Here is a 57,671-nt window from a genome sequence, read left to right as displayed (position 1 = left end):
GCTCAGCACGGGAATCCGCGGCTGAGGCCAGGGCAGGGCGGCCGGCTCCCAGGGATCGGGCAGGAAGGCTCGGTGGGCTCCGGGCCCGTCCGCGTTGAGCTGGCGATACAGGGTCTGGAAGCCCAGACTCGACATGCCCACCCGATAGGGGCTCGGGTAGACCATGCACACCGGTGCGGCGCGCTCGAGCCCCAGCGTGCCCCGCTCGTGCGAGAGCCGGGCCTCGATGAGGGCCCGGCTCTCTGCCAGCGACGCCCGCTTGCTCATCTTGGGCGAGCCGCTCGCCGACTAGAAGCGAACGGTGGCCGACGCTCCGCCGCCGCCGCGCAGGACGGAGGGGCCGATGCCGGTCAGCTGGGGCCGCGAGTTGCTGGCGTTCTTGCCGCTCTTGAGCCCGGCCTTCTTCTTGCCGGTGATGTCGAGGACGATGAGGACCACGCCCACCGCCGTGAGCACGCCGCCGCCGACGAACAGGCCGATGCTGGCCGTGTTGGCGGCGGGCAGGCCCGAGTTGTGGAGGTTGGCGACCTCGTCGTCGCTGAAGTCGCCCGCGGGGAATCCAGTGGGGCCGGGAGAGGCGAGCTCGGCCAGCGTGTTGGCGCGCTTGTTGGCGATGCCGAGGCTCACGGCGCCACCCACGAGGCCCGCCACGCCGACGCTGGTGAGCACGGCGCCGGCGATCAACTTGCCGCTGGCCTTCTTCGCGTTGGTCTCCTCGCGCTCGATGTCCGCGGCTTCCTCTCGCTCGCTGCGGCGGCTGGTCAGCTCGGGCGCGTCCTGGTTCTCGTACTCGGCCGAGATCGGCGTGGTGGTCGTTGGCGTGGTGGTGGCGGGGTCGGGCTGAGCCACGTCGGCACAACCCGAGCGCTCGATCTCGAGGAGCTTCTCCTGCGCCTGACCGCGGGCGGGGTGGTCGGAGACCAGATCGAGGAAGCGCTGGAAGGCCTTCTTGGCCTTCACGCAGTCACCCAGATCGTAGGCCGCCAAGCCGATGTTCATGTTGAACACGTGCAAGGTCGGCGCGTAGGTGTTGTAGGCCTCCTCGAACTTGGTCAAGGCGGTGGCGGAGTCGCCGTTCTTGAACGCCGAGTCGCCCTCGCCGTAGAGCTTCTTGGCCGTCGCCATCTTCTCCTCGTCGGACATCGTCGAGGGGTCCTGCGTGGCTGCGAGCACGGGGAGGGGCGCTAGCGCGAGAGACAGCGAGAGCGCGAGGGAGAGGGGTCCGTGTTGCATCTTCATGGTAGCGATGGGCTCGTGAAAGAGGACGGGCTCGATGGCGGGGAACTCGGGTCGGCGTGAATGCTTCACGGTCGGGCTCCGTGGAGGTTCCCGACCGTGATCATCCCAAGGGTGCTCAGCCGAACGGATCGACGGTGGCCGCCTTCTTCTTGGTCGGCCTCTTCTTCTTCTTCTTGACCACCGGCTTGGGCTTGTCCTCCGTCGGCGTCGCGGCGGGGTCGCCCGGTTGACCCGGCGTGGCGGTGGGATCACCCGGCTGGCCCGGCTGGCCCGGCACGGCGCCCGGTTGACCCGGCACGGCACCCGGTTGACCCGGCACGGCACCCGGTTGACCCGGCACGGCACCCGGCTGGCCCGGCGCCGCCACTGCCCCTGGGGCGGGGGGTGGCGTCTCGGCCTTGGTGTCCGCCTTCGCTTCGTCCTTCTTGGTGTCGGCTTCGGCGGCCGGGGCCTTCTCGGCGGGTGGAGTGTCGGGCTTGCCCATGATCAGCATGGCTGCCACGACACCACCGAGCACCACGATGCCACCACCGATGCCGAGCGCGATCCCTGCGGACGAACTCTTGGGGGGTGGCTGATAGGCGGCCTGTGCTGCGGCCATGGCCGCGGGGTCGTGCGGCGCCATGGGAGCCGCAGCCATGACGGTTCCACCGGGAATCGGTGCGGGGCCGACTGGCTCCTCCGGCTCGGGAGGCATGGTCGGCGTCATCGCGAGCTCGTCGACGAGCTGCCCCAGCAAGTCGTCGAAGGCGTCGGCGTTCTGGCCCTGTCGGGAATTGCTCACGGCCTTGGGTCCTTTCCTCCGGGCGTTAGCGCGACCGGAGCATATCCTGTCGGTCTTTCATCGGACAAGGGAAGAGGCGGTCGGGCCCACTGGGCTACTGCATACTCATGCATATTCACGAGGCAGTGGCCGTGCCTCGGGGAACCCCGTGGCCAATCCCGTGACTGGCAAGGCAGCGGACCAGTGAAACGACGCGCCGGCGAAGTTCCGCCAAGCGGCGACCCCGGCGCGGGTCGGGGGGCACGAATGCCCGATGAGCCCGGTCGAAGCCGTGTCGTGAAGGGGAAGCCCCCAGGTCATCCATCGTATCACGCGAAGGGGCCCCTGCGGTTCCCGAGGGGAGCTCGGGCAGCTCGTACAGGCGATAGCGCTGCTCGTCCATGTAGAGGCCCCGGCTCACCTCGAGCTGTAACGCGTGCAAGCCTTCGGAGGGTCTGCCAAAGCGCCGTACCAGCTCACCTCCGCGATAGGGCTCGTTGACGGTCACGCGCAAGGGGCCATGGTCGGGGCCATGATCGGGGCCGGCCGCGCTCTCGTGGCCGCGCAGCGCCGCCAACGCGGCGTGCTCGAGGCCGGGATCGCAAGATCGACCCGCCAGGGTTCCCAGGACGAGATCGGGGCCCACCGAGCTCGGCATGCTGTGGGCGTCGAGCAGGATCGCATAGCCGAAGCGCTGGCGTCGGCGCTCGAGCAAGACCTGCAGCGCGCGATGGTACGGCGCATGGAATCGCTCGATGCGGTCGCGAAAGTCCGTGTAGGAGAGTGGTCCATCGAGCAGCCGAACGTTGCCGATCGCGGCCGTCCACAGCACGCCCCGGCCGGGACGACCCGCGTCGCGATCTCCCTCGGGCTCCTCGGTCGTGGGTGCCACGCCGGGGTTGCGCCGCGGTCGAGGGGCGGGATGGTCGGGCACGATCCGGCGCGACACGTCGTCCTCGGCGCGATTGAGATCGGCCACCAGACGGCTATAGACCGCGGCCACGGAGGCCGCGCCCCACTGTGGGGCGGAGTCGTAGAGCGTGTGGACGTCGTAGTCGGCGTTGCGCGGAAAGTCGACCTGGGGCTTGGGGTGGAGATCGTGCGGCCATGCCAGGCCCACATGGGGGAAGCTGATGACGAGCGGCGACCAGTGCCGTGCGGGCGTAAAGCGCACGGGCATCCGGGCGCCGGGCGGGAGCCCCAGGTCGTCCGGGGTCAAGCGCTCGTACGCGGCGTCGGACATCGACGGGTCCCTAGGATAGCAGGCAAGGCCGCAGAACCCGAAGGAAGGCCCCGATCCGGCCGTCTCGGCGTCTCCGGGGCGATGTGCGAGCTGGGCGCCAATGTCGTCCAAGGACGCAGGAAGCCGCACCAAAGTGAAGCCTCGTCGCACGAGGGCCGGAAAGCCGCTTCGGAACCGGGGTCTGACGAGGCGGACATGGCGGGACCTCGCGCTCTCCCGCGCGCCCCCGGTCGGTCGTTCCGTCCGGGTGGGGAAGCTCGAAGTCCCATCGGATCCTCCGTCGTCTCGCCCTGCGCGAGCGCATGACGCCGCAGCCCCTGGCTGCGGCGTCTTCTATCTTGGCCCGCCACCGGCTCGGGGTTGGCGAGAAAAGGAAGAAGCCCACCGCTCCGTGAGGAGGGTGGGCTTCGTTCTTCGAGAGTGACCCCACCGGGAATCGAACCCGGGTTTCTGGGATGAGAACCCAGCGTCCTGACCGCTAGACTATGGGGCCTGCTTCGTTTTGTTCGGGGACAAGGATTCGAACCTTGATATGCAGAACCAGAATCTGCTGTCCTACCATTGAACGATCCCCGACCAAGCGGTGCCGTCGTCTGGGTGCGGGAAGATGCGCAAAGGCGAAGGCGCTGTCAAGCACTCGGAGGTGTGATTTCTCCGCGGTGCACGCGGCGCTCGTCGGCATGCTCGATTCACGCCTGCTTCGGCTGGGTTCGGGCTGGGCTCGGGCTGGGTTCGTGTTTGGGGCTTGGGGGGCCGACGCAGCACGCTCGTGCTCTGCGGTAGGCTCGGCCCATGTGGCCACGCGTCGATACCGCGACCCCGTTGGAGCCCCATCGAGCACGCCGAGCCATCGAGCGCATGGGGAATCGAAGGGACGGACGGTTGCGCGCGGTTGGGATCGCCTTGGCCTTGCTGCTGAGCGCGTGTCGGAGCACGGACGTCGTCCAGGGCGATCCCGTCGATACCACCAAGCCGGCCCCGGTCGCGCCGGTCGAGCGTCGCCGACCCGAGGGCGAGGCGAGACCACCCGAGCTGGCGTTGGGCACCCAGGGAGCGGTCAGCAGCGCCGAGGCCAACGCCAGTGAGGTGGGCCTGGCCATCATGCGCAAGGGGGGCAACGCGGTCGATGCCGCGGTGGCGGTGGGTCTGGCCCTCGCGGTCACGCATCCGTCGGCCGGCAACCTCGGCGGTGGTGGCTTCATGGTCGTGCGGATGGCCGATGGCACGGTGGCGACCATCGACTATCGCGAAGAGGCTCCGAGCGCGGCGTTCCGTGACATGTACCTCGACGACGCGGGCGAGCCCACGGCGGAGCGCCTGGTGGGTCCCAAGGCGGCCGGGATCCCCGGAGCGGTGGCCGGCATGGGCCTGGCCCACGAGCGCTTCGGCGTGCTGTCGTGGAAGGACGTGGTGGCGCCCGCGGTCGCGCTGGCGCGCGAGGGGCACGGGCTCGACGCGTGGCATGCCGAGGATCTCGCCTATGGATCCGACCGCATGATGAAGGCGGGCTACGAGGGGTCGGCGGCCTTCTATCGCAAGGCCGACGGCTCCGAGTACGCGCAGGGCGACACGTGGGCGCAGCCGGTGCTCGCCAAGACGCTGCAGGCCATCGCGGACGGGGGGCCGCGGGCGTTCTACGAGGGCACGCTGGCCGCGGGCATGGTCGCCGACATCCAGGCCGCCGGCGGGATCTGGAAGGTCGAGGATCTCGCGGCCTACCACGCCAAGGAGCGCGAGCCCATCGTGTTCTCGTACCGCGGCCACGAGATCGTGACGATGCCGCCTCCCTCGGCGGGAGGCGTGGTGCTGCGGCAGTTGCTCGCGGCCTCGGAGCAGCTGCAGCTCGAGCAGTACCCGTGGCGCAGCGTGCCCGAGGTGCACCTGTTCGCCGAGGCGATGCGGCGGACCTACGCCGATCGCAACATGCTGCTGGGCGATCCCGACTTCGTGCCGCTTCCGATGGATCGTCTGCTCGATACCCAGTACGTGGCCACGCGCATGGCGGACATCGATCCGGACCATGCGACGCCGTCGGATCAGGTGGGCGCAGGCCTGCCGGTGCGGCAGGAGTCGGAGCAAACCACGCACTACTCGGTGGTCGATGGCAAGGGCAACGCGGTCTCCACCACCACGACCCTCAACCTGGGCTTTGGGGCCAAGTACGTGCTGCCGGGCTCGGGCGTGCTGCTGAACAACGAGATGGACGACTTCTCGGTCAAGCCGGGCACGGCGAACATCTTTGGCCTGGTACAGGGAGAGCCCAACAAGATCGAGCCGGGCAAGCGCATGCTCAGCTCGATGACGCCGACCATCGTGGTGCACGACGGCGAGCTGCGGGCGGTGGTGGGGACGCCGGGCGGCCCGACCATCACCACCACCGTGGCGACCGTGATCCGCGGGATGATCGACTACGGGCTGCCGATCGACGAAGCGGTGAGTGCACCGCGGGCACACCACCAGTGGAAGCCCGACGAGATCTGGACCGAGGAGCGGCTGTCGCCCGAAGTGGTCGAGGGCCTTCGGGCCAAGGGCCACGCGATCCGTCAGCGGGATGCGATGGGGCACTCCAACTGCATCGAGGTGGATCCGACCACGCGCGGGTTCCGGGCGGTGGCCGACGTGGGTCGCGACGGGGGAGCAGCGGTGGCCTATTGATGATGGGGAGCGCGGTGGAGACTCGAGCAACCATCCTGCTGTTCGACATCGATGGCACGCTGCTCGACGCCCACGGGGCGGGACGCCGGGCGATGGAGGCGGGCTTCTTGGCGGTCACGGGCCGCGCCGACGGCCTCGCCGAGGTTCGCTTCGCGGGCATGACCGATCCGTCGATCGTGCGGGCGGGGCTGCGGGCGGCGGGGCTGGTGGAGGACGACGGCGTGATCGCCAGCGTGATCTCGGCCTATCTCGAGCGGCTGCCCGCGGAGCTCGGCGCGGCCCCTCCGCGGGTGCTCGCGGGCGTCCATGCCGTGCTCGAGGCGGTGACGGGCCGGGCCGCGGTGGGGGTGGGTACGGGTAACGTGGAGGCGGGGGCCCGGGCCAAGCTGGACGCCGCAGGGCTGGGACCGTGCTTCGGGTTCGGCGGCTTCGGCTCGGATCACGAGCAGCGGGCGGAGCTGCTGCGGGTGGGGGCTCGGCGCGGGGCCGCGCGGCTCGGTCGCGCGATGGAGCACTGCCGGGTGGTGGTGATCGGCGATACGCCGCGCGACGTCGAGGCGGCGCGGGCGATCGAGGCGCAGAGCCTGGCGGTGGCCACCTCGCACTACGACGAGGCGGCCCTGCGAGAGGCGGGGGCAACGATGGTCGTGGGCGACCTGGCGGCTCCCGAAGCGCTGGCCTGGCTTCGCGCGAGGCTGGTCTGAGGCTCCCGGGGATTGCGGCCCCTGCGCAGAGCGAAAACCGCAAGGATTCCCACCGGTCATGGCGTCATCCCGTCGGTCCACGACTGCGCGATCAGCGTGGAGCACCAATCGGCGGCACGTACGTTAGGCCCCCGCGGCGATGGATCGGATCGGTGAATACCTGGTTACCCGCCTGATCGGCGAGGGCGGCATGGGCAAGGTCTACGAGGCGCAGGAGCGCCTGAGCAAGCGACGGGTGGCGCTCAAGGTGCTGCGCCCGGAGCTGGCCAAGGCCGAGGATGGCCGCCGGCTGTTCCTGAACGAGATGACGATCTTGGCGCACCTGGACCACCCCAACGTGGTGCGCTGCCTGGCCTGCCAGGAGGTCGAGGGCGAGCTGGTGATGGCGCTCGAGTTCCTCGAGGGTCCCACGCTGCGGGAGGTGTTGGTCGAGCGCGGGCGCTTGCCGTGGACGGAGGCCGCGTCGCTCGTGGTGCAGATCGCCGCGGGGCTCTCGGCCGCGCACCGCCAGTCGCCGCCGATCGTCCACCGCGATCTCAAGCCGGAGAACGTGATCGTGCTCCAGGACGGGCGCGTGAAGGTGATGGACTTCGGGATCGCCAAGGTGCTCGAGGCGATGCGCCAGGGGACCACGCACTCGGTGGGTACGCTGCAGTACATGAGCCCCGAGCAGATCGACGCGGGCGACGTGGGACCGCGCGCCGACCTCTATGCGCTGGGGCTGGTGTTCTACGAGCTGCTCGCCGGCCAGCCGCCGTTCTCCTCGGCTTCGCCCCGCGAGCTGCTCAACCTGCACTGTACGGAACCGGCACCGGCGCTGCCCGACGACGTGCGCAAGGGCCTGCCCAAGGGCGTGGAGCGGCTGCTGTTCCAGATGCTGGAGAAGCGCGCCGAGGACCGGCCCGAGTCGGCACAGGCGGTGATCGAGGCGCTCGAGCCGTTCTCGGTCGCCGAGCTCGATCTGTTCGGTGCCGGCGCTCGCTCGTCCAGGACGCAGTCGGCGTCATCGCCGTCGAGCCCCTCGTCGGCCCCATCCTCGATCGGGTCGAGTCCCACGGGACGCGACACCGACGTGCCCGCGGTGGTGTCGCGTCCGTCCACGCCCCCGGTCGCGGCGGACACGATCGGGCTCATCGAGCGCGCCAGCGGGCCGCGCCAGATCCCGGCGGTCGTGGCCCTGGTGATCATCGTGTTGCTCTCGGTGGCGGCTGGGGTGGTGACCTACTTGGTCCGCACCGGAAGCGCTTCGGGGGCGCAGCTCGATTCCTCCGCGGTCTCGGCCGCGGCGCGACCCGATCCGGCCGGACGACGGTGAGCGACGCACTGCCCCACCGCGCGCCTCCGGGCTCGGATCGCGATCGCAGCGCGGGGCCTTCCGAGCCGCTGGGTCGTGCTCGCCGCACCGTGCTCGACGACGGGGCCGAGCTATGGAGGTTCGACCGCGAGGACGACCCGGCCCTGGCACGGCTGCGCGCGTGGGGGCCGATGGGCCTTGGAGGGTTCGGCGAGGCGGGACGCGACGAGCACGGGGCCTGGCTGTGGCGCCCGGCCGCTGCGGCCGGTCTGGATGGGTGGCTCCGGCAGGGGCCCCATCCGTGGGCACGCGTGCGGCCCGTCGTGGGGGCGTTGGTCGAGCGGCTCGCGTGGTGCGAGGCGCAGAGCCTGTTTCCGGGGCCGCTCGAGCCGGCCGAGGTCGCGCTCGACGAGGACTCGGGCACGGTGGTGCTACGCGCCGAGTCGCTGGTGCGCGGGCTCGTGGGCGCGGGCGAGTCCACGGTCACGGGGAGTCCTGGCCTGTCGAGGTGGACCCCACCCGAGGTGGCGCGCGGCGAGCCGTGGGGCGCGGGGGCCAATCGCTACGTGGTGGGGCTGGTGCTCTATCGTGCGCTGGCGGGGCACCACCCGTTCTCGGGCAAGGGGCTGCGGCGCGGGCTGGAGGAGCAAGCGAGCACGGGCGCCCCTCCGTTGCCCGACGAGATCGCGGGGCAGCTCCCGCCGGGGCTGCAGTCGCTGTGCCTGCAGCTGCTCGAGCCCGAGCCCAGCCTGCGCCCGGCCTCGGCCGCGCAATTGAGGACGCGGCTGCTCGCGTTCGAGGCCGGAGCCGAGAAGACCGACGCGCGTACGGGGGGGCTCGGCCCCGCGCCGAGTCGCCAGCGGATCGAGCGGCTGGCGGCAGCGGCCGAGCGTGCATCGCCGGCGGCGGCGAGGGGCGTGAACCGGTCGGCGTTGGCCGTGAAGGCTTCGCCGCGAGCGAGCCGCTCGCGCTGGCTCGGTCGGATCGCGCTCATGCTGCCGTGGGCGCTGGGCCTGTTGCTGGCCGTCGCGCTGGGGCCGGTGGTCGAGCCGCCATCGGCTGCGGTCGCTCCTCGGGTGGGCACCGCCGCATCCCTCGATCTCGATCACGCCCGGGCGGAGGATTGTGCCAGCTGCCACCCGCGGCAGGTGGCCCAGTGGACGCAGTCGGTCATGGCCCACTCGGCTCGCAGCCCGCTGTTCCAGGGGCTCGAGATGCTCATCGAGGAGCAGGTGGGCAAGGACTTCTCGTGCCCGCAAGGCGCCGGCGTGCTGCGCAAGGCCGATCCGAGCACGGCGTGTCGGGACCGGGACAGCGGGCTGCCGATCACCGGCTCGGGGGGCGAGCACTGGTGCGTCAACTGCCACACGGCCGGCGAGAACCTGCGGGCGGGCATGCCCGCGTGGGATGGTCGAGCCGGGCGCTCGGGCAGCCGCCAGCCGCTGCGCGATCTGATGCCCGCGGCGACGATGGAGGGGATCGGCTGTGCGGTGTGCCATACCGCGCAGGGTCCGGCGCGCCCGGGCAACGCCGCGGTGGGTCGCTACGAGGGCAACGCCGACTGGGTCTCGTTCATCTCCGGGCTGCGCTTCTCGTCGCGCCCCGAGGACCGCCAGGGCCAGCCGGGCATCGCCAACAGCGGCTACGAGCTCGATCCGGGCGTGCTGCTGACGGGCCATGGTCGGTCGGGGGCGCGTGCGGGGACCGAGGTGCCGGGGGGAACCCACCTGCGGCCGGAGGCATCGACCAAGGACTACCTGCGCAGCAGCGAGTTCTGCGGAGCCTGCCACGACGTGCGGCTGTTCGGGACCGACGTGCTGGGCGTGCGCGATCGCGGGGAGCACTTCAAGCGACTGCGCAATGCCTACTCGGAGTGGGCGGCGTGGGCCGACGACGAGCGGCGCGCCGGGCGGAGCCCCGCGAGCTGCCAGGACTGCCACATGAGCGCGTATCCGGGGGTCTGCGTGCCGGACCAGGAGGGAGAGTCGTTCGCGGCATTCGTGCCGGGATCGGCCACCGCGCTGCGGCGCGCGTGCCCGCCGGGCTCGCACTTCGAGCCGCGGGCCCCCGGGGCCTATCCGGTCGAGCGCACGGCGATCGGCTCGGGTGCTCCCCACGAGGTGACCACGCACTACTTCTCGGGCGTCGACGTGCCGCTGTCACCCGAGCTCGGCGACGTGTTGCTCGACGATCCCACCCTCGACGAGGCCGGTCTGCCACGGGGGCTGCGACCGCGTCGAGACCTGCTGCTCGGCCGCACGTTTCGCTTCGAGGTGGTGGGCGCGACCCGACGGGGGGGCGGGCTGGAGATTCCGATCGAGCTCGAGAACGTGGGCGCGGGGCACCGGGTGCCGGCCGGGTTCTCGCAGGAGCGCGAGTTCTGGGTGCACCTGCGGGTGACCGACGCGGACGGGCGGCTGGTGTACGAGGTCGGCCGGGTCGATCGCGGCGACGAGGATCTCCACGACAAGGAATTCGTGCGCATCAACGTGGACGATCGCTTCGCCGACGAGGAGGGCCGGCCGCTCGGCGTGTTCGGGGCCGACGTGATCGACGGCCGCGATCTGCCGCAGTGGAGCCCCAATCCGCTGCTCGGCGGCACGCGGTTTCGCGGGCGCGGCCTGGTCAACCTGCAAAACGGCTTCTTGCGCTGCGTCAAGTGCATCGGGTTCGTGGATGCCTTCGGCCGCTGCCAGCCCGGGCCGGGGCAGGGGCGCACTCGGGCCGATCGCTTCGACGATGGGGCGTACGATCTCGACACGGGCGAGTGCATCTCCAACCTCGCGGGCGAGGAGGCGCTGTTCGAGACCTACTTCCCGGTGGGGGGGCTCGATGCATCGCGTGGGGTGACCAAGGGTCCCGATGCGATCATCGACTCGCGCTCGGCTCCGCCGGGAGTGACGCTGCGCTACACCTACGAGCTGCCCGCGGCGGGTCGCGGGCCGTTCTCGGTGGATGCGCGGCTGATGTTCCGGGCGTTTCCTCCGTTCCTCGTGCGGGCCTTCGCCGACTACGAGGTGCAGCAGGCCTCGCGGGGGCTGCGGCCGAGCGGGCCGCTGGTCACCCACGACATGCTCGAGCGACTCGAGGTGATCGAGCTGCATCGCGTCGAGGTCGAGATCCCATGAGCCGGCCGGCGGAGCCGTCACGGGGGGCCGCCCATGAGTGATCCGTGGGCGCGGCTGTGGAGCGCCCCGGTGCTGCGGGGCCTGGACGAGGCGGCCCGTCGAGCCCTGGCGGCCGCGGGCCGCGTGCGGAGCCTGGGTGCGGGACAGCAGGTGTTCGGCGAGCACGATCCGGCCGATGCGTTCTACGTGGTGCTCGAGGGGGCGGTCGAGCTGTGGGCGCAGCGACGCGGCGACGAGGTGCACTCGGTGCTCCGCACGGCCGGGCCGGGCGACACGCTCGGCGAGGAGGCGCTGTCGGAGGGCCTGTCCGGAGAGAGGGGGCGCTCGGGCCGGGCGGTGGCCAGGGAGGCGTCGCGGGTGGTCGAGCTGCCCGCGGCGTTGTTCCTGCGCGGGGCGGGGCGCAGCGGGGGCGCGCCGCTGGCCGATCGCGAGCTGCGGAGGCTGCAGCGGCTGTCGACTCGCGATCTGCTGCGCACGATGGCGGCCACCCGTGCGCTCCCGGAGCCCGAGCTCGACCTCGTGCTCGATGCCGTGCGCCCGACCAAGGTCGCACGCGGCACGCCGATCTACGCGGCTGGCGATCCGCCCGATGGGCTGTGGCTGGTGGTGGATGGCCTGGTGCAGCTGCAGACCGAGGACGACGATCGGATCCACGTGCGCGCCTACCTGACCCGGGGCGATGGCTTCGGCGACGAGGAGGCACGCACCGGCGAGGCCCGGCGCTGCTCGGCGGTGGCGATGGGAGAGACGCGCCTGCTGCTGCTGCCGGCGGCGGCGCTGCGCTCGCTGCTCGATCGCAATCCGGGGCTGCTCGACCGCTTCGCACGGATTGCGGCCGATCGGCACGAGGCCCAGGCGCAGGCGGTGGGAGCCGCCGCCGCTCGCTCGACGCAGCACGTGTTCAAGGACCTCTACCGCATGCAGATGGCGCGCTCGCTGCTGGTGATCGACCAGGAGACCTGCGTGCGCTGCGGTCACTGTGCGTGGGCCTGCCAGGCGATCCACGGGACCTCGCGGCTGGTCCGACGCGGCGACAAGATCCTCACCACGGTGGGCCCCACGGCAGCGCCCGTCGCAGCCCCCGTCACAACGGGTAGCGCGAGGGCCAACGCGGCGCTTCGCAGCCTGATGCTCCCCAACTCGTGTCAGCACTGCAAGAATCCGGTGTGCATGATCGATTGCCCCACGGGCGCCATCGGTCGCGATCCCGAGGGCGAGGTGTTCATTCGCGACCACCTGTGCACGGGCTGTGGAAACTGTGCGAAGGCCTGCCCCTGGGAGAACATCCGCATGGCCCCTCGACCCGGTGCGCTCTCCGTGGCGCGTGCACGGGGTGGGGGAGGAGACTCGGCGGGCACGACGACGGCGACGCTGTCGGCCGAGCTCGCGACCAAGTGCGATCTGTGTCGGGCCTACGAGGCGCCCGGGTGCGTGCAAGCATGCCCGACCGGCTCGATCCTTCGGCTCGATCCCTCGCGCGACGTGGCCGAGGTGGCGGCGGTGCTCGGCGCCGGCGAGCCGGCCACCGCCGCGGCCGGCGGCCGTGGCCAGGCGGCGACCCAGTGGCTGCATGGCCTCGTGCGTGGCCTGGGCATCGCGGCGGGTCTCGGGCTCGGGATCACGGCCTGGCGGCTCCAGCACGTCGGGGTGTGGACCCCCGGCGCGGGCCCGGGGCTGACCGCGGGCGTCGTGGCGGCGGTGGGCATGGTGGGGTTGGTCGCATACGCGGTGCCCAAGCGGATCGTGAGCCTGTGGATGCGTCGTCGACGACGCAGCAGCGCGGCGCGACGCCTGGCCGAGACGGTCGAGGGCGTCCGGTCTCGGTCCGACGTGGCGCCGCGCTCGAAGATCCGCCCGTGGCTCACCGTGCACCTCGTGCTCGGCGTGCTCACCATGGCGGCCGCGCTCGGGCACGCCGGACTGCGCCTGCCCCCCAACCCGGCGGGAAGCCTGTGGCTCGCATTCTGGCTGGTCTCGCTGCTCGGGGTGCTGGGCGCGGTGGCCTACCGGGTGATCCCACGGCGACTGGCCGCACTCGAGCGCCGCGGAGACCTGCCCGAGGATCTGGCGACCCAGCGGCGGGCCCTGCTCGATCGTCTGTTCGTGCAGGCCAGCGGGCGCGACGAGCTGGTCAAGACCATCGCGGCGAGGGTGCTGGTTCCCTATGCGCGTGCGCTCCACGGGCCGCTGGTGCTGTGCCTGCGCGGTCGAACGCTGGCCCAGGAGGAGGCGCGCCTGCAGGCCCAGATCGACGCGATGCGGCAGGGCCGGGGCGAGGATCGACTCGGGGGGCTGCCGGAGCTGCTGCGCACGGCGGTGGAGCTGCGGGCGCTGCCGGCCCGGCGGGTGCTCACCGCGATGCTGCGTGGATGGCTGCCGCTGCACATCGTGGTGTCGGCCACCGCGTTGGCCTTGCTCGGCCTGCACGTGGCGGTGATGCTCGGGGGACCCTGAGCCATCGAGTCCGACGGCGCTCGAGCCGGGGGGAGTTTCGAGGACGACCACATGAGCGAGCACCAACGGCAGCGCGAGGGGATGTTCTCGGCGCGCGCCGGTGCGCTCGGGGGGCGCCGGCGCACGGCGCCGCGCGCCGAGGAGACCAGCGACGTTCGGCGCTTTCGCGGGGTGCTGGGCGCTTCGGTGGCCGCAGCCCTGGCGGTGGTGGGCGCGATGGTGCTGACCATCGATCCCACCACCGAGCGTGCGCCGGGTCCGGTGTCGGTGGCCCACCAGGCCGCGACGACCTGCGCGAGCTGCCATGCGGACGACGGGCAGCCGGTGGCTTCGCGCTGCGTGAGCTGTCATGGGCCGCATCCGTCGACCCGCCCCGGGCATCGGCGCCTCGCCGGGACCGGAGCGCTGCCCTGCACCAGCTGCCACGCGGCGCACGGCGACTACGGCGGGGTGGCGTTCTTGCCGGAGGGAGCGGTGCTGCGCTTTGGCGCGGGGGCCAAGCAAGAGGTGCCCGAGCTGCACGGGCCAGCCCTGGCCGAGCTCGAGCGGGTGCCGGTGATCCCGGCCGGTCGCTGTGCCCGGTGTCATGATCCCGACGCGAGCGAGGATCCGATCGTGCGCTGCCTCTTTGCGGAGCAGCGGTCGCTCGGCGATGCACGACCCACCGTGTGCTTCGACGAGCACCAGGAGTTTCGCTGGGACAGCTTCTCGAGGGGCGAGGGGGTGTACGCGCGCTCGCAGCTATGGACCGCCGCGCGTCGGGCCGTGACGGCGATCCCCGTGGCTCCGCAGGCGCCACCCAGGGAGGGCTCGGCGTGGTGGTGGATCGGGGTGGCGGCGCTGGCCGGGACGAGCGCGTGGGGCCTGGCGCGCCTGCTCGGATGGGTGCTCGCCCGGCGTCGTCGCGGGCCGGTGGTGGCCGCGGCCGTCGAGCCCCCCAAGGTCAAGCGACTGCCCCAGATCAACACCGCGACCTGCATCGGCTGTCATGCGTGCGTGGACGCGTGCCCCTACGACGTGCTCGAGGTGCGCAGCTTCGTGGCGGTGGTGGTGCGGCCCGACGACTGCTGCGGCCTGACCCTGTGCGAGCAACGCTGCCCCAACGGCTCGCTCGTGGTCACCGACGGCGAGCCGATCGAGGATCGCCCGCGCGTGGACGGGAGCCTGCAGTCGCTCGATACCCCTGGCCTCTACGTGGCGGGTGATCTGACCGGACTGCCGCTCATTCGCAACGCGATCAACCAAGGGGCTCGCGCCGCGAGGGCGGCGATCGAGAGCCTCCGCGCCGAGCCCGGGCGCGCGGGGGCGGGCTCGACGGGCGAGGACCCCTCGGTCGAGCTGCTCGATCTCGTGGTCGTGGGCTCCGGTCCCGCCGGGCTGTCGGCCTCGCTCGCCGCGGCCGAGGCGGGGCTGCGCACGGTCACGCTCGAGCAGGGCAGCGTGGCGGAGAGCATTCGCTCGTTCCCGCGGGGCAAGCTGGTGTTCGATCAGCCGCTGGGGCTGCCGCTCGAGGGCGACCTGTGGCTCGCCGAGTCGACCAAGGAGGAGCTGCTGGGTCAGTGGCGAAGGATCATTCGCTCGCGTCGATTGCCGATCGAGGAGGGCGTGCGCGTGACCGCCGTGCGCTCGGTCCCCGGCGGATCGGGGCCGCGGTTCGAGGTGGAGGGGCAGGGCGAGGCGGGCCCCCGGCGCTGGCGGGCGCGGCGGGTCATCCTCGCGCTCGGGCGCCGCGGGACCCCGCGCAAGCTCGACGTGCCGATTCCCGAGGCGCTCGCCGCCCGCGTGCACTACAGCATGGCCGATGCGCGGAGCTTCGCCGGCCAGCGGGTGCTCGTGGTCGGCCTGGGGGACGTCGCGATGGAGGCCGCGATCGCGCTGTCGCGGCAGCCGAGCACCACGGTGACCGTGTCGTACCGCGGACGCGAGTTTCGCCGCGGCAAGGGCCGCAACATCGAGCAGGTCGAGCGCTTGGCCGCGGCGGGGCGGATCGATCTGAGGCTCGGCACCGAGGTGGTGCGGGTCGACGAGGGCGCGATCGTGCTGCGTGGACGCGACGGCGAGTCCTCCGTGCCGTGGGACGTCATGATGGTGATGATCGGCTCGCTGGCCCCCTGGGGCTTCCTCGAGACCGCGGGGGTCCGGCGGGCCCGGGTACGAGCCCCCGTGGCCCCGGACGATCGGCCGCCCGCGGCCCCGGACGATCGCCCGCCCGCGGCCCCGTAGCGTCGAGGGCGATCACGGGCGAGGCCGCCGGTGATCGTGCGCGTGAGCGGGGCCCGCTCGCTCACTGCGGCGCGGCTTCGGCGAGCAGCGCTTCGATCCGACGCTCGAGCGCCGTCCGCAGCTCGGTGTGGTGCGAGCCCGTGGCGGGCCCCGCAAACCCGCTGTGGGTGTGGCGGACCTTGCCGTGACGATCGATGAGGATCGTGGTGGGGTAGGCCTCCACCTTCGTGATCGCAGGGATGTTCAGGGCCGCCTTGGCCTTGTCGCTCTCACCCGCGAGCAGCAGCGGAAACGCGATCCCGTGGCGCTCGGCGAACCGCTGCACGAACGTCCGGTCGCGCTGCGGATCCCCGGTCATCTCGAACGCCAGCCCCACGATCTCCAGCCCGCGCGGGCCGTAGCGCTCGTGCCAGCTCTCCAACAGCGGCGCGTAGTCGTTGCAGTTGGGACACCATGTCCCGAACAGCTCGACCAACACCACCTTGCCGTCGAAGCGAGGATCGTCGTGTCGAACCATCGTCCCCGTCAGATCGGGGAACGCGAACTGCATGCGCCCGTCGGCCTCGGGCGTCAGGCCCACGATCGTCGAGGGATCGGCCAGCGGGCTCGGATCGCCGTCGGCCATCGGGGTCGCGCGCCAGGTGAAGTGGATCCGGCTCATGGCCCACAGGTCCCCGGCGAGTGCTCCGTCGGTCCCCACGTCGGCACGCAGCAGGAACGCATGCGCGCCGTCGAAGCACGAAAGCTCCAGCCGCCCCTGCACGTAGCGTCCGTCGAGGTAGCGAAAGTCGCCCGTGTCGGTCAGGAACGTGGCCTCGAGCCGATCGCCGCGGCTCGTGATCACGGCTTGTGCGGCGAAGGTCGAGCCGTCGGGCTCGGTGAACGTGGCGGCCCAGTTGCCGTCGATCGATGCGGGGACCTCGTGGGCGGGGGGCTCGACGTCTCCCACGAAGCGAGGCCCGGCATCGCGAATGGCCGAGAACCGCATCGACTCCTGCCCGAAGGGCATGGTGTGGACCCATGTTCCCGAGAGCGCATCGGCATCGCCCCGCGCCCGGATCTCGGAGTCGTACACGTCGAACGCGATCACCAGCTCGTCACCGTCCCAGGCCACGCGAGAGGGCTCGAGCCGCTCGGGGCCGTTGACGATGGTGGCCCCGAGGGTGCCATCGGCCGACGAGCGAAGCTCGAGGCGGAACGGCAGCTCACCGCCCGTACTCGCCAACGTGGCCCGCCACGTACCGTTGAGATTGGGATGGGCCCTGACCGAGGCCTCCGAGGGGAGGGGCACCGAGGACTTGGCTGCGTCGAGATCGGTGGCGACGGGCTGTGGAGGTGGAGGCTCGGTTCCACACGCGATCGGGCCCACGAAGCAGCATGCAAGGGCGAGCAGGACGCGACGCATGCCCCGTAGCATACCCGAGCCTCCGCGGCTTCACCGCACTACCACCGAGTCCCGAGGAACTGCACTTGCGTGAAACACGCGTGCACTTGTGGTCGTCCCTCGGGCGCCCAACCAGGATATTCAGATCCACCCATACCCCCGTGCGTACTGCCCCCGGCACGCGCCCCTGGCGGAGGAATCCGAATGAAGCTCGCCACCGTTGCCCTGCTCTCCACCCTCGGCATGGCCCTGACCAGCGCCGGCGTCTGGGCCCTGACTCCCCCGGCCAGCGCCAAGTCCCCGACTCCCGCGCTCGCGGTCACGGCACCCCGGCCCACCCTCACCGATTCCCCCCGTACGAGCCTGCTGGGCGACCTCCTCGCGACCAACGCGGGCTCCGGAGCGGCCTTCACCTCGGGCTCCACGCTGATGCTCGAGGGGCGCCTGGGCCATCCCACCCTCGACGCCACCCGCGACAACGAGACCTTCTTGATGCTCAACGTGCGTGCGGCGGCCGAGGAACTCGCCAGCACGCCGGCGCCGGTCAACCTCTCCATCGTCATCGATCGCTCGCGCTCGATGGAGGGCCGCCGCCTCGACAATGCGCTGGCGGCCGCGCGCGGCATGGTCCGTCGTCTGCGCGACGGGGACACGGTCAGCGTGGTCACCTACAACACCGAGACCACCGTCGTGGTGCCGGCCACCGTGCTCGATGCTCGCTCGCGCGACGACGTGCTGTTCGCCCTGCGCAGCGTCGAGGCCCAGGGCCACACCTGCATCTCCTGCGGCATCGAGACCGGTCTGTCCGTGATGGGCCGTCGCCCGGGCGTGTCCCGCATGCTGCTGCTGTCGGACGGCGAGGCCAACGCGGGCATCCGCGACGTGCCGGGATTCGAGCGCCTGGCCGAGGACGCTCGCTCGCGCGACGTGGCGATCAGCTCCATCGGCGTCGACGTCGACTACAACGAGCGGGTGATGTTCGCGGTGGCCCAGAGCTCCAACGGCCGCCACTACTTCGTGGAGAACGAGGCCGGCTTGCCCCGCATCTTCGACGAGGAGCTCGACAGCCTCGTGCGCACCGTGGCCAGCCGCGCCGAGGTGGAGCTCGACCTCGCCCCCGGCGTGCAGCTGCTCGAGGTCATGGATCGCAGCTTCTCCCGCGACGGCAACCGCATCTTCGTGCCGTTCGGCGCGTTCGCCCAGGGCGACACCAAGACCCTGCTGGTGCGTCTGCGGGTGCCTCGTGGACAGGCCGGCGATCGTGCGGTGGCCGAGGTGCGCATGCGCTACGAGGACCTCACCCGCCAGAGCCCCGGCGACTGTCAGGGCTCGCTCGTCGCCCAGCTCACCGCTGACTCGCGCGCCGTGTCGCCGCTCGATCCGCTGGTCGAGTCACGGGTGGCTCGCTCGGAGACCTCGGCCGCGCTCGTTCGCGCCAACGAGCTGTTCGCCGAGGGCGACGTGGTGGCGGCCCAGCGCACCCTCGACAGCAGCCGAGGGCGGATCCGCGAGCGCAAGGACGCAGCCCGCACCAAGGCCGACGTCTCGCAGCAGCCGCTGCTCGACGAGGACTTCGAGCGGCAGCTCGACGCGCTCGAGCAAGCGGAGCAGGGGTTCTCGGCCGCGGCGGCCGAGCCCGCTCCGGCGGCCAGCCGCAAGGGCAAGGCCCAGATCCGCAGCAACGCGGGGGCCCTCGACGAGTTCGGCCTGTAGGCGCGAGGTCGAGGTCCCGGGGCGCAATCCAAGGCACCCCACCGGCCCGACGCGCGCATGCCCCTGGCCCCCGAAGGCGGTGCGGTGCGCTGCGAGCCCTCGTGGCGCATTTGCGGGCCGAACGCTGATCCGCGCGGCCAGGGTGGGTATCATCCGAGCCCCAACGATGCAGGTCGCGGTCGGAAAGGATGTCGAGGCGGTCTGCCGCAAGTGCGGCGAGGTGTGGCACGTGATCGTGGCCGTGGAGGGCGGCAAGATCACCCGGGTGCAATGCAAGGAGTGCATGGCCTACCACCGCTACCGTCCTCCCGAGGGCGAGGAGCGCGTGGACGCCGAGCCCAAGTCGCGCAAGAAGGTCGCCCCCGCGCGCAAGGCCCCGACGCGATCGTCGAGCGTGAGCAAGTCGGCCAGGAAGGCCCCCAAGAAGGGCAAGACGGCGTTGGACGAGCCCAAGGTCGATCCCGACCTCTCGCGGCCGATCCGGCTGTACAAGATGACCGAGGCCTACGAGCCCGGGGAGCGGGTCGAGCACGCGAAGTTCGGGCAGGGCGTGGTCGAGGATCTACCCGGCCCCGGCAAGATGACGGTGTTCTTCGAGGACGGCCGTCGCGTGCTGGCGCACGGCCGCTGACGCCGCGCGTGGGTCCTGCTCCGCTCGGCGGTGCCGAGGGCGTTCATGGATACGACGCGCGCAGATCGAGCTCGTCGTAGTACGCGTCGCAGTAGTCGCCGTTGGTCTTCCGGCACAGCAGATCCACGCGGACGGAGCGGGTCCCGGAGGGCGCCGTGCGATCGTCGTCATACACCTGCCACGAGCCCGCTCCCTGCCAGCCGGTGTCCCAGGTGTCGAGGTCGGTTCCACCTGCGTCGCGGTAGCGAATGCGGATCCGATGGCTGTCGTTGTTGAACAGATAGCTGCGGCCGCGACCCTGGAACGAGAAGCGAAGCACGCCTTGATCGAGGGCCTGGGCCCAGGCGCTCACGTCGATGTCCTGACGCAGCACGTAGTCCTCGTTGCTGGGGCCGTCATAGGCGGCCAGGTGCCCCATGCCCAGGAACGGGTTGGGCTGGCCCGGCCATGGGTTGCCCGCGGTCCAGTTGCCGGCCCCCACGTCGGACCAGCTCGGCGGAGGGGTCCCCGTGTTCTCGCCCGCGGGGTTCGAAATGAGGTTGTCGCTCTGCCCGCTGGCCCCGCCCGCAAGATCGCAGGAGGCCTCGCCGTCGTCGTGTGCGACCGACAGCGTGGCGGCGTAGGGGCCCCAGTCGGACGGGGCGAACTGAACCTCCACCGTGCAGCTGGTGCTCGGCGTCAGGCTCGCGCCGCAGGTGCCCCCGACCATCGAGAACGGAGCCATCGTGGTCATGCTCGCGATCCCGGTGGCCTCGGCGTCCCCCTCGTTGGACACCGTGAACACGTGCGTGGTCTGGGTGCCCGCGACCACGTTGCCGTAGTCGAAGCTCGGGCCCTCGGCGATCACCAGGAGCGGGCCGCCATCATGGGTGGTGGTGGCAGGCTGGCCGCTGGTGGGGCTGGAATCGGCTCCCGTGACGCCGTCGTCGACTTCCGTCGCGTGGCTGGTGGCGCCCCCCTCACCGTTGCCGGTGTCGTGCGGTCCGTCTTGCGCGTCGGAGGTCGAGGGCCCATCGGTGCCCTCGTCCCCGTCTCCAATGGACGCCGCCGTCGACGTGCCCACGCCGCCCGTATTGGGTGAGCACCCCACGAGCGGAATCAGCAGCCCCAGTCCCCAGGCCCACGTCCCTCGACCCCACATTGGCCTGCTACGGTAACACGACCCCGCGGTCGCTCATCGGCCAATTTCAACCTCCGCTCGCGCGACCGGACCCTCGTGCTGGGGCCGAAGGCCCTCAGGAAGCCTTGCTGCCGCCCCGGCAGGGGGGAGAGCGCGGAATCTCGCCGCCGCGGTCCTGCCACTGCGTGGGGGTGTAGGCGTGGATCGACAGCGCGTGTACCCCGCCTCCGAGCTCGGCCGCCAGGGTGTCGTTGACGAGCCGATGGCGACGCAAGAGCGGCATCCCGTCGAAGCGAGCCGTCACGACCACCACCTTGAAGTGGCTCTCGGTGGCCGGCCCGCTGTGCATGTGGCTCTCGTTGATCACCTCGAGCACCGCGGGCGCGAGCGCGTCGACGAGCTTGTCGTGGATGGTCTGCTGGACCGACATGGCAGGCTTCCTGGGCGGATGCGACGGGGCGGATGCAAATGGCCGGCCGCTACTGGGCGGCCGCATCATCGGCGGCCCCGTCCGAGGGCGCGGCCGCCGGGGCGGGCAGGGTGGCGGCCACCACCTCGGCGATGTCGAGGACCTCGATGTCCTCGTCCTTGTCGAAGTGCTTGACGCCGTCGCTGAGCATGGTCTTGCAGAACGGGCAGGCCACCGCCACCGCGTCGACCCCAGCGTCGATCACCTCCTTGGCGCGGTTGACGTTGACGCGCTTGTCGGGCTCCTCCTCCATCCACATGCGCGCGCCTCCGGCTCCGCAGCAGAACCCGTGCTGTTGGTTGCGCGGGAGCTCGACGAGGCCTCCGTCGGCCCCCCCCCGGTTGGCGGTCCGCAGCGCACGGCGGGGCTCGTCGTAGATCCCGTTCCAGCGCCCGATGTAGCAGCTGTCGTGGTAGGTCAGCTTCTTCTGCAGCGGGGCCTCCACCTTGAGCTTGCCGCTGTCGATGAGGTGCGCGATGAGCTTGGCGTGGTGGATGACCTCGTACTTGCCACCGAACTGCGGGTACTCGTTGGCCAGGGTGTGGAAGCAGTGCGGGCAGCTGGCGATGATCTTCTTGACGCCGGCCTCGTTGAGCATGTCGACGTTGGTCTGGGCCAGGATCTGGAAGGCCAGCTCGTTGCCGCCGCGGCGTAGGGTGTCGCCGGTGCAGGGCTCGCTCTCGCCGAGCACCGCGTAGCTGACCCCGGCCGCGTCGAGGCAGCGAACCAGCGCGCGGGTGGCCTTCTTGCTGATGTCGCTGTAGCTGCCCGCGCAGCCCACGAACAGCAGGTACTCGGCGTCGGGCCGCTCCTCGATGGTCGGCACCGAGAGGTCGCTGGCCCATCGCATGCGCTCGTCCTGGGGCAGGCCCCACGGGTTGCCCGAGCCCTCGATGTTGCCGAACGTGGTCACCAGCTCGCCGGGGACCCGTCCGCTCTCGTCGTTGAGCACGATGTGCGTGCGCATCTGAACGATCTTGAGCGGGTGGTCGATGAACACCGGGCACACCTCCTGGCACGCGCCGCAGGTGGTGCAGGCCCACAGGGTCTCGTCCTTGATCCGTCCGCCGACCAGGGGCTCCATCGCGGCGAGCTCCTGCTTGATCGCGTCCACGCGGTCCACCAGCGGCTTGCGGGCGGGATCCTTGCTGGCGGCTTCCCAGGCCTCTTGCCGCTTTTGGGCCACCTCGGCCTCGGGGGTGCCATCCTCGAGGGGCAGGGGCTCGATGCCCGGCGCGGGGACTTCGGTGGACACGCCGATCTTCTTGGTGAGCGACTTGATGTCGATGATCCCGAAGCCGCGCTGCTTCATCTCGTCCTTGAGGTCGTGGATGAGGTGCATGGGCGACAGCGGCTTTTGGGTCGCGAAGGCCGGGCAGTAGGTCGTACAGCGGGCACACTCGGTGCAGGCGTAGTTGTCCAGGAGGCTCTTCCACGAGAAGTCCTCGATCTTGCCCGCACCCCAGTTCTCCATCAGCGGCTGCGCATCGGGATCGTCGGCGGCCCCGTCGAACAGCTGGAGCTTGGGCATGATCATGCGCTGGCCCTGATCCCGCAGCAGGATGTTGGGCCCCGAGCCCAGCACGTGGATGTGCTTGGACCACGGCAGATAGTTCAGGAAGCCCAGCAGCACCGCCACGTGGCCCCACCAGTGGGCCTCGCTGGCCACGTGGGCCCAGCCCGGCGCGTACGCGGAGGTCACCGCGGCGCCGCTGACGGTGTAGAGCCCGAGCGTGCGGCCGACGGCGGTGGCCACGGGCATCATGGGATCGACGGTGCCGCGGGCGGCTGCGGCCCACGCGTGATGCCCGTAGTGGGTGAGCACCAGCGTCATGATCGCACCCAGGATGAGCAGCGCATCGACGTTGGCGGGCACGAAGTCGGGCTTGATGAACAGCCGCCGCACCAGCGCGTAGCCGATGGCCACGAACACCACCGCGTTCATGACGTCGACGCCCAGCCGAATGAACCCGTGGATCGTCTCGCCGAAGATCGTGCCCAGGTCGAACCACTCGCCGAGCAGACCTCCGATGAGCATCTCGGTGCTGGCGACGGTGAGCACCAGAAAGCCCCAGTAGATCGCCAGGTGGTGGAGGCTGCGCTGCTCCTCCATCACCTTGCGCTGGCCGAAGAAGAACTTGAGCAGGCTGACCAGCCGCTGCCCCCAGGTCTCGGGCAAATTGGCCGGGCGCCCGAGCATGGCGACTCGCGCAAACCGCGACAGGACGTAGAGGAACAGCGCGTTCGCGGCGACGAAGAGGATGGAGAAGACGATCTGCTTTCCCATGAGGCGCGGTCCTGGGGGCTAGTCCGGGGAGGAGGGGGATCCTGACCGACCGGTAGGCATGCCCACGACCGCGCTATAGCACAAGGTATCCCCAGGCAGGCGAAGCCCGTCGACAAGGCCCCGCGGCGGCGCCAGGCGATGCTCTTGCCGGGCCGCCCAAGGAGCGCCCAGCGCCCCGACGCCCGTGCTGGGCCGCCCAAGGAGCGCGCAGATGCCAGCGCATCTTGCGCAGCGTAGGATGATGGCGAGTGCCCGACCTCCTGCTCATCAGCGACCTCCACCTGGGCTCGCACCTCAAGCCGCGGATGCGAGGCGAGTTCGTGCACCTCGCCTCGCGGATCGAGCAGAGCTTCCCCCGCTTCATCGATCACTACCTGCGGGAGGGCGAGTGGCAGCTCATCGTCAACGGCGACTTCATCGACTTTTGGAACGTCGACCTGCCGGATCACGTGGGGGAGTCGGGCGAGCGCCTGGCGGTTCGGCGGCTGCACGCGGTGTTCGATGCCCACCCCCGGGTCGAGGATGCGCTGGCGCGGTTCGTCCGCGCGGGGCATGGCGTGGTGTTCGTGACCGGCAACCATGATGCCGAGCTGCTCTACGCCGGGGTGCGGCAGGCCCTGGTGGATCGCCTCGAGGGCGCCATGGCCGAGGACGATCTCGATCCGGGGACGACCCGCACGGGCTTGGTTCGCCTGGACTCGATGCCTCCGGGGAGGATCCGCTTCGTCCGCTGGTTCCTGCGCGAGGAGGGCGGGGCGTGGATCGAGCACGGGCACAAGTTCGATCCGAGCTGCGCGACCCCGGCCGCGATGTCGCCCACGCGGGGCGGCACCCTGGTGCAGACGGTGGCCGAGGTGGCCACGCGCAACTTCTCCAACTGGATGCCGGAGATGGACTACGACGCGCCCGACAAGTTCACCGCGCAGGACTACGTGCGGTGGGCCCTGGCGAGGGGCTGGCGCTTCTTGATTCGGGTGATCCTGCTGTATCTGCGCACCCTGGGGCGGGTGCTCGCGCTGTGGGCCGCCACGGGGCGGGTGGACGAGCACGGGCAGCGGGCTCACGAGGAGCGCCTGGCCCGGGTGGCCGCCAACGCGGGGCTGCAGATGAGCGCCCTGACGGCGCTCGAGCAGATGGCCCCGCCGCCCAGCGTGATGACGGTGGGCGGCATGCTGTCGGTCACTGCGCTGGACCACCTGCTGGCCGTCCTCACGCCCACCCCCATCGCGCTATGGCTGTCGGTGGTCCTTGGCGTCTCGGCGTGGTGGGGGCTGCTGGTGGGGATCGGAGCCTCGGCCCTGAGCCTTTACTGGATCCGACGGGGGCGACGGCCTCGTGACGTGGCCCGCGACATGCTGGAAGTGGCGGCTCGGGTGGGCAGCGTCACCCGTGTACCGCTGGTGTTGATGGGGCACAGCCACCATGGACAGCTCGAGCGTCAGGGCGACGTGGTCTACGCCAACAGCGGGAGCTGGCTGGATGGATCGCACCTGGTGGTGAGGCGCGATCGGACCACGGGGAGGCTCACGGAGGTCGAGCTGCGACAGTGGCGCAACGATGGGATCACCCGGGTCGACGTGATGGCGGTTCCCCACGAGTCCGCGGGCGAGGGGGCACCCACGGCCGATGCCGAAGCGGCAACGGGGTCCGCGATGGCGGCCCCCTCGGGGTGAGGGCCAACCCCAGAGGCCAACCCAGCGCCAACCCAGCGCGCCCTCGGACGACTCGAGCGATCGGGGTGACGAATGGCCCCCGGCTGTGTCAAAGTGGGAACCCGAACGTGGCAGGCGCTCCCAAGCAGATCCTGGTCATCGAAGACGACCCCTCGGTTCGAACGCTGCTCGACAAGTCGCTGCGCGCCAAGGGCTATGTGGTGGAGACCTGCGACGACGGGCTGGCCGGGCTGACCATGCTCGAGCGGACTCGGCCCGATCTCATCATCGTCGACATCATGATGCCGCGGCTCGATGGGATGACGTTCGTCGAGGCGATCAAGCGCAACGAGGCGACCAAGCCGATCCCGGTGATCTTCTTGACCTCGAACAACGATCCCAAGACGATGATCGCGGGGATCAATCTCGGGGCGAAGCACTACATGACCAAGCCGTTCCAGCTCGACGAGCTGCTGTCCAAGGTCGCCAAGGCGATCGGCTGACGTCTCGCATTCGCGCATCGGTCCGGCCGAGTCGAGGCCTTGGTCGCGCTGGGGGTCGAGGCTGGTCCTGCGCGGTTGCGTGTCCCTGCGCCGGCATGCCGGCGTAGGGGTCGACCGGATGGTCGCTCGTGACCGAGCGGCCCGCCGTGGACGTCGATCGCAGGCGTGGGGGTCCGTTCCGGTGGGGCGCGGGCAGCGGTATAGTCGCCGACGTGTCGACCGTGAATCGAATCCTGGTGGCGTGGCTGGCCGTGGCGATGCTGTTGCTCGGCGGTTGCAAGAAGACCGTCGAGGGCGAGCAGGCCGCGTGGACCTCCAACGTCGAGAAGGTCAACGCGCTGATGGCCACGTATCCCGGCTTCAAGCCGGCGCTCGAGGAGCGCATGGGCAAGGCCAAGGGGATCTACGATGCGTCGGAGGGGCTCGATGGCGAGGCCAAGGCCAACAAGCTCGGCGAGGCCAACTCGACCCTGATGGGCGGCTACGTTCGCGATCTCCAGCAGCTCGACAAGGACATGAAGGACCTGCGGACCAAGCGGGTCGAGGCCGCGGCCAAGGCGGGCGACGAGTCGAGCCGGCTGGGGGCCAAGGTGGCCGCCGAGGACGCCAACAAGGCGCTCGATCGGGCCGACAAGGCCCTGGCCGCGGGCGCCAAGGACGAGGCCAGCGCCACGGCGGTGGTCAAGAAGATCAAGGACGACATCGCGACCGCGGCCAAGGCGGTCGATGCGGTGCTCGAGGCCGACAAGGACAAGAAGGACGAGAAGAAGGCCACCGAGGATGCCAAGGAGGCCAAGGACGCGGCCGCCAAGGCCGATGCCGACGCCAAGGTGGCGCCGTGGAAGTGCGAGTACTGCGGCTCCGAGAACCCGCACGACGAGGCCAGCTGCAAGTCGTGTGGTGCGCCGCGGGCCAAGTAGCCCGAGCGTGGTGCGGCGGATCGGGGCCAGGAGGGCGAGAACGTGTCGGCCATGAAGGTACCGTCGCGGATGCTGGCGCAGGCCCAGGCGTTGGCCGGGAGTGCCTCGCGCGAGCGGGTCCTCCGACGCGAGCTGGTGACGCTGCTGCGTCGGCGCCCCAACGGCCTGTGGACGCTGCCGCGCCTGGCCGCGATCACGGAGCTGCCCATCGAGCGCATCGACGCCGAGCTGGCCTCGGTGCTGGTCGATCAGGCCGGCGGAAGGCCGGGCACGACCATGGCGCTGCTCGGGCGCAACAACGTGCTGCGTCGCCACGTGCAGGGGTGGTCGTGCGGCCCCGCGGGCGTGTACGAGCACCTGCGGGTTCCCAGCGCCTACGAGATCGAGCGCTGGGTCCACGAGCAGAACTATCCGCTGCTGGACGCGGCGCTCGCGGCCACGGGCACCCCGATGCCCCGCGGCGCGGCCGATGCCCCCCCGCTGCGCTGGGCCACGGCCGAGCCGCTGTCGGTGGGGGCGCAGGCGTGGGTGCTGGTGCAGCTGTTGTCGGGTGCCTTCGTGCTGCAGACCGGCCATGGCGATGCGGCGGGCCCCGTACGGGGAGCGGCGGGGCTCATCGAGTCCGCGATCGAGGGAGGGGCCGCGATCGATCTGGCCAAGTGGGTGATCGACACTCAGCTTCCGGCATCCATGCGGGCGCGGGTCCTGCGAGCGCCGGTGGTGATCGACTGGATCGCCGCGCAGGTCGAGGCGGGCGAGCTGTCGCGCTCGCGGGCGCTGGCGCTGATGGGCTCGGATCGGATCCAGGCCAGACGGTGGGCCTTTCGCTGGGGCGAGCTGCGGAGCCCTCGCTACCCGGACGCCATCTCCGACGAGCGCATCGAGGGGCTGTGGCCCACCCAGGACGATCCCACGGGCACCATGGCGGAGTGGTCGCAGTGGATCGGCGGGGTGCTTCGCCGGGCGATGATCGAGCAGCGGGCGTGGCCCCTCGACGTGTTCTGCGAGGCGTACGTGCGGCACCCGCTGGCGGGTCCGGTTGCGTCCGGAGTGGTGTTCACCGTGGGCGGCCTGCCGATCGTGTTCGTCGATGGGGTGGCGCACGGGATGGACGGTCCGCTCCAGCTGGCGCTCGGCGGGGAGATCCGCGTGGCTCATCCCGCGGGGGGGACCGAGGACTGGCCGCGTCCAGGGGCCATGCCGCCGTTCGAGCAGCGGCGACATCCAGCGCTGAGCGCGGCCGATCTCCCCGAGCCACCCTCGGCTCCCATCGCGCATCTGACGTGGCGCCAGCGCGTGCGATCGCTGCGGCTGGTGTCCGACGAGGAGTCGCGCGGCGGCATCACGGCGGAGCTGTGGATGCTCGACCCCTATCGGATCCGGATCGGGCACGCGGGCTATGGCGCGGGATACGGGGGGGCACGGCCGATCGAGGGCGTCTCGGTGAGCGTGAGGGTCAAGGGACAGCCGCCGCTGGCCGTGCTGGCGCCCGGTGAGCGCCGCGGGTGGGAGACCCTGCCGCCGTGGCTGGTGTCCGAGGCCGCGGTGATGCTGCGCGACTTGTTCGGAGTCGAGGGGGACTGAGCTGGGGAGCGGAGCAGGGGAGCGGAGCTGGGGACGAGCGATCGAGGTGTGTTTGGGGGCTGGTTGGCTATCTTTGGCGGCCCCGTGGGGGGCGTCGCCTGGCGGCGCCGCGGGGCCTGTAGGCAGGCTTCGCCTGCCTAAGCTTTGCTCAATAGTGGCGACCGCGAGAACGGCGACTTGGCCGGCGCCACCACCAACCCGGCGGCCATCGTACCGGCGGTGAATTCCCCCTCGAGGCCCAGCCCCGGAAGCGTGAGGCGACCGGCGAGGTGGAGGTTCTTGATCCCCGAGCCGTAGGGCATCACGCCCACGCCCAGGCTGGGCTCGCCCTGGATTGCGTAGATCGGGTCCATGGGGTGCTGCATCGCGGTGCCGGAGCCGAGATCGGCGCGCACCCGGCCACGACCGTCGGTGGCCTCGCGGCCATCGTGCGGTGAGTGGAGCAGCGAGAGGTGATCGTGGCAAAACGGCAGCACGCCGCGCAGATCGAGCTCGTCGAGGATCCGCTCGCGCAGCGTGACCATGTCCTCGCCCGGCGCGACGATGCGGGTGATCGAGAGCCGGCGCTGGCCTTCGCGCGCGCCAGGGCGCACCCGCAGGTAGGTGTGGCCGACCCCGTGCGCGGCCCAGGTGGCGCGCGACTGCAGCTCGCCCGAGTCGCCGGGGGTGATGGGATGCTTGGGCGCGGGCAGGCACACCGCGGTGCCCGCAAGGCCGGGGGAGAGGCCGCGCTCGTCGAGCTCGGCGTGCATCACGAACCGGTACGCGACGGGCACGATCGCCTGCACGGTGGTGGCCAGCGGCTTGGGCACGTGCTCGGGCGGGAGCATGCCGGAGAGCAATCGCCTCGGATCCATGGCCACGATCACGTGATCGCAGCCGTAGCGGTCGCGCTTGCCGAGCAGCGACAGGCCCACCACCCGGCCGCGGCGGATCTGCAGCTCGGCGACCCGCAGGTCGGGCTTGACCTCGCCCGAGTGCAGCTCGATGCGCTGCAGCAGGGTCTTGCGGATGTGAGGCATGCCCCGGGGGACGTCGTTGGGCCCGCGCGCCCACAGCCCCGCGAGCCGCAGGCTGGCCGCCTTGCCCAGCTGGGTGGGCGACAGGTGCTGCAGCCACGGCTCCACGGCCCGGGACACGGCGCGAAGCGGGTGCTCGGGCGGCAGGGGCTGCAGCTCGTCGACGTCGCGCGCGGGGAGCTGGCTGGCCACCCGCGAGAGGAACCGCCGGCTCCAGAAGCCATCGGCCACCAGCGCGTTGTCGCTGGTGAGCAGCTGGTCGAGCAGCTCGTCGGTGGCATGGGTCCAGCGGTCGCGCAGCGACCACGCCTCGGCCACCGGATCGTCGGGCCACTCGCGGGCCGTCTCCTCGAGCAATCGACCGTCGGGAGGCTGTACGTCCAGCCGCTGACCCGCCAGCACCCAGTGCACCATGCCCTCCACCAGGCCCTGGTCGCGACGGATCTGCTGCCACAGGCCCAGCTCCTGGAACACCCGCTGCACGGGGGCGGTGGCCATGTGAGCCACGGGCGCGGTGTCGAGGGGGAGCAGCTGGCCACCCAGGCGCACGCTGCCCTCGGCCGAGCCATGCGGCATGACGAGCACCCGCTTGTTGCGGCGAGCCACCAGCGCCGCGGCGACCAGCCCCGCCACGTCCTGACCGATCACGACGAGGTCGTAGTGGTTGGTGGTCAGCGCCATGCGGTCACCCCAAGGAACGGGACCCGGAGGGTCATGAAGCGAAGGTCACGGCCGGAGCCTCCGGGCCGCGGGACACCACGCGGCCCACGTGGAACGAGGGCTCGTCGATCGCGGCCAGGGCCTGCTCCACGCGCTCGATCGCGTCGGCCTCGACCACCAGCAGCATGCCCACCCCACAATTGAAGGTGAGCCGAAGCTCGTCCTCGCCGACGCCCTGGGCGGCGATCGCCTCCAGGACCGGGGGGCGCGGCACCCCGCCGAGGTCGAGGGCCATCCCGAGGCCCGGGGGCAGCACGCGAGGGGGGTTCTCGACCAAGCCGCCGCCCGTGATGTGGGCCGCCGCATGCAACGGCGCCCCGGCCAGCCCCCGCAGGGCCCCGAAGGCCGAGGCGTAGATCCGCGTGGGGGTGAGCAGCGCCTCGCCCACGGTGGTGTCGGGGCGGCCGGGCAGGGGGTCGCGCAGATCGAGGCCGCCGTGGGCGGGGGAGAGCAGCGCCTTGCGGGCCAGGCTGTAGCCGTTGCTGTGCAGCCCCGACGAGGGCAGGGCGAGCACCGCGTCGCCCTCGCGCACGCGCTCGGGGCCCAGCACGGCGCTGCGCTCGACCACGCCCACCGCGAACGCGGCCAGATCGTAGTGGCCGGGCGCATACATGCCGGGCAGCTCGGCCGTCTCCCCGCCGAGCAGGGCGCAGCCGGACTGCCGGCAGCCGTCCACGATCCCCCGGACGAGGGCCTCGACGACGTCGGGCTGCAGCGAGGCGCAGGCGATGTAGTCCAGCAGGAACAGGGGCTCGGCTCCGGTGACCAGCAGGTCGTTGACGTTCATCGCGACCAAGTCGATTCCGACCGTGTCGTGCCGGTCCATCGCGATCGCCACCAGGAGCTTGGTGCCCACCCCGTCGGCGCACGAGACCAGCAGGGGCTCGCGCATGCCGGCGGGCAGGCCCATCATCCCGGCAAAGCCTCCGATGTCGGAGACCTGCTCGGGGCGGCGAGTGCTGGCCACCAGCGCCTTGATCCGCCGCACGGCTTCGTTGCCGGCCTCGATGTCGACGCCCGCGCTGCGATAGGAGAGTCGTGGATCCTGGTCGTCGGCCATCGGCGGCCCTGGCCTACTAGCAGGCCAGGGGGGCCTGCGTCCACGGTGGTGCGCTCGCGACTTGCGCGACCGGTGGGACCACGCCCGCGGCGCGCAGCGGCGGCCCGGCGGGAACGGCGAGTGGACCACCGGTGCGAAACCGGGATAGAACCCGGGCCGACCATGGCGTGGTGGCGACGCAAGAAGGAAGCGCTGGAGCCCGACTCCGCGAAGTCCAAGAACTCGATCCCCAAGGGGCTGTGGTCCAAGTGCGAGTCGTGCGGTGAGATCACGTACACCGACGAGCTGGTCGCCAACCTACGGGTCTGCCCGGTGTGCCAGCACCACGCGCCCATGCCCACCGCAGAGCGGATTGCGGCGACCGTCGACGAGGGGACCTGGCAGGAGCTCGACCAGGAACTCCGCTCGGGTGACCCCCTCGAATTCCACGACCAGCAGCCCTATCCGGATCGCCTGGCCAGGGCCATGCGCTCCGCGGGTCCGGGCGATGCCTTCCTCTCGGGGCTCGGGGACGTCGATGGCGTACCGGTGAGCGTGGGCTTCTTCGCGTTCGAGTTCATGGGCGGCTCGATGGGCTCGGTGGTCGGCGAGAAGGTCACCCGGGTGTTCGAGCGGGCGCTGGAGACTCAGCGCCCCGCCCTGGTGCTGTCCGCCTCGGGGGGCGCCCGCATGCAGGAGGGCGTGCTTTCGCTGATGCAGATGGCCAAGACCTCGGCCGCGCGCGCGCGGCTGCGCGAGGCCAAGCTGCCGTACATCTCGGTGGTGCTGCACCCCACCACCGGCGGGGTGGCGGCCAGCTTCGCCATGCTGGGCGACCTGGTCCTCGCAGAGCCCAAGGCGCTGGTGGGTTTTGCCGGGCCGCGCGTGATCCAGCAGACGATCGGTCAGGACCTGCCCAAGGGGTTCCAGCGGGCGGAGTTCCTGCTCGAGCACGGCATGGTCGATCGCATCGTGCCGCGCCTGGAGATGAAGGAGCAGCTGGGCACGCTCCTTCGCCTGATGATGGGGGCGCCGCCGCGGCCGGTGCCCCCCGAGCCCGAGCCCACCGACGACGGCGAGCCCGACGGCGACGGTGAGCCCGTCGCGGCGCCCTCGTGACCCAAGCCCTGCTCGCTCGGCGGCCGCTGGGCGTTCGCCTGGATCTTTCGGTGGTCCAGCGGGCCTACGAGGCGCTGGGGCATCCCGGGGAGGGCACGCCGACCATCCACGTGGTGGGGACCAACGGCAAGGGCTCGACGGTGGCCTTGCTCGAGCGCGGCCTGTCGAGGAAGGGGCTGGTCACGGGCGCGTTGACCAGCCCCCACCTGCATCGGCTGGGCGAGCGAGTGCGTCGGGCGGGACGAGCGATCGACGACGACGTCCTGGGCCATGCGATCGACGAGGTCGCCCGGGTCGAAGCGGGGCTGTCGCTGCCGCGGCCGCTGACCTTCTTCGAATTGCTCACGCTGGCGGGTCTTTGGTGGCTCGCGACCCAGGGTATCGATGTCTCGATCGTGGAGGCCGGGCTGGGGGCTCGGCGGGATGCCACCCGCGTCGTTGCGGCGACGGTCGTGGCGCTGACGTCGATCGGGCTCGATCACGAGGCGGCGATCGGGCCCACGCTCGTCGACATTGCCAGGGAGAAGGCGGGCGCCTTGCGGCCGGGAGGGCAGGCGTTCACCGTGCCGCAGGCCCCCGAGGTGATGGCGGTGCTGCACGCCGAGGCGGAGGCCGTGGGCAGCCGGCTGGAGGTGGTCGAGCCCTGGTCGGCCAGTCCGGCGGGGCTCGTGGGCGCGCACCAGCGCCTCAACGCCGCGGTTGCCCTGGCCGCGGGCCGGGCGGTCGTGCCTGGCCTCGAGGCGGCGGACCTCGATGGGGTGTCGGTGCCGGGGCGGCTCGAGCGGCTCGACGTGGGGGCGGGGGTCTTGTGCCTCGATGTTGCCCACAACGTGGACGGGATCGCGGCGGTGGTGGCGGCCGTCGAGGAGGCGGTCGTTCCGCGGCCCGCGGTGGTGCTGTTCGGATGCAACCCCGACAAGGATCGCGCGGGGATGCTGGCACGACTGCGCGGGCTGGGGTGCCCGCGCTGGTGGGTGCCGATCGGCGAGGGGCCCGACCCCGTGGTCGAGCGGAGCTTCGACGGACCGAGTGACCCTGCCCTGGCCCTGGCCCTGCGAGATGCACTCGACCGTGGCGCGGTGGTGCTCGTGTGCGGCTCCCATGCGCTCGTGGGAGCGGTTCGAGCACGGGTGCTGGGCCGCGTGGAGCCCGACGATCCCCAGGATCCTCGACCAGAGCCCCGGCTATCATCCCGCGCGTGACGGTCACCTCCGCCTCGCCCGCGCTCGATCCTTGCTCGCAAGTGGCCATGCGGCTCGAGGCCGCCCGGCGGCTGGGCTACGAGGTCACCTGCCTCGACGAGGAGACCGGGTACCTCAACGAGATCCGCAGTGCGGGGCGTCGCGTGGTGCTGATGGGCAGCATCTCGCCGCTCAACGACGCGGGCGCCTACGTGCTGGCCACCGACAAGTTCTACGCGGCGGCCACCCTGGCCGCGGGTGGACATCGGGTGCCGCTGGGGACGCGATGCCTGCGGCCCGGGCGGTTCCTCGGCTACGACGCGCAGACCGGGCAGGGGCCGGCCCGGGCGTTCCTCGAGCGGCACGGGCTGCCCTTGGTGGTCAAGCCCAACGCGGGCAGCCGCGGGCGCGACGTGGCGCTGGTGCGGCATGAGGGCGAGCTATGGCAGGCGATCGATCGGGTGTGGCAGCACGACTACCTCGCGCTCGTGCAGCGGCCCGTGCTGGGCGTGGACCTGCGCCTGGACTTCGTCGACGACGATTGCGTGGCGGCCTACGTACGCCGCCCGGTGGTGCTGCGAGGCGACGGCGAGCGCTCGATCCAGGCCTTGTTCGAGGCCGCCGATCCACGGCTCGACGCGGCCTGGTGCGCGCAGCAGCTGCCGCTGGAGCCCGCCTGGCAGCGGCGGGTGCGAGAGCAGGGCATGAGCCCGGCCACCGTGCTGCCTCGGGGCCAGAGCTTGTGCCTCGAGGAGGTGGTGCTCAACCTCAACCGCGTGTGCACGTGCGAGCGCGTGCTCCCCGTGCCCGAGCCCTGGCAGGCGCTGGGACGGGGGATCGGCCGGTGCCTGGGCCTGCGACACTTCGGCGTGGACCTCAAGGTCGACTCGCTCGAGCAGGATCCGAGCGACGCGGTGGTGATCGAGGTCAACGCCTCGCCCCTGCTCGTCAACATGGCGCGGCTGGGGTGCTACGAGGAGGTGGTGGGGATCGAGCAGCGGATCGTGGCGGCGATCATGGAGGCGCGCGGTTAGGAATCGCACCCGCTCGGGCGGTGGGGCCTCACCGCGGCTTGGCCAGCTCCAAATTGCTGCGCATCGTCCAGCCCAGCGGCTGCTTGGTCTGCCCGTCGAGCACGTGGCCGTAGCGTCCCGACCACTTCTCGAGCAGCACCGTTCCCCCTTGGGGCAGCTGCGCGCCACGAACGGCGCGAAACCTTGGCCCGCCCTCGCGGACGAGCGCCTTGGGGTCGACCACGGTGGCGCGAAGGGGGAGCCGCGGTGGCTTGCGGCAGGTCTCCAGCGCCCCGCGCTCGGCGACGATCGCCACCAGATCGGCCGCCGCGTCGCGTGGCACATGAGAGGGTTTGGCGTCGCGCGCTCGCACGAACGAGGTCCACGGCCCACGCACGGCCACCTCGTCCTTGGCCCAGCGATCGCTGCGCAGCGAGGCGAGCAACGCCTGCTCCGCCTCCAGGTCCACGTCGCGACCGGTGGCCAGCGGCTGCACGCTCGGAGCGGGGCCGGTGGCATGCATGGCCAGCACGTCCACGTAGAGGCGCGATTGGGAGCTCGAGACGCGCTCGCCGAGCAGTTCGAAGCCCTGGGCCGAGAGCCGCTCCTTGAGCATGCCGTTGCGCTGATGGCGACCGGCCCGCGTGGCTCGGTTGGCGACCTGCCCGCTCGGAGTGGCGGTCGAGGGCGGGGTGCCGCGCCACACGATGCGGGCGAGGGGAGCCAGCCGCGTGACCACCTGCAGCAGCGCGTCGGCCGAGGCGTCGTCGCGGGTGCCCGGCTTCATGTTGCCGCCGAGCCCAATGATCACCAGCTCCGTGGTCGGCGACAGCGCATCGTGGATCGAGGGCCGGCCCGACTCCGCGTGTTCGAACATCACCCCGTGGCCGGCGTGGTACAGCGGGTGCTCGCGCGGGAGCCAGTGACGCGGCGTGGTGCCCGAGCGATACACGAGCACCACCTGGGATCGCGGCCAGCCCTTCCTCACCAGGGTGTCGACCCAGGCCGGACCGAACGCCCAGGTGTTGCTGTCGCCGAACACGACGGCGTTGGGCTCGAGGTCCACGAACATGATCTCGATGGTGCCACACGAGGGCCTCGAAGAGCGCAGGGGCGTCGCAACGATCCCGCCCGGCCGCCGCACCGTCCGCTTCCGAGGGCCCGCTCGTGGTCAGCCCCGCAGGATCATTGCCGGATCGCCACCGCCCATCGTCGCCTTGGCCTCCATGGCCAGGAACAGCCCCCCCGCCACCACGACCGGCCGCCCCTGCGTGCGTGCATGCTCGCACGCCAGCACCATCGCCTGCTCGATCGTCGGGACCACGCTCCACGGTCCCTGCGCCCACCGCTCCAGCACCGGACGCAGGCGTGACGGCTCCCCCCCGCGGTGGTGGGCTCGCGTGACGATGACCTCGCTGGCGAGCGCCAGCAGCGGCTCCACGATCGCATCGGGCTCGCGGTCCTCCGAGATCCCCACCACCAGGATCGCGGCCCGGGTCCCCACCAGGGGTTCGAGCGTCCGCGCAACCGCGGCGGTCGCGGCCGGCGTGTGCCCCACGTCGACGATCACGGTGGGCTCGTGGGCCACGACCTCCAGTCGCCCCGGCAGCTTCAGCCCCGCCAGGGCCCGTGGAATCGCAGCTCCCAGCGCCGCGCTCGCCAGCTCGGGCCGGTGTCGCGACAGCCAGTGCCGGGCCAGCGCGATGGCGAGCGCCGCGTTGTCGAGTTGGTGCTCCCCCGGCACCGGGAGCTCGAGCGCGGGCACGAGCAAGTCATCGACGGCCATCCATGCCGTCGTCCCCTCGAGCGATTGCGTGCGGACCCTCGCCTCGGTGCGCTCGTGGACCCCGCCCAGCTCCACCTCGCGCAGGCGACAGTGCGCGTGCAGGCGTCGGCGCAGCGAGACGGGGAGGGGGCCGGTCAGCAACGTCCCTCCCGGCGGACAAAGCTCGGACTTGTCGAACGCGATCGTCTCGGCCGTGCTCCCCAGGAGCGTGGTGTGCTCGAGATCCACCGACACCAGGCCGCACGTTCGGCCCGGAATCGCGCGGGTGGCGTCGTAGCGCCCCCCGATCCCCGCCTCGGCCACCACCACGTCCACGTTGGCCCGAGCGAACCGATGCAGCGCCACCGCCGTGATCGCCTCGAACGCGCCGAAGTCGTCTCCCGGATGCGCGTCCAGGTAGTCTTCGCGCAGCCGCTGGAACCAGGCATGGCTCTGGTGAAGCTCCGCCCCGTCGATCGGGCGGCCGTCCACCACGATGCGCTCGCCAAAGCGCAGCAGATGGGGAGAGGTATAGAGCCCCACCTTCAGGCCCACGGCTCCGAGGATCGCCGCCACCATGGTGCAGACCGAGCCCTTGCCGTTGGATCCGGTGATCTTGATCGCATCGAGCGCCGTCACCCATGCGGGCGCGCAGTGCTCCAGCGCATCGACGACGTGCAGCATGCGGTGCAGCGGCAGGCCGGCGCCGTGGACGGGGAGCTGCAGCAGCGCACGGATCGGATCCTCGGTGGACATGCGTGCACCGATGATGCACTCGACCGATCCCGTGCGCTGGACCGGTGCCCCGATCTTTTGTCCTCATGGGCGACCATCGGGTATCCTGGCTCGTGATGCGCTCTCGGATGCGTGCCCTCTCGTGCCTGGCGCTGGGTTTGGCCCTCCCTGGGGCCATGTCCGGCCTGGCCAGCGACGCCGCTGCGGCGCCATCGACTCCACCGCCTCCGTCGGCGCCGGGCGGCGCCAAGCGGGCGACCCCACCACCTCCCACGACGGCACCCACGACGGCCCCCACGCCGGCCCCGGCCACGAAGGCCCCCGCCTCGAGCTCGCCGCCGTCGCCGACCTCCAAGTCCGGGTCGAGCCCAACCCCGCCGCCGCCCACGGCCGCCGCGCCGGTCGACGAGCCCACGGTGCAGGAGCCCGAGCCACCGCCGCAGGATCTGTCGCGCACCTGGGGCTTCTCGAAGTCCCAGCCGCTGGTGCCTCGCTACGAGCGGACCGATGACCCCTCCGTGGCGGCGCCCAATCCCGTGGGCTTCTACTCGGGGGTCTCGGTGCAGGGCAACCACGTGCCACCGTTCCCGGTCACCCAGACTGGAACGCCGCCGGCCGTGATGACCTGGACCGGGTTCGAGCGCTCACCCGAGGGCTCGCGGGTGTTCTTCCAGCTCTCGGCCGAAGCCAGCTACGAGGTCGCAACCGATGGCCTCACCGTGCGCCTCAAGATGCGCAACACCAAGGTCAACGTCCGCAACAACCTGCGCTTCTTGGACCTGCGCTACTTCAAGACCCCGGTGCGCACCGTGAAGGTGACGCGGCGAGGACGCGATACCGTGGCCACGCTCGTGCTCAAGCGCGACGCGGTGCCGCGAGTCCAGTTCGTGGAAGGCAAGGCCGGCTACAAGCTCCTGGTCGTGCAATTCTCCGATGCCGTCGCGACGGTCTCCGACTCGATCGATCCGTCCGGCCCACCGCCTCCGCCCCAACCCTAATCCCGGCCGTAGTCCCGGCCCAGGCTCGGCCGCCGGCCCTTCGAGCACTCGAGCCGCCGCCTCCGTCGTGATGGTGACGTGAGCCGATGGCGGCGCTCGTCGACGTGCAGCGCTCAGGTCGTGGCGCCGTGCCCGGCCTCGTCGTCGCCGTTGCCGTTGCTGCGCAGAAGGCCCGCGACCACCGTGCCCACGGCGGCGGCGGCCCCCAGCAGCGGCGCTCCGAGCAGCGGACCGGCCACGGTGACGCCCAACGCGGCGAAGGCCCAGCGGTGTCGAAGAGCCTGGCCGAGCCGTGCGGCCAAGCCGAGCTCGCGCACCACCACGGCGAGCTGTGCCTCGTCCTCGGGACCCAAAGGCATCGCTTGCAATCTTGCCGGTAAGTGCTCGTGATTTTGGAACAATAGCCGCGTGGCAATGTGGTGCAGCCGGGACAGCTCGGCCTCGGGTCGCACCTCCGTGGCCATCACCAGCGGCAGCGCCAAGGTGCGGATCCGCGGGTTGTAGATCCGTGCGCGGCTGAGCGAGATGACCGCATCGGCCAGCAGCCCCCGCGCTTGCTCGGCCCGCCACCGCCGGTCACCGTGGGCGTCGCCGTCCTCGAGGCACAAGAGTGCCATCGCGAGGGCGTCGGCGGCTGCCTCCAGATGCGGCCTCGCGGCCGCCTTGGTGCCCGCGCCATCGTCGCGGTACACGTGGCGCAGCGCCAACGTCTGAGAGAAGGCCGTCATCGAGGGGCCGGACGCACCTCTCAATCTAGGTGACGAATCCAGGGCCGGCCAGTGGTGCCGAGCATGCGCATCGCCCTCGCGGGGCCTTCGAAGGAGCCCTTCAAGCCTCGTGGGGATCGTCCGCGGTGGGGATCGTGGCGCGCTCGCGGGCCTTGGCCTGGTCCCAGAACGCGTCGAGCACCGCCAGGCCGGCCTGCTGGGGCGCGATCCCCTCGGCATGACAGCGCTCCATCACGTAGCCAAAGCGCCGCTCGAACTTGGCGTTGGCCCGGCGCAGCGCGTCCTCGGGCTCGACGCCCAGCTTGCTCGCCACGCGCACCAGCACGAACAGCAGATCGCCCAGCTCCTCGCGGACCTCCTCCACGTCGCCCCGGTGGCGGGCTTGCTCGAGCTCCTCCCACTCCTCGCGGACCTTGCCCAGGGCCCCTTCGACGTCGGGCCAGTCGAAGCCGACCTGGGCTGCCTTGTCCTGGAGCCGCCATGCCCGTTGGAGCGCGGGCAAGCCCCGAGGGACGCCGGCCAGCGGATCGGGCGGGCCGTCGGCCCCGTCGTCGGCCATGCGGCGGCGCTCGGACGCCTTGATGGCGGCCCACTGGCGCTCGACGTCCTGGGGGGTGAGCCCCTGGGCGCGGGGGCCGGCGACGGGATCGCCAAACACGTGGGGATGGCGGCGGATCATCTTGCTGCGGATCGCCTCGACGACTCCGTCGAGATCGAACGCGCCTTCGCGCTCGCGCAGCGCCGCGTGGAACACGACCTGGAACAGCAGATCTCCGAGCTCGCCGCGATGGGCCCGGGGATCGTGCATGGCCTCGAGCACCTCGTGCGCTTCTTCGAGCAGGTAGGGCCGCAGGGTGTCGAGGGTCTGAACCTGATCCCACGGACAGCCGCGCTCGGGATCGAGCAGCCGGTCCATCAGATCGCGCAGACCCGGCAGGCCATCGCGCAGGCCCAGGGATCGGTGGTCGGGGGCGCGCTCGTCCATCGCGACCGGCGTTCTAGCAGATGGGCAGCGCGGCGTCGGAGGGGCACCGTGCATTGCGGGCTCTGCGCAGAAATGGCGTGCTACCGTGATCACTGTCCCCACGGGCACGCCGGTTTGTCCCTGCAAGAAAAGCTCACCTTCGAGGAGCGCGACCCGCTGCAGGTGATGCTGGGGGCGGTGCTCGGCGAGGGCGGAGCGGCGGCGACGCTGGAGCGAGAGACCGGCGGGACTCGCCTGCACGTGCGAGGCCACGACGTGGTGGTGGAGGGCCCCGAGGCTCCGCTGGTGGCGAGGCTGCTGCGGCAGCTCTACGGGATGGCCCGGGCCGGCAACCCGGTGGACGGAAGCGACGTGGGGCGGGCGCTCGAGGTGCTGCGCCACGACGCCGAGGTCGAGCTGCGCGACGTGTTCGAGGACGTGATCCTGGTGCGGCCTTCGGATGGCCGGGGGATCACGGCCCGCAGCCTCAACCAAAAGCGCTATGTCGGCTCGATGCGGCGCCATGCCCTGACGTTCGGGGTGGGGCCGGCCGGCACGGGCAAGACGTATCTGGCGGTGGCCATGGCGGCCCGGGCGTTGGTGGACAAGCAGGTGCGGCGCATCGTGCTGTCGCGGCCCGCGATCGAGGCGGGCGAGCGGCTGGGGTTCTTGCCCGGGACCCTCGAGGACAAGATCAGCCCCTATCTGCGGCCGCTCTACGACGCGCTCTACGAGATGTTCCCGCCCGACAAGGTGCTGCGGATGGTCGAGCAGACGGTGCTGGAGATCGCCCCCCTGGCCTACATGCGGGGGCGGACGCTCAACGATGCCTTCGTGATCCTCGACGAGGCGCAGAACACCACCCGCGAGCAGATGAAGATGTTCTTGACGCGGATCGGCGCCAACACCAAGGCGGTGGTGACCGGGGATCCCTCGCAGGTCGACCTGCCCACCGGTCAGCGCAGCGGGCTGGCCCACGCGCTCAAGGTGCTGCGCGGGGTCGACGGGATCGCGGTGTGCCGGTTCGCCAAGGGCGACGTGATGCGGCACCCGCTGGTGCAGGCGATCATCGAGGCCTACGACGACGACGATCGCAAGCGCGCGGCGCAGGTTCAGGGCCGCAACGGCAATGGCAACGGTGACGATGCGCCGCGGCGGCGCCATCGCGACGATTCCTCGCGGGGACGCAGCGGCGCCGTCGAGGGCTGATCCTGGCCTGATCCTGGCCTCCGGGCCCGGCGCCCGTTCGCGCATGGGGCGGGCGCTGGCTACGAGCACACGATCGCGTCGCCATCGATGGCACACGCGCCATGGGGCGGAGCGCAGGCGACGGCGCCCAGACAGTTGCACGTGGCGGGCCCGGGGCACTCCGGGAACGGGGGCAGGCACCGATGCTGGTCGCAGGCGGCGGTCTGCGTGATCACGCAGGTGTCCCCGGCGGCGCAGTAGGAGCAATCGGGGACCCAGTCGCAGTGCTCGATCGGCAGGCAAGCGCCCGTGTAGCAGTGGTCCGAGACCTGCGGCAGCTGGCCGTCGGGGCACGCGGGGGCGGCGGCATCGCACTGGACCGCGGTCTGATCGCAGCTCAGGCCCCGTACACGGCAGACCCCGGTGTCACAGTACGCCTCGGTCACCCCCAGCTGCTCGCACACGGTCTGGCCGCAGCCACCCCCGCAGTTGCCGGGGGCTCCCATCGAGGGGTTGTAGGCGGTGCAGCCGCAGCAGTCGCCGGCGATCTCGCAGTCGCCGTCCTCGGTGCAGGGCCAGCCGTCCTGGGGCAAGGGCTGGCAGACCTCCGGCGCGGTTCCGGCCGTGCTGGTGGCGCTGGGGTCGAGGGTGTCCTCGCTGCCCTCCGTCCCGGCGGTGGTGGTCCCCGAGACCATGCTGGTGGCGCCATCGGTGGCGGTCGCCGCGTCGGCGTCGGTGTCGCCGGGCGCGGGGTCGCAGGCCGGCAGGAGCAGCACGGCGAGGAGCCACGGCCAGAGGCGAAGCGAGTGAAGGCATTGCATGAGGCGGTAGTGTCCTCTGCGAGCCCAACGATCGACCATCGAGCCCCGAAGCGCGGGCGCGTCGATCGGTGCCACCGCCTCGGGCGAGATCGCCGCCCGGTGGGCACGAGCCCGGGAAAGCCCCGGGAGACCACGCTGCGGGCTGCTCTTGCCGCCCGCCCGCCCGCCCGCTATGTCAGGCGCCCTCATGGGTTCTCGCTCCGCCTCGCGTCGCAAGCCCGCGCTCATCCCGCCCGTTGATGCCGATCCCGTGCTCGACGTGATGATGCGGGAGCTGCGGCGCTCGATGGAGGGCTTCGACGTGCCCGGCAGCCCGCGGCCCTACTTCATGGGCTACTCGCTGCGGCGGGTGCATTCGCTGCGGCTGCGGGCGGCCTACGGCTCGCTGATCCGTGCCCGTGAGGACCACCGGGCGGGGATCTACTGCGAGGTGCGGGTGGGCGACCATCACTTCGACAACGTGATCGATGCCGGCCTCGACACGCGGGCCGACGAGCGCGAGAGCGCCGAGTGGGTCGAGGCGCCCGACGATCTCGACCCCCGTGCCCTCCACGTGGCGCTGTGGAAGCTCGGTCAGCTCAAGTTCGACGAGGCCCTCGAGGACTACTACGACCACAAGAAGGCCATGGTCAGCGAGTACCTGCGCGACGAGGTCGACGCGCTGACCCGCGAGCCTCCGCTGCAGCACCGCGAGCCGCTCTCGGACGATCCGTTTCCGCGGGCGCAGTGGGAGGCCATGCTGCGCGAGGCATCACGGGCGTTCCTTCGGCACCCCGAGGTGCACGACCCCGGGATCACCCTGACGGTGGAGCGCGTGCACCGGTGGATGGCGACCTCGGAGGGCACGCAGGTGATCACCGAGGACTTCTTCGCCTACGTGGACGTGGGCGGCTGGGTGCTGACCGAGGACGGCGTGTACACCGAGGCGGCGCAGCAGCGCTATGCCCGGGTATTGTCGAGCATGCCGGATGCCGCGGGCCTGCGGGCGCTGGTGGACGAGGTGCTGGCCGAGCTGTCGGTGATGCGCGAGGCGGACACGCCGGGGGCCTTCATCGGTCCGGCGCTCCTGGCCGGCCAGGCGGCGAGCACCCTGTTCCACGAGGCCCTCGGGCACCGGCTCGAGGGCGATCGGTTGGTGGCCCGGGGAGAGACGCGGACGTTCGCGCACAAGCTGGGGCAGCGGATCCTGCCCGCGGGGATCGACGTGTTCGACGATCCCACCGCCACCGGCCCCGACGGTCAGCCGGTGTGGGGCAGCTACCGGGTCGACGACGAGGGGGTGCCGGCGCAGCGGGCCCTGCTGGTGGAGGATGGGGTGCTGCGCGGGTTCCTGCACGGACGCACGCCCACCCGCCACAGCCGGCAGAGCAACGGCCACGGGCGCCACGACGGGCTCGCGCCGCCCATGTCTCGCATGGCGCACCTGACCGTGGTGGGGCGCCCCGACCGGGCCAAGCGCTGGGACGAGCTGGAGCACGAGCTGGTCGAGCTGGCCAAGCGGCAGGGGCGGAAGGAAGCGATGATCATCGTGCGGGTCCACGGCGGCGAGACGTCGACCCAGGCCTACGACTTCCAGGTGTTCAAGGGCGAGCCGGCCGAGGTCTGGGTGATCGACGTGGGCAGCGGCGAGCGGCGGCGCGTTCGCGACGTGGAGCTGATTGGAACGCCGTTGGCAGCGCTGCAGCGGGTGGTGGCATTCGGTGGAGAGCCCGGGTGGGAGGAGGGCTACTGCTACGCCGAGAGCGGCTCGATTCCCGTCAGCGGGATGGCCCCGGCGCTGTTGCTCTCCGAGATCGAGATGCAGCAGCGCAGCACGCACGGCTTTCACGAGCCCCTGCTGCCGCCGCCCTTTGCCGACGACGGGAGCCGGGGCAGGACGGTGGACCACCGCAAGCGGGGGCGCAGACGCAGATCCTAGGCACGCCAACGCGTGCTGGCAGGCCGCGCGGCGCCGCGAGGCGATGCTCCCGAAGCGGCCGCCAACGACGGTCGCGTTGCGCTCGGGGACGACCGTAGCGGCAGCCTCCCGCTGTGAGCGACACTATCCCGCATGCGGAGGCTGCTTCCGTCGATCCCAAGGCAACGCTCGTCCCTGGCCCTGGCGTCGCCGTTGCTGCTCCTGGGCTGCTTCGGGGACGATCTGCCGACCAACCTCGGCGGCAGCGGCTCGACCGGCGTCGGCGGCAGCAGCTCGACCGGCCTTCCGACCACCACGGGCGAGAGCACGACCACGGGCGCGCAGGACTCGACCAGCAGCGGCAGCACCGGGTCGTCGGGCTCGGACGGCGAGAGCTCGAGCAGCACGGGGATGGAGCCCGTCGATCCCAATTGCCCCGGGTGCATCACGCTGGTCGAGGGGCTCGAGGAGGGGCGCGGGCTGAGCCTGCACGGCGACTTCGTGTACTTCACCGACCAGGCCGACGGCACGGTCAACCGCGTGCCCAAGGGCGGCGGCGAGCTCGAGGAGCTGGCCAACCTGCAGATGCAGCCCTATGACGTGGTGGCCAACGACGACCAGGTGTTTTGGACCACCTTCGTCGATGGCGGAAGCGTGTGGAGGGCCAACCTGCCCAGCGGGCCTCCGATCGCGCTGTCGGCCGATGGATTCCCGCGGATGCTGCAGCTCCACGGCGACCACGTGTACTGGTGTGCCTTCGACGAGATCGAGGGACGGGTGCGACGGGTCTCCACGGCGGGGATCGGCAACCCGCCGCAGACGCTGGTGGCGGTGGGCAGCGGGGTGGCCGACCTGGTGGTCTACGGGAGCAACGTGTACTTCACCGTGCACGAGCCGCCGGACATGCCCGGGCTGGCTCCGCCGGGGGTGGTGTACCTGGCGTCGGCCGAGGTGCCCACCGATGTGGCCGACCTGGAGTGGGTGGCCCTCGATCAGAGCGAGCCGTGGGGGATTGCGGCGGCGGCCGACACGATCTTCTGGGTCAACGGCCTGGGCAACCCCGATGATCAGCCCAAGAGCGTGCTGTCGTCGACCGCTGCGGGCGGCGGGGGACCCGGGTTGCTGGCGCTGGATCAGACGGCGCCGTGGGGCATCGCCGCCGATGACTCGCTCGTGTACTGGACCGACTGGACCAACGTCAAGGCGATCCCACACGCCGGCGGCGACGAGATCATGGTGGCGCAGATGCAGTATCTGGCGCGCTCGATTGCGGTCGACGACACGGACGTCTTTTGGATCACCAAGGAGAAGGTGATGCAGCGGCCCAAGCCCGAGCGCTAGCCGACGCTCGGCCATCCCAGGATTGACCGAGTGGACACCGGTGGGCGACGATGGTGCCGTGGGTCGTCGCTGGCACCTGGTGGCGCCGTTGCTGGTGGTCGCGCTACCGGCTTGTGGTCGCACGCCCGTGGCCTGGTTCGAGGCGTTCGATGCACCACGCTGCGGCGAGCGTGCCGAGGATGGATTCGCCCAGGTCGTGGTGGGCTACGAGCCCACCGCGGGGGGCGGTGCGTGGCCGTTGCGGGACGACGTGATCGATCCCGAGGCCGCGCTCGGACCTCCCGATCACCAGCCCACGCCGCCGCTGGGCACGGTGTCGATCGGAGATGGCGGGACGCTGACGATCGGCTTCGAGCCGTGCGTGATGGCGACCAGCGGGAGCCCGGCGGCAGATCTGGTGGTGTACGAGGCGGGGTTCGACGAGCGGGTGGTGGTGGAGCTACGGCCCACCCCCGCCACGCGCGACCAGCTCGGCGATCGCGTGGGCCGCGACGGATATGTTCGGCTCTCGACCGCGCCCGATCGTGAGGGCGCGATCGACGTCGACGCCGAGCTCGGCGGCGCCGGCCTGCAATTCGACGCGGTGCGGATCCGGGACGTGGCAGGGCAGGGGCTCGAGACGGTGAACACGCCCGGGGCAGACATCGATGCGCTCGAGGCGATGGTGGTGGCGAACGAGTGACGACACGGACTGGCGAGGCGCCGGTCGGCGCGCGTCCGATCGTCAAGTCGGCGCAGGATCGGGCAGGGGCAGCCCCACCGCCCGCCGCAGGTCCGTGGCCAACAAGCGATGGAAGTGGTGCTCCCCGTGCTCCACCCGGGGCGCGTACCTCCCGGTGTCGTAGTGCCGCGAGCGCAGCCCCACCTGGACCGACTCGCAGATCGACTCGTCCTCGCGCTGGGTGATCACGGCCTGCTCGATGCTCGACTCCACGAAGCGTCGGGCGGCCTCCGAGCCCTGTCCGTCGTCGACGAAGTAGAACTCGTAGTCGACGCGGCAGCGCTCCGGACCCAGCGGGATCACATGGTTGCTGTCGAGGCACGGGCCATAGCGATTGAGCATCACGTTGGGGTAGATCCACGCGTAGATCGCCCCCGGCCCGATCCGCTCGCCGGGATCCACCTGGGTCCGCGCCGAGGGCCCCGCGGCGGCGGAGGCGACCGTCTGCACCGAGAATTCGCCGTGGAGCTCGGTGCGATACGTCGACATGTCGATCTGGGCATCGAGCGACGGGTGCATGTGCGGCACGTGGTAGCCGCCGTCGAGGTAGTTGTCGACGTAGACCTTCCAGTTGCACGCGAGCGTCCACGACGTCCGCGAGTGGAATCGCAGCCGCTCCCACTCACGGGCGGTGAGCAGGCCGTCGAGCGCGGCCACGCGGGGCCGAAGCGGCGCGGCGTCGGTGGAGGCGTTGATCCACGCCCACGGGCCCCAGGCCTCCACGGGCAGCGTCGGTAGTGACAGCGCCGTGCGATCGAAGCCCTGGATGCCGGCCATGCGGGGAGCGCTGCGCAGGCGTCCGCGCAGGTCGTAGGTCCAGGCGTGGTAGCCACAGACGAGCGCTTCGGCCGTGCCCGCGCCCTGCAGCACCTCGCGGCCCTTGTGCCGGCAGGTGTTCGAGAACGCCCGCAGCGCGTCGTCGTCTCCGCGCAGCAGGAGCCACGGCTCGCCCACGATGCAGCCGCTTTGGTAGGCGCCGGGGCCGGCCAGCTCGGCCAGCCGCGCCACCGGCTGCCACGCGCGTCCGAGCACGGCGCGGCGCTCGAGCTCGAAGACCGCGGGATCGGTGTACCAGGCCGAGGGTGGGGTGCTGGCGCGCTCGACGGGGATCGTGGGATCGAAGCGGGCGACGAGCTCGCGAAGGGCCGAGTCGGGGGTGGGGACCACGAACGAAGACTATACCGCCGTGGAAGGAGCGCCTCACCGATATCCCCGCACGAGCTGCGGCATCAGATCATCGAGATGGAACGCCGCCCAGCACGTCCTGGCCAGCTCGACGCCGGCCCCCCGCCAGGCCGCATTGATGATCTTGTAGTTGCGCTCCTGCAGGCACTCGACCGCGGGAATGAAGTCCTTGTCGGACGACAGCAGCACCGCCACCGAGTAGTCGTCCTCCCAGGCCATGGCCACCAGATCGGTGACGATCTTGACGTCGATGCCCTTCTCGCCCGCGTGCCCGAGCTCGGCGCTGCACGAGGGGCACACGTTGGTCGTGGTCCCGCACTCGCGGCAGTGGATCGAGCGCGGTCGCCAGGCTCGCTCGCTGCACACCACGCGGAAGCCCGGCTGGGGATCGAGCCACGAGTCGAGCCAGTCGCGGAGCTTGTCGTCGCGGCCCGGCTCGTACGACGCATAGACCAGCGTCTCGGCCAGCTCGAGCTCGTCGGCCGCCCTGGCGTTGCGCACGATCTCGTCGGCCTTGGCGTGGATCACCTGCGGCAGGGCTCGCCAGTCCGCATCGGCGCCTCCGCTGCGGTTCTGCCACTGCAGCGTGAAGTTCCAGAAGTCGACGAAGATCTTGGATTGCATCGATGGCACGCCCATGATCCGTCGTCCTCTGCGCGGGTCGGCTAGCTACCGAAGTAGAACGTGGTGGTGAGCGCCAGGTAGACGACGTTGGACATGGGGCGGCCGGCCGCGGCGGGGGTGAAGCCGACCCAGCCCAGCTCGGGGCCGAGGCCGAAGCCACCGCCGCGGTAGGGCCGTCGTCGGGCCGCCCAGGGGAACAGCTCGTAGCGCACCGCCCCGGAGAACTGCGCCCCGCCGAAGCCCGAGCGCTGGGCGATGCCCTCTTGCCGCACCGCTCCGCCCCCAAAGCCGAACGAGGTGCGCAGGGACAAGAGCGGCAGGCGCTTGGGGAGGGGCACGAACTTGAACTCGACCCCGAGGTGCCCCTGACCCAGGCGCTGGCGTGCTCCGTCGGCGCTTCGCACGCCTCCGCTCCCACCCCCGTGCAGGCCCAGGCCCAGCCAGGGGAACACCATCTGGCCCACGCTCGCGGTTGCACCGGCGACCGAGAACGGGCCCGGGGTATCGAAGTCGTTGACCCGCAGCAGGCCCAGCCCGCCGAACATCGTGGCCCCGAGGTAGGGACCATCGATGCGCGGAGGTCGAGGAGCCGGCGCAGCCGCATCGGACGTCGCGCTCGCGGGCTCGGACGTCGCGCTCGCGGGTTCCGGCTCGGCGCTCGCGGGCTCGGGCGTCGTGCTCGTGGGTTCCGGCTCTGCGCTCGCGGGCTCGCCCTCCGTTGCCGCGGCATCGGGAGCATCGAGGGCATCGGGCGCCGGTCCCGCCACCAGTGCGATCACCAGTGGGAAGGGCAGGGCCGTCACCGCGTGCACGCCCCGAGCATGGACCACGGGCCCCCATGGCGGCAAGCCACCGGGTCCTGCGGGTCGGTCTTGCCCTGGTGGGCCGGCTGCCCTAGTGTCCTCGGTCCCACATGGGAAAAGCCATGGAGCGTGGTCGGCTCATCGAGATGATCGGGTCCTTCCTGCTGGGTGGCGGGGTGGTGGCGATGGGCTACGAGCTCAGCCGGGGACCCGCGAGCGCCGAGGGGACGGCCGTGGCCGCCGACGACCCGGCCGTGGTCGCCGAGGCGGGTGAGGGCGACCACGCCGATCCCGAGATCCCCAGCCCCTACGCGGCGGGTGACGAGGACGGCGCGGCGCAAGACCCCGGCGAAGGCGGGACCGAGCCCTCCGAGTCCGAGGGCCCCCGTCCCCCGTTCCTCCAGCCGGACGAGCAGGGGCACTACCAGTCGTTCCCGCCGATCTACGAGGGCGAGCCGGCTGCGTTCGGCGAGGCCGGGGAGGCGCAGTACCCTCGTCACGGCCTGGTGACGAGCCTCGCCGTGGTGGTGCGCGAGCAGGCCGATCTGCAGTCGCCGATCATCGGAGTGCTGCACGCGGGCACGCGGGTGCGCACCGATGCCGAGCGCACCTTTGGCGGAGGGTGCGAGCAGGGATGGAACCGCGTGTTCCCGCGCGGGTGGATCTGTCGGCTGGCAGGGCTGCGGGTCGAGGAGACGCCTCCCCCCGCCAGTCTCGTGGTGGCCTCGGTGCGGCCCGACACCGAGGCGGCGCTGCCCTACGAGTACTGGCGCGTGAAGGACGAGATGACCCCGTTCTTCCACCGCCTGCCCACGTTCAACGAGCAGGATCAGGCCGATGCGGCCGGCTCCGCCTGGTATGCCAAGCATGCCCGCGAGCCGATGCCCACCGACACCTCCAAGCGACCGTCCGACGTGCCCGCCGTGGTCAAGGAGTACATGAACGCGGGCTACTACGTGACCAAGGGCGGCGAGGAGGTTCGCATGGAGCGGCGCTTCCTCCGGACGCTGCGCGGGGCCTATGCCCGCAAGTACCAGCTGCGGCAGAAGGAGAGCCCCGAGTTTCGCGGTCAGGTGGTCGCCAGACCCTCCGATCTGCCGATCTACTTCGTGCGTCGCGAGCTCCCCCTGATGAAGCGCGAGACCGAGGGCAGCGACGTCCTCATCGAGAGCGGGACCACGCCCGAGCGCCTCTCCACCCACCCGTTCGTGGATCAGGTGCACATCGGCAACAAGGTCTACTACGTGGACGGCGAGGGCCTGCTCATGCGCGGCTACGCCGTGGGCAAGGCCAGCCCGCTCAAGCGCCCGCCCGGGGTGAACTCCGACGAGCACTGGATCCACATCGATCTGTCCGAGCAGACGCTGGTGGCCTACGACGGCGATCGCCCCGTGTTCGCCACCCTGATCTCGACCGGCAAGGAGCCGGGCATGACCCCCGTGGGCGTGCACCGGGTGCAGACCAAGCTGGTGGCGGCGTCGATGCGGGATCAGCCCCAGGAAGACGAGGCCTACTCCATCGACGACGTGCCGTGGACGCAGTACTTCTCGGGCAGCGTGGCGCTGCATGGCGCGTTCTGGCACGCGGGCTTCGGGCAGGTGCGCAGCCACGGATGCGTCAACCTCTCGCCCAGCGACGCACGCTGGCTGTTCGGGTTCACCGATCCTCCGCTACCGTCCGAGTGGCACGCGGTCTCGCCCACCAAGGGCACCAAGCGTGGGAGCGCCGTGGTGGTGACCGAGTAGCGCGGCCTCCGAGGCGATCTCCCGGGGCCGCGTGGGGTCCAAATCGGCGCCACGCGGCCGTCCCCGGGGTTTCAAAGGGGTCGAGGCCGCTGTACGATGCCCGCACCCATGAAGGTCGAGGCTGGCTCCGTCGTCACCATCACCTACGACATCCTCGATGAGAAGGGGGAGATCATCGAGTCCTCCGATCTCAGCGGGCCGGTGTCATTCCTGGTCGGCAAGGGCGCGATCATCAAGGGACTCGATGCCAAGGTCATCGGGATGGAGAAGGACGAGGAGAAGCACTTCGACCTTCCCCCCGAGCAGGCGTTCGGCAACCCCGAGGATGGACCGACGAGCGAGCTGCCCCGCAGCAGCTTCCCGGCCGATGCCAAGTTCGACGCGGGCCAGCGCTTCGAGGCCGGGATGGGCAGCGGAGGGCAGACGATCCTACTCGAGGTCGTCGACGCCAACGACGAGAAGGTCACCGTGCGGATGATCCATCCGCTCGCGGGGCAGACGATCAGCATGACCATCAAGGTCGTCGGGATGCGGGCCGCGACGGCCGCCGAGAAGGACGCGGGCAAGGCAATGACCGCTCCGCCGCCACCTCCGCCCCCCAAGAAGAAGTAGCGCGCCATCGCCATCGGGAGGCCGGGGCCGCGCACATGCGCGCGTGGCCGTGCGATCCGACGTCGGAAAGTCCTCGTTGGCCGCGCATGAGATGTCACCATCGTAGCCAGGAGAAGCATCATGGACGGGGTTCTATCCACGGCGCTCGTACGACACTGGCTGGCGCTCACCGAGCAGGGCCACGACTGCTCGCTGGTGATCGATGGGCGGGGTCACGTGGTGGCGGTGAGCCCAGGCCTGGCCGAGACGCTCGGCCATGAGGTGGAGGAGCTGCTCGATCGACCCGCGCTGTCGCTGATCCACCCCGACGATCGCGAGCGGACGTCGGCGGACTGGGACCGGCGCCGTGCGCTCGGCACGGGTCCCGTCGGGGTCGAGACCCGCTGGCACCACGAGCAGGGCGGCGAGCGGTGGCTGTCGTGGTACGCGATGGGCGAGCCCGCGAGCGGCCACGTGTGGCTGGTGGCCACCGACGTCACCGAGCGCAAGCAGCAGGCACAGCGAGACACCGAGGACCTGCTGCGCTCGGTCTTCCACGACATGCGCGCCGGGCTGGTGGCCCAGCGAGCCGACGGCACCATCTTCCTGTCCAACCAGGCCGCGCTCGACATCCTCGGCCTCACCGAGGATCAGATCACGGGGCGGACCTCGATGGACGAGCAGTGGTATTCGATCCACGAGGATGGATCGCCGTTCCCGGGGCAGGACCACCCGGCCATGGTGTCGCTGCGCACCGGCGAGTCGATCACCGGCGTCATCATGGGGGTGCACCGCCCTCGCACCAACGATCGGGTCTGGATCCTCATCGACTCCGTGGTCCAGCGCGGCACCAACGGCGAAGTCCTGCGGGTGCTGTGCTCGTTCATCGACATCACCGAGCGCAAGCAGGCCGAGGACGCGGCCCGGGCGAGCGACGCGATGTTCCGGGCCGTGTTCCACAACGCCGGCCTGGGGGTGCTGCTGCGCGACGTGGACACCGACGCGATCGAGGGCAACCCGACGTTCGGCCGCATGATCGGGCGCTCGAGCCAGGAGCTGCGCCAGGTCACCTTCGATGATCTGGTGCATCCCGAGGATCGCGAGTCATCGGCCGCGGCCCACGCGGACCTGCTCGCGGGGAGCACCGAGTCGTACGAGCTCGAGCGTCGCTTCGTTCGCCCCGAGGGGGAGCGCGTGTGGGTCCACGAGACCGTGTCGCTCGTGCGCGGTCCCAGCGGGGCGCCGCGCTACGTGGTCGAGATGCTCAACGACATCACCGATCGCAAGCGCATGGAGGCCCAGCTGATGCTGACCGACCGAATGGCGTCGCTGGGCACGATGGCGGCCGGGGTGGGGCACGAGATCAACAACCCGCTGACCTGGGTCGCGGGCAACGTCTCGCTCGCGCTCGAGCTGCTGCAGGATCTCGAGCAGGTGCGCGAGGACGGCCCGCTCGCGGACGTGGTCGGCGCGCTCGAGGATGCTTCGCAGGGCACCACGCGGGTGGCCGCCATCGTGCGCGACCTCCAGGCGTTCTCGCGCGTGGACGACTCCCCCGGGGCGGCGGTGGACCTCGAAGAGGTCGTCCGCTCGGCCATCCGCATGCTGCACGGCGAGATCCGGCACCGCGCGAAGCTCGAGCTCGACCTCGGCGTGGTGCCCCGGGTCCTCGGTGATTCCGCGCGCATCGGACAGGTCCTGACCAACCTGCTCATCAACGCCCTGCAGGCGCTCCCCGACCGGCCCCTGCAGGACAACGTCATTCGGGTGCGAACCGAGCAGCAGGGCAACGTCGTCGTCGTCGAGGTCGGCGACAACGGGGTCGGGATCCCGCCGGCGCTGCAGTCTCGGGTCTTCGACCCCTTCTTCACGACCAAGAAGGTCGGGACGGGCACCGGGCTCGGGCTGGGGATCTGCCACGGCATCGTGTCACGGCTCGGTGGTCGCATCGACTTCCACAGCGAGCTCGAGCAGGGCACCACGTTTCGCGTGTCGTTGCCGGTGGCCTCGACCCCGGACCAGCCGCGGCCGCCGGTGGAGAAGGCGGCACCGATGGGGACCGCGAGCCGGCGGATCCTCTGCGTCGACGACGAGCCCAGCGTGGGGCGGCTGATCGAGCGCCTGCTCCGCAACCGCCACGAGGTGATCGTGGAGACCGAGGGCGAGCGTGCCATCGAGCGCGTGCGCGAGGGCGAGTGCTTCGACGCGGTGATCTGCGATCTCATGATGCCCTCGATGACCGGCATGGAGGTGTTCGATTGCATCAGGGCGATCGACCCTTCGCTCGCCGATCGCTGCGGCTTCATCACCGCGGGGGCCCTCACCGAGCGTGCGCGCTCGTTCGCCGAGACGCTCGCTCCGGCTCGTCTGGTGCGCAAGCCGTTCCTGCCCGAGACGCTCGATGCGTTGCTCGACGAGCTCGTCCGGGCCTGAACGCAGCCACGACTCGACCGCGAATCGAGCCACGCATGTGGGTCGAGGTGACGAGTCGTCGCACCGCGCGAGCGAAAATAGCCACTTACGGTCGTGCGCCGCAGCTGTCACCATGGTGTGATGAAACATCGTTGGCTCGCCTGTGGATCGCTAGGAACGTTGTTGCTGTGTGGAGGGTGCTGGGAGACCTGGGACATCGGGGTCGATGGCACGCACGGTGTGATGCTGGAGGACGTCGAGTTCCAGCCCGGTGTCACGGTCGACGTGTTCGTCAATGTCTATGGTGATCTCGACGTGATCGACGAGCGCAGCGACCTCGGGTCCTGTCAGCTCGCGGTGCACGGCGGGGTCTTTGCGGCCGCGTCGTGGCGCCCCTACGCCGAGGCGCTGGGCGATGGACACTGCGTGCTCTCGGCCGACATGCCGGTGCGTGGCAACAGCGGCGTGCCCGTGGGAGGGCAGCTCGGCGATCTCGATCTCCACGACTACGTCGAGGCCCTCGACGAGATCCTCACGCGTCTGAACGACATGGACGTGGAGCCCAAGACCATCCTCGGTCACAGCATGGGCGGCACGCTGGTGCAGATGCTCCAGCAGCGCCTGGTGAACGAGGGCTCCAGCCTCGAGAAGCGCTTCGACATCGACGAGGCCATCCTGGTCGCGTCGGATCTTCCCGCCGAGGTCCCGTGGGCGCTGGGAGACAGCGGCAACCTGACGGGGCTGATCGATGCGTACGCGGTCGACGATCCCGTGCACGGCCTGCTGTTCGAGATCCCGGTGGAGCTGTGGCCGGCGTTCTACTTCACCGATCTCGAGGGGCAGGTGGTGCCAGGAGCACTCACGCCCGAGGAGATCGAGGCCGGCGGCTTCAATGCCCTCGGGGAGCCGCTGCAGGCCATCCACCAGCTCAACGGCACCGGTGGCTTCGGCTCGCGCCCCTCGGCGGGGGCGAACCTGTTCCTCGACGACACCCGCCTGCGGGTGATCGCCTACGAGCAAGACGTCTACGTGCAGCTCGCCGAGAGCGAGACGCTCTACCAGCACCTGACGGGCGACGAGGACTCGCACTGCTACGTGCCCGTGCTGGGGGCCGACACGGTGCACACGCTGCAGTTCTCCAATCCGCAGGCGTTGGTGGATGCGATCGCGGCCTCGGAGGGGTGCGACTACCCGCACGATGATGACGACGAGGACGAGGACGAGGACGACGAGGATTGATCCGAGGCGAGGCGCGTCACCCGACCACGCCGCTCAGAACGTGGCGCCCACGTCGAACACGAACCGCCCGTCGCGATCGTCGGTGGGTCCCACGTTGCCCCCCGGCCAGATCCAATCCGGCACCAGGACCGCGTAGCCCACCGACACGGTCACGATGCGGATGTCCCACTTGACGAAGTTGATGCCCACGCTGCGTCGCAGGTCGCGACCGAGCTTCACTTGCGACCACTTCTGCGTGAGCACGCCGAGGTCGACGAACGCGGAGTGGGCCAGCTTGCCGCCCAGGAAGTTCTGGATCGACACGACCTGCAGCGCGACCGTCCCCAGCGCGCGGATGTGGCCGCCCTGGGCGGTGGGGCTGAGGCGGGCGGTGCCGAACGAGCCCGGAATGCGCTCCACGTCGACCAGCATGGTCTGGGGCTCGATGCCGCGAATGCCCAGATCGATGGTGCCACCGCCGAAGTAGCGCCAGATCTCGGGCACCGACGTGGCTCCGGTGCTCCCCGGCAGCTGGGGCAGCGGCAGCGCGTGGCCGTAGCGCAGGCTGTAGCGGAAGTTGAGGCGGCTGTCGGTCCTGGGGATCGGCACGAACTGCTGCCAGCCGACGTCGCCCCGCAGCCACCACTCACGGCCCAGTCCGGGGAAGGGGGTGGCAAACAGCCAGTCGAGGGTGAGGATGAAGCCCTTGTCGGGGTTGAAGGCGTTGTCGACCTTCTGCCACACCGCGCCGGCCTGCAGCCCCCCGGTGCGATCGGGCACGATGGCCTCGCTGCGATTGGTGAGCCGGCACAGCTTGCTGTCGCTGCCCTCGTAGGCGCAGCCGTCCTCCACGCCCAGCACGGGCTTGGACACGTCCTTGGAGATGTTGGCGATCTGCACCAGGTAGCCCGCGTACATGCGCCAGTGCTCGCCCACGGGCCAGGTGAAGCGGGCCTGCGCCAGCGCGCTGTCGATCTGGCCGCGGGCCGGGGTGAGCCGTCGCTGGATCTGACCGGTCAGCTCGAAGGTGAGCGGCTTGGCGAAGATCCGGCGCCGCAGCAGCGACGCCCGCCCGCTGCGCTCGTAGCAGTTCTCGTCGCCGCAGAACGTGCCGAGCACGTTGCCGAAGCCGTAGTGGCCGTCGAGCTGGAGATCCCACGCGCTCCCCAGCATGTTGGGCAGGGTGGGGCGCAAGAACACGTAGAGCGGGTCGAGGGTGGCGCCACCGATGCCGCCGGTCACGTCGATCGAGCGATCCTTGGACTCGGTCACCGAGACCACGTGGTGCACCACGCACTGGTCCTCGTCGTCGTCGAGGTGGCAGCCGACCTCGATCTCGCGGACCTGCACGGCCTCGGTGACGCCCAGCCCCTCGATGTTGCGACGGGTCTCGTCGACCTCGCGGCGATCGTAGGGGTCGGTCTCCTCCCAGGTCTTCTGGCGCAGCAGGACCTTGCGGCGGGTCTTGAAGTTGCCGCGCAGCAGCGTGGTGCCAAAGCGCCCCGGGCGGCCCTCGTAGACCGCCAGCTCCGTGTCCACCAGGGCCTCGGCCGCGCGGGCGTGCTCCTGGCACAGCCCGAGCTCGGGGGTGGCGAGGCGCTCGGCCTGCGCGACCCGGTGCACGTTGCCGCGCGCGTCGGTATAGCGCCAGCGCAGCTCCACGTCGGCCAGGGGGTAGCCGCTGGCACGATAGCGTCGCACGATGTCGCGCTCGACCTCGCGATCGAGGGTGAGGTCGACCGGAATGTCGCCCGCGCTCTCGTCCCGGTCGCGCCGCAGCGGGCTGCCCCGCAGCATCAGCGGCTTGCCCCAGGCGCCGTGGTCGAGCACGGGCAGGCCCTGGGTCTCGCGGCTGCCCGGGATCGGCTGCTCGAGGTAGCGAACGTCCTCTCGCGCGGACGTGATCACCCGCGGTCCCGGCACCACGTCGATGCGCACATAGACCCCGGCGCGTCGCTGCTGGCGGAGCGCCGCGAGCCCCTCGGCGTCGAGCTGGCCCTCGAGCCACTGGGGAGAGCCCTGGGTGTCGAGCTCGGTGAACGAGTCGAAGACCGCATGCTGCCCCTGGCGCTCGAGGCCCTCGGGCCAGAACGCCACCCGCATGGTGGCGCGGGCGCACAAGTAGCCCGCCTCGTTGAGGGTGGAGAGGATGAGGCCGAGGTCCTCGCGCGCATGGGCATCGGTGAAGCTGGCACGCGGCTCGAGCTTGCGGCGGCGCTCGTACGCGCGCTGGACCAGCTTCTCGATCGGATCCTCGTCCTCGACGCCCGTGGCCTGGAACACGGGGAGCACGAGCTGGGCCGAGCGCACGGTGACGCGCGGACCCTCGCGGACGGTGAAGCGCAGGGTGGGCAGGCTGCCGAAGTCGTCGAACTTGCCCTCGACGGTCGCGAGCATGAAGCCGCGGCTCTGGTAGAAGCCCCGCAGGTGCGCCGCCTCGCGCTGAGCGGCGGATGCGTTGGCCGGCTCGCGGCGCTGGAACAGCTGCAGCTGCGAGCGCAGGCGGTTGTCGGTGATGTGCTCGTTGAACAGGAACTCGGTCTTGACCCCCTGGCCGAGCTGCACGTCGATCGTCAGGGGCAGCTTGCGGCCGGGCGGGAGCGTGTCGGGATCGAGCCGGTCGAAGTCGGTGTCGATGCGGACCCCGGGGTAGGGGTACTTGAGCTGGCGGCGGGCGCCCGAGCCCGCGCCCACCCGCGGCTCGGCGTACTCCCGGGCCACCCGCTCCTTGGTCTTCTCGATGTGCTTGCGGGTGATGCGGCGGGGAATGGGGATGAACGGGCTCACCGTGGGGCGAAACACCCGTCGGATCCAGCGCTGGTCCTGGGTGGAGAGGTTGCCGGTGATCTTCATGGCCCCGACCCGGTACGACTGGCCCTTGCGCAGCGTGACGTAGAGATCGACCTCCTCGTCGCTGCGACCGCAGGCGAACCCCAGCGCGGCGCGTCCGTCGAGGTAGCCCTCGTCGAACAGGAATCGCTCGAGGCGCTGGAGCTCCGTGCGCTCCCACTCGCGGCAGGCCAGATCGTCCTCTTCGCAGATCCGCGAGTGATACGGGGCATCGACGGCAGCGGCCCGCTGCTCGCGGCCGCCGCGGCGTCCGCTGTCGCCCGGCACGACCTCCTTGGGCCGACGGCCCAGCTCGTTGGGGGGCGCGCAGCGACCCGGCGCCAGGGACCCGGGCCGCGCCTGCGGCGACAGCACGCGTCGAACCTCGCGGGTGGACAGCGGGAGGTTGCCGTACACCCGCACGCGGCGGATCGAGCGGCCCGGTGAGACCTGCACGGTGATCTCCCCGGATCCCGAGGCCTGCAGCGCGGCGCGATAGCCCACCGCCGCCAGCTGCTCGGTGATCCCCACGGGCAGCACCCCGCCCGCCGGGAGCACCAGCAGCTTGCTCAGCATCTCCGTCGACTCCCCGCTCCGCGGAGTCCCCTCGATCTCCAGCGACTCGACGCCCACCAGCAGCACGCCTCGGCCCTGGCCGGGTCGGCTGCGCAGCGCGATGAGGAGGAACGCTCGCTCGCCCACCGGCTCGAGCAGGATCTGGTAGCCGTCCTCGGCGATCCGCTCGAGCATGTACTGCAAGAGCGCTCCGTCCACGCCGTGGAGGCGCGCGGTGAGGGTCTCGCCCCGCAGGCGATCGACGGTGCGGGCGCGGTCGATCACGGTGATGCCCGGACGCGTCGAGAGATCCTCGAGCACCGCCTCGACCGGGCCGAGCGGATCGGTCAGGTCGACCTCGTCGAGCAAGAGGCCCGAGGCATCGAGCCATCGATCCTCGGCGCGGGAGGCGGGATCGTCGGGGTCTCGGGGGGCGGGGTCTCGGGGGGCGGGATCGGGATCGCCTGAGGGCGGGGGGCTCGCCTCGGGGGGGG

The 57,671-nt window shown here is 71.2% G+C and carries 43 protein-coding genes and 2 tRNA genes (1 of these 45 running past the window's edge); 24 read left to right on the top strand and 21 right to left on the bottom strand.

What is annotated here, in order from left to right:
- The 6 genes from OEB96_RS33595 to OEB96_RS33570 form a co-directional block, all read right to left on the bottom strand.
- Positions 1–267 carry the start of a B12-binding domain-containing radical SAM protein gene (locus OEB96_RS33595; RefSeq protein WP_266220929.1) on the bottom strand. It extends 1,320 nt beyond the left edge of the window, so the window shows 267 of its 1,587 coding nt (coding positions 1–267); it begins with the start codon at positions 265–267; its stop codon lies beyond the left edge, outside the window.
- A 21-nt stretch (positions 268–288) separates the two neighbouring features.
- Positions 289–1,173, bottom strand: coding sequence for a tetratricopeptide repeat protein (locus tag OEB96_RS33590; RefSeq protein ID WP_266220928.1), 885 nt, complete (start codon positions 1,171–1,173; stop codon positions 289–291).
- A 181-nt stretch (positions 1,174–1,354) separates the two neighbouring features.
- A complete protein-coding gene (locus OEB96_RS33585; protein WP_266220927.1) occupies positions 1,355–2,023 on the bottom strand; it encodes a hypothetical protein in 669 nt (222 codons plus the stop codon).
- A 115-nt stretch (positions 2,024–2,138) separates the two neighbouring features.
- Positions 2,139–3,245 (bottom strand): N-formylglutamate amidohydrolase, encoded by a 1,107-nt coding sequence (locus tag OEB96_RS33580; RefSeq protein WP_266220926.1) that lies wholly within the window; start codon positions 3,243–3,245, stop codon positions 2,139–2,141.
- Between the two features lie 421 nt (positions 3,246–3,666).
- Positions 3,667–3,738 (bottom strand) — tRNA-Glu (locus OEB96_RS33575).
- 12 nt (positions 3,739–3,750) lie between these two features.
- Positions 3,751–3,821, bottom strand: a tRNA-Gln gene (locus tag OEB96_RS33570).
- Between the two features lie 327 nt (positions 3,822–4,148).
- Between OEB96_RS33570 and ggt the strand changes: the two genes are divergently transcribed.
- The 6 genes from ggt to OEB96_RS33540 all read left to right on the top strand — a co-directional run bounded on the left by ggt (position 4,149) and on the right by OEB96_RS33540 (position 15,703).
- Positions 4,149–5,900 carry a gamma-glutamyltransferase gene (gene ggt / locus OEB96_RS33565; RefSeq protein ID WP_266220925.1) on the top strand — a complete coding sequence of 584 codons (1,752 nt, stop codon included), beginning with the start codon at positions 4,149–4,151 and terminating at the stop codon, positions 5,898–5,900.
- 14 nt (positions 5,901–5,914) lie between these two features.
- Positions 5,915–6,604 (top strand): HAD family hydrolase, encoded by a 690-nt coding sequence (locus OEB96_RS33560; protein ID WP_266220924.1) that lies wholly within the window; start codon positions 5,915–5,917, stop codon positions 6,602–6,604.
- 139 nt (positions 6,605–6,743) lie between these two features.
- Positions 6,744–7,919: a serine/threonine-protein kinase gene (locus OEB96_RS33555; RefSeq protein ID WP_266220923.1), complete on the top strand. Its 1,176-nt coding sequence runs from the start codon at positions 6,744–6,746 to the stop codon at positions 7,917–7,919.
- Complete coding sequence (locus OEB96_RS33550) at positions 7,916–11,026, top strand: serine/threonine-protein kinase (RefSeq protein ID WP_266220922.1); 3,111 nt, start codon at positions 7,916–7,918, stop codon at positions 11,024–11,026. Before OEB96_RS33555 ends, OEB96_RS33550 begins: the two co-directional genes overlap by 4 nt.
- 33 nt (positions 11,027–11,059) lie before the next feature.
- Positions 11,060–13,480, top strand: coding sequence for a cyclic nucleotide-binding domain-containing protein (locus OEB96_RS33545; RefSeq protein WP_266220921.1), 2,421 nt, complete (start codon positions 11,060–11,062; stop codon positions 13,478–13,480).
- A 51-nt stretch (positions 13,481–13,531) separates the two neighbouring features.
- On the top strand, positions 13,532–15,703 hold the full coding sequence (locus OEB96_RS33540) for an NAD(P)-binding domain-containing protein (RefSeq protein ID WP_266220920.1): 2,172 nt from the start codon (positions 13,532–13,534) through the stop codon (positions 15,701–15,703).
- Positions 15,704–15,764: 61 nt separating this feature from the next.
- Here OEB96_RS33540 and OEB96_RS33535 read toward each other — a convergent pair whose 3' ends face one another.
- Complete coding sequence (locus OEB96_RS33535; RefSeq protein WP_266220919.1) at positions 15,765–17,108, bottom strand: TlpA family protein disulfide reductase; 1,344 nt, start codon at positions 17,106–17,108, stop codon at positions 15,765–15,767.
- Between the two features lie 183 nt (positions 17,109–17,291).
- Here OEB96_RS33535 and OEB96_RS33530 point away from each other — a divergent pair, with 183 nt between their 5' ends.
- A complete protein-coding gene (locus tag OEB96_RS33530) occupies positions 17,292–18,800 on the top strand; it encodes a vWA domain-containing protein (RefSeq protein ID WP_266220918.1) in 1,509 nt (502 codons plus the stop codon).
- Between the two features lie 166 nt (positions 18,801–18,966).
- On the top strand, positions 18,967–19,431 hold the full coding sequence (locus OEB96_RS33525) for a hypothetical protein (protein ID WP_266220917.1): 465 nt from the start codon (positions 18,967–18,969) through the stop codon (positions 19,429–19,431).
- Positions 19,432–19,474: 43 nt separating this feature from the next.
- Here the strand turns inward: OEB96_RS33525 and OEB96_RS33520 are convergent, their stop codons facing one another.
- The 3 genes from OEB96_RS33520 to OEB96_RS33510 form a co-directional block, all read right to left on the bottom strand.
- Positions 19,475–20,572: a choice-of-anchor D domain-containing protein gene (locus tag OEB96_RS33520; RefSeq protein WP_266220916.1), complete on the bottom strand. Its 1,098-nt coding sequence runs from the start codon at positions 20,570–20,572 to the stop codon at positions 19,475–19,477.
- 94 nt (positions 20,573–20,666) lie between these two features.
- Positions 20,667–20,981, bottom strand: a complete 315-nt coding sequence (locus OEB96_RS33515) for a BolA family protein (protein WP_266220915.1) — start codon at positions 20,979–20,981, stop codon at positions 20,667–20,669.
- Positions 20,982–21,030: 49 nt separating this feature from the next.
- Positions 21,031–23,307 carry a (Fe-S)-binding protein gene (locus OEB96_RS33510; RefSeq protein WP_266220914.1) on the bottom strand — a complete coding sequence of 759 codons (2,277 nt, stop codon included), beginning with the start codon at positions 23,305–23,307 and terminating at the stop codon, positions 21,031–21,033.
- A 248-nt stretch (positions 23,308–23,555) separates the two neighbouring features.
- Between OEB96_RS33510 and OEB96_RS33505 the strand changes: the two genes are divergently transcribed.
- The 4 genes from OEB96_RS33505 (at position 23,556) to OEB96_RS33490 (ending at position 27,966) form a co-directional block, all read left to right on the top strand.
- Complete coding sequence (locus OEB96_RS33505; RefSeq protein WP_266220913.1) at positions 23,556–24,980, top strand: metallophosphoesterase; 1,425 nt, start codon at positions 23,556–23,558, stop codon at positions 24,978–24,980.
- Positions 24,981–25,087: 107 nt separating this feature from the next.
- Positions 25,088–25,462: a response regulator transcription factor gene (locus OEB96_RS33500; protein ID WP_266220912.1), complete on the top strand. Its 375-nt coding sequence runs from the start codon at positions 25,088–25,090 to the stop codon at positions 25,460–25,462.
- A gap of 212 nt (positions 25,463–25,674) precedes the next feature.
- Complete coding sequence (locus tag OEB96_RS33495) at positions 25,675–26,382, top strand: hypothetical protein (RefSeq protein ID WP_266220911.1); 708 nt, start codon at positions 25,675–25,677, stop codon at positions 26,380–26,382.
- Between the two features lie 51 nt (positions 26,383–26,433).
- A complete protein-coding gene (locus OEB96_RS33490) occupies positions 26,434–27,966 on the top strand; it encodes a DUF4132 domain-containing protein (RefSeq protein WP_266220910.1) in 1,533 nt (510 codons plus the stop codon).
- 137 nt (positions 27,967–28,103) lie between these two features.
- Here OEB96_RS33490 and OEB96_RS33485 read toward each other — a convergent pair whose 3' ends face one another.
- Both OEB96_RS33485 and purM read right to left on the bottom strand, forming a co-directional pair.
- Positions 28,104–29,666 (bottom strand): hypothetical protein, encoded by a 1,563-nt coding sequence (locus OEB96_RS33485; RefSeq protein WP_266220909.1) that lies wholly within the window; start codon positions 29,664–29,666, stop codon positions 28,104–28,106.
- A gap of 31 nt (positions 29,667–29,697) precedes the next feature.
- On the bottom strand, positions 29,698–30,765 hold the full coding sequence (gene purM, locus OEB96_RS33480) for a phosphoribosylformylglycinamidine cyclo-ligase (protein WP_266220908.1): 1,068 nt from the start codon (positions 30,763–30,765) through the stop codon (positions 29,698–29,700).
- Between the two features lie 162 nt (positions 30,766–30,927).
- Between purM and accD the strand changes: the two genes are divergently transcribed.
- From accD to OEB96_RS33465, 3 genes are read left to right on the top strand one after another with little or no spacing between them, the layout of a single operon-like run.
- Entirely contained in the window at positions 30,928–31,863 is a 936-nt protein-coding gene (gene accD / locus OEB96_RS33475) for an acetyl-CoA carboxylase, carboxyltransferase subunit beta (RefSeq protein ID WP_266220907.1), read from the top strand.
- Complete coding sequence (locus tag OEB96_RS33470; protein WP_266220906.1) at positions 31,860–33,065, top strand: bifunctional folylpolyglutamate synthase/dihydrofolate synthase; 1,206 nt, start codon at positions 31,860–31,862, stop codon at positions 33,063–33,065. Before accD ends, OEB96_RS33470 begins: the two co-directional genes overlap by 4 nt.
- On the top strand, positions 33,062–34,078 hold the full coding sequence (locus OEB96_RS33465) for an ATP-grasp domain-containing protein (RefSeq protein WP_266220905.1): 1,017 nt from the start codon (positions 33,062–33,064) through the stop codon (positions 34,076–34,078). The genes OEB96_RS33470 and OEB96_RS33465 overlap by 4 nt, the downstream gene beginning before the upstream one ends.
- 28 nt (positions 34,079–34,106) lie before the next feature.
- Here the strand turns inward: OEB96_RS33465 and OEB96_RS33460 are convergent, their stop codons facing one another.
- Positions 34,107–35,129 carry an SGNH/GDSL hydrolase family protein gene (locus tag OEB96_RS33460; RefSeq protein WP_266220904.1) on the bottom strand — a complete coding sequence of 341 codons (1,023 nt, stop codon included), beginning with the start codon at positions 35,127–35,129 and terminating at the stop codon, positions 34,107–34,109.
- A gap of 99 nt (positions 35,130–35,228) precedes the next feature.
- A complete protein-coding gene (locus OEB96_RS33455) occupies positions 35,229–36,578 on the bottom strand; it encodes a bifunctional folylpolyglutamate synthase/dihydrofolate synthase (protein ID WP_266220903.1) in 1,350 nt (449 codons plus the stop codon).
- A gap of 155 nt (positions 36,579–36,733) precedes the next feature.
- Between OEB96_RS33455 and OEB96_RS33450 the strand changes: the two genes are divergently transcribed.
- Positions 36,734–37,555 carry a hypothetical protein gene (locus tag OEB96_RS33450; protein ID WP_266220902.1) on the top strand — a complete coding sequence of 274 codons (822 nt, stop codon included), beginning with the start codon at positions 36,734–36,736 and terminating at the stop codon, positions 37,553–37,555.
- A 113-nt stretch (positions 37,556–37,668) separates the two neighbouring features.
- On the opposite strand, the gene OEB96_RS33445 is transcribed toward OEB96_RS33450, so the two are convergent.
- Together OEB96_RS33445 and mazG are read right to left on the bottom strand one after the other, a co-directional pair.
- Complete coding sequence (locus tag OEB96_RS33445; RefSeq protein WP_266220901.1) at positions 37,669–38,283, bottom strand: hypothetical protein; 615 nt, start codon at positions 38,281–38,283, stop codon at positions 37,669–37,671.
- Between the two features lie 100 nt (positions 38,284–38,383).
- Entirely contained in the window at positions 38,384–39,268 is an 885-nt protein-coding gene (gene mazG, locus OEB96_RS33440) for a nucleoside triphosphate pyrophosphohydrolase (protein ID WP_266220900.1), read from the bottom strand.
- A 114-nt stretch (positions 39,269–39,382) separates the two neighbouring features.
- Between mazG and OEB96_RS33435 the strand changes: the two genes are divergently transcribed.
- Positions 39,383–40,456, top strand: a complete 1,074-nt coding sequence (locus tag OEB96_RS33435) for a PhoH family protein (protein ID WP_266220899.1) — start codon at positions 39,383–39,385, stop codon at positions 40,454–40,456.
- 59 nt (positions 40,457–40,515) lie between these two features.
- On the opposite strand, the gene OEB96_RS33430 is transcribed toward OEB96_RS33435, so the two are convergent.
- Positions 40,516–41,256: a hypothetical protein gene (locus OEB96_RS33430; protein WP_266220898.1), complete on the bottom strand. Its 741-nt coding sequence runs from the start codon at positions 41,254–41,256 to the stop codon at positions 40,516–40,518.
- Between the two features lie 187 nt (positions 41,257–41,443).
- Here OEB96_RS33430 and OEB96_RS33425 point away from each other — a divergent pair, with 187 nt between their 5' ends.
- From OEB96_RS33425 to OEB96_RS33415, 3 genes are all read left to right on the top strand, one after another.
- A complete protein-coding gene (locus OEB96_RS33425; RefSeq protein WP_266220897.1) occupies positions 41,444–43,174 on the top strand; it encodes a TldD/PmbA family protein in 1,731 nt (576 codons plus the stop codon).
- Between the two features lie 132 nt (positions 43,175–43,306).
- The gene (locus OEB96_RS33420) at positions 43,307–44,494 is read left to right on the top strand and encodes a type 2 periplasmic-binding domain-containing protein (protein ID WP_266220896.1); all 1,188 of its coding nucleotides are present in this window, start codon (positions 43,307–43,309) and stop codon (positions 44,492–44,494) included.
- Positions 44,495–44,552: 58 nt separating this feature from the next.
- Positions 44,553–45,176, top strand: coding sequence for a hypothetical protein (locus OEB96_RS33415; protein ID WP_266220895.1), 624 nt, complete (start codon positions 44,553–44,555; stop codon positions 45,174–45,176).
- A 42-nt stretch (positions 45,177–45,218) separates the two neighbouring features.
- Here OEB96_RS33415 and OEB96_RS33410 read toward each other — a convergent pair whose 3' ends face one another.
- The 3 genes from OEB96_RS33410 to OEB96_RS33400 are packed head-to-tail and all read right to left on the bottom strand — an operon-like array spanning position 45,219 to position 47,836.
- Positions 45,219–46,382 (bottom strand): aromatic ring-hydroxylating oxygenase subunit alpha, encoded by a 1,164-nt coding sequence (locus OEB96_RS33410; protein ID WP_266220894.1) that lies wholly within the window; start codon positions 46,380–46,382, stop codon positions 45,219–45,221.
- Between the two features lie 33 nt (positions 46,383–46,415).
- The gene (locus OEB96_RS33405) at positions 46,416–47,024 is read right to left on the bottom strand and encodes an NYN domain-containing protein (RefSeq protein WP_266220893.1); all 609 of its coding nucleotides are present in this window, start codon (positions 47,022–47,024) and stop codon (positions 46,416–46,418) included.
- 41 nt (positions 47,025–47,065) lie between these two features.
- Positions 47,066–47,836, bottom strand: a complete 771-nt coding sequence (locus OEB96_RS33400; protein ID WP_266220892.1) for a hypothetical protein — start codon at positions 47,834–47,836, stop codon at positions 47,066–47,068.
- Between the two features lie 137 nt (positions 47,837–47,973).
- Here OEB96_RS33400 and OEB96_RS33395 point away from each other — a divergent pair, with 137 nt between their 5' ends.
- From OEB96_RS33395 to OEB96_RS33380, 4 genes are all read left to right on the top strand, one after another.
- A complete protein-coding gene (locus tag OEB96_RS33395; protein ID WP_266220891.1) occupies positions 47,974–49,572 on the top strand; it encodes a L,D-transpeptidase in 1,599 nt (532 codons plus the stop codon).
- Between the two features lie 108 nt (positions 49,573–49,680).
- The gene (locus tag OEB96_RS33390) at positions 49,681–50,184 is read left to right on the top strand and encodes an FKBP-type peptidyl-prolyl cis-trans isomerase (protein ID WP_266220890.1); all 504 of its coding nucleotides are present in this window, start codon (positions 49,681–49,683) and stop codon (positions 50,182–50,184) included.
- A 120-nt stretch (positions 50,185–50,304) separates the two neighbouring features.
- On the top strand, positions 50,305–52,596 hold the full coding sequence (locus tag OEB96_RS33385; protein ID WP_266220889.1) for a hybrid sensor histidine kinase/response regulator: 2,292 nt from the start codon (positions 50,305–50,307) through the stop codon (positions 52,594–52,596).
- A gap of 120 nt (positions 52,597–52,716) precedes the next feature.
- Positions 52,717–53,814, top strand: a complete 1,098-nt coding sequence (locus OEB96_RS33380; protein WP_266220888.1) for an alpha/beta fold hydrolase — start codon at positions 52,717–52,719, stop codon at positions 53,812–53,814.
- A gap of 33 nt (positions 53,815–53,847) precedes the next feature.
- Here OEB96_RS33380 and OEB96_RS33375 read toward each other — a convergent pair.
- On the bottom strand, positions 53,848–57,671 hold a 3,824-nt coding region (locus OEB96_RS33375), incomplete at its 5' end, for a BamA/TamA family outer membrane protein (protein WP_266220887.1).

Origin of the sequence: Paraliomyxa miuraensis, from assembly GCF_026337845.1 — a bacterium.
GTDB lineage: Bacteria > Myxococcota_A > Polyangia > Nannocystales > Nannocystaceae > Paraliomyxa > Paraliomyxa miuraensis.
This window is presented reverse-complemented; position numbering and strand designations above follow the sequence as displayed.

Bases quoted from the DNA above. Each gene is read 5' to 3' on its own strand.
- OEB96_RS33490 (WP_266220910.1), top strand. From the start codon at position 26,434: ATGAAGGTACCGTCGCGGATGCTGGCGCAGGCCCAGGCGTTGGCCGGG.
- mazG (WP_266220900.1), bottom strand. From the start codon at position 39,268: ATGGACGAGCGCGCCCCCGACCACCGATCCCTGGGCCTGCGCGATGGC.
- OEB96_RS33485 (WP_266220909.1), bottom strand. From the start codon at position 29,666: ATGGCGCTGACCACCAACCACTACGACCTCGTCGTGATCGGTCAGGAC.
- OEB96_RS33455 (WP_266220903.1), bottom strand. From the start codon at position 36,578: ATGTCCACCGAGGATCCGATCCGTGCGCTGCTGCAGCTCCCCGTCCAC.
- OEB96_RS33425 (WP_266220897.1), top strand. From the start codon at position 41,444: ATGGGTTCTCGCTCCGCCTCGCGTCGCAAGCCCGCGCTCATCCCGCCC.
- accD (WP_266220907.1), top strand. From the start codon at position 30,928: ATGGCGTGGTGGCGACGCAAGAAGGAAGCGCTGGAGCCCGACTCCGCG.
- OEB96_RS33450 (WP_266220902.1), top strand. From the start codon at position 36,734: ATGTCCGGCCTGGCCAGCGACGCCGCTGCGGCGCCATCGACTCCACCG.
- OEB96_RS33385 (WP_266220889.1), top strand. From the start codon at position 50,305: ATGGACGGGGTTCTATCCACGGCGCTCGTACGACACTGGCTGGCGCTC.
- OEB96_RS33545 (WP_266220921.1), top strand. From the start codon at position 11,060: ATGAGTGATCCGTGGGCGCGGCTGTGGAGCGCCCCGGTGCTGCGGGGC.
- OEB96_RS33380 (WP_266220888.1), top strand. From the start codon at position 52,717: ATGAAACATCGTTGGCTCGCCTGTGGATCGCTAGGAACGTTGTTGCTG.
- OEB96_RS33420 (WP_266220896.1), top strand. From the start codon at position 43,307: ATGCGGAGGCTGCTTCCGTCGATCCCAAGGCAACGCTCGTCCCTGGCC.
- OEB96_RS33540 (WP_266220920.1), top strand. From the start codon at position 13,532: ATGAGCGAGCACCAACGGCAGCGCGAGGGGATGTTCTCGGCGCGCGCC.
- OEB96_RS33535 (WP_266220919.1), bottom strand. From the start codon at position 17,108: ATGCGTCGCGTCCTGCTCGCCCTTGCATGCTGCTTCGTGGGCCCGATC.
- OEB96_RS33555 (WP_266220923.1), top strand. From the start codon at position 6,744: ATGGATCGGATCGGTGAATACCTGGTTACCCGCCTGATCGGCGAGGGC.
- OEB96_RS33430 (WP_266220898.1), bottom strand. From the start codon at position 41,256: ATGCAATGCCTTCACTCGCTTCGCCTCTGGCCGTGGCTCCTCGCCGTG.
- OEB96_RS33525 (WP_266220917.1), top strand. From the start codon at position 18,967: ATGCAGGTCGCGGTCGGAAAGGATGTCGAGGCGGTCTGCCGCAAGTGC.
- OEB96_RS33445 (WP_266220901.1), bottom strand. From the start codon at position 38,283: ATGACGGCCTTCTCTCAGACGTTGGCGCTGCGCCACGTGTACCGCGAC.
- OEB96_RS33530 (WP_266220918.1), top strand. From the start codon at position 17,292: ATGAAGCTCGCCACCGTTGCCCTGCTCTCCACCCTCGGCATGGCCCTG.
- OEB96_RS33395 (WP_266220891.1), top strand. From the start codon at position 47,974: ATGATCGGGTCCTTCCTGCTGGGTGGCGGGGTGGTGGCGATGGGCTAC.
- OEB96_RS33510 (WP_266220914.1), bottom strand. From the start codon at position 23,307: ATGGGAAAGCAGATCGTCTTCTCCATCCTCTTCGTCGCCGCGAACGCG.
- purM (WP_266220908.1), bottom strand. From the start codon at position 30,765: ATGGCCGACGACCAGGATCCACGACTCTCCTATCGCAGCGCGGGCGTC.
- OEB96_RS33390 (WP_266220890.1), top strand. From the start codon at position 49,681: ATGAAGGTCGAGGCTGGCTCCGTCGTCACCATCACCTACGACATCCTC.
- OEB96_RS33460 (WP_266220904.1), bottom strand. From the start codon at position 35,129: ATGTTCGTGGACCTCGAGCCCAACGCCGTCGTGTTCGGCGACAGCAAC.
- OEB96_RS33520 (WP_266220916.1), bottom strand. From the start codon at position 20,572: ATGTGGGGTCGAGGGACGTGGGCCTGGGGACTGGGGCTGCTGATTCCG.
- OEB96_RS33580 (WP_266220926.1), bottom strand. From the start codon at position 3,245: ATGTCCGACGCCGCGTACGAGCGCTTGACCCCGGACGACCTGGGGCTC.
- OEB96_RS33405 (WP_266220893.1), bottom strand. From the start codon at position 47,024: ATGCAATCCAAGATCTTCGTCGACTTCTGGAACTTCACGCTGCAGTGG.
- OEB96_RS33515 (WP_266220915.1), bottom strand. From the start codon at position 20,981: ATGTCGGTCCAGCAGACCATCCACGACAAGCTCGTCGACGCGCTCGCG.